Annotated in this window: 65 protein-coding genes and 4 tRNA genes (1 of these 69 cut by a window edge); 58 read left to right on the forward strand and 11 right to left on the reverse strand. The window is 45.1% G+C overall.

The features are described 5' to 3' along the window. The 3 genes from E5355_RS09800 to E5355_RS09810 form a co-directional block, all read right to left on the reverse strand. A partial coding sequence (locus tag E5355_RS09800; RefSeq protein WP_136010225.1) for a site-specific integrase occupies nt 1–631 on the reverse strand: 631 nt, incomplete at its 3' end. 131 nt (nt 632–762) lie between these two features. After that, complete coding sequence (locus tag E5355_RS09805; protein ID WP_136010226.1) at nt 763–1,536, reverse strand: hypothetical protein; 774 nt, start codon at nt 1,534–1,536, stop codon at nt 763–765. A 5-nt stretch (nt 1,537–1,541) separates the two neighbouring features. Then, nucleotides 1,542–3,602 carry an HD family phosphohydrolase gene (locus E5355_RS09810; RefSeq protein ID WP_136010227.1) on the reverse strand — a complete coding sequence of 687 codons (2,061 nt, stop codon included), beginning with the start codon at nt 3,600–3,602 and terminating at the stop codon, nt 1,542–1,544. A 97-nt stretch (nt 3,603–3,699) separates the two neighbouring features. Here E5355_RS09810 and gltX point away from each other — a divergent pair, with 97 nt between their 5' ends. Next, on the forward strand, nt 3,700–5,226 hold the full coding sequence (gene gltX / locus E5355_RS09815) for a glutamate--tRNA ligase (RefSeq protein WP_136010228.1): 1,527 nt from the start codon (nt 3,700–3,702) through the stop codon (nt 5,224–5,226). A gap of 31 nt (nt 5,227–5,257) precedes the next feature. Beyond that, on the forward strand, nt 5,258–6,478 hold the full coding sequence (locus tag E5355_RS09820; protein WP_136010229.1) for a 3-deoxy-D-manno-octulosonic acid transferase: 1,221 nt from the start codon (nt 5,258–5,260) through the stop codon (nt 6,476–6,478). A 92-nt stretch (nt 6,479–6,570) separates the two neighbouring features. On the opposite strand, the gene E5355_RS09825 is transcribed toward E5355_RS09820, so the two are convergent. Together E5355_RS09825 and E5355_RS09830 are read right to left on the reverse strand one after the other, a co-directional pair. Further along, nucleotides 6,571–7,083: a gamma carbonic anhydrase family protein gene (locus E5355_RS09825; RefSeq protein ID WP_136010230.1), complete on the reverse strand. Its 513-nt coding sequence runs from the start codon at nt 7,081–7,083 to the stop codon at nt 6,571–6,573. 4 nt (nt 7,084–7,087) lie between these two features. Further along, nucleotides 7,088–8,884, reverse strand: coding sequence for an aminopeptidase P family protein (locus E5355_RS09830; RefSeq protein WP_136010231.1), 1,797 nt, complete (start codon nt 8,882–8,884; stop codon nt 7,088–7,090). 244 nt (nt 8,885–9,128) lie between these two features. Between E5355_RS09830 and E5355_RS09835 the strand changes: the two genes are divergently transcribed. From E5355_RS09835 to E5355_RS10100, 54 genes are all read left to right on the forward strand, one after another. Further along, nucleotides 9,129–9,344 carry a hypothetical protein gene (locus E5355_RS09835; RefSeq protein ID WP_136010232.1) on the forward strand — a complete coding sequence of 72 codons (216 nt, stop codon included), beginning with the start codon at nt 9,129–9,131 and terminating at the stop codon, nt 9,342–9,344. Nucleotides 9,345–9,589: 245 nt separating this feature from the next. Continuing rightward, nucleotides 9,590–9,781: a 30S ribosomal protein S21 gene (gene rpsU / locus E5355_RS09840; protein WP_005825735.1), complete on the forward strand. Its 192-nt coding sequence runs from the start codon at nt 9,590–9,592 to the stop codon at nt 9,779–9,781. Nucleotides 9,782–9,853: 72 nt separating this feature from the next. Next, on the forward strand, nt 9,854–10,738 hold the full coding sequence (locus E5355_RS09845; RefSeq protein ID WP_136010233.1) for a tyrosine recombinase XerC: 885 nt from the start codon (nt 9,854–9,856) through the stop codon (nt 10,736–10,738). A gap of 18 nt (nt 10,739–10,756) precedes the next feature. After that, nucleotides 10,757–11,056 carry a ribosome hibernation-promoting factor, HPF/YfiA family gene (gene hpf, locus E5355_RS09850; RefSeq protein ID WP_136010234.1) on the forward strand — a complete coding sequence of 100 codons (300 nt, stop codon included), beginning with the start codon at nt 10,757–10,759 and terminating at the stop codon, nt 11,054–11,056. A 97-nt stretch (nt 11,057–11,153) separates the two neighbouring features. Continuing rightward, nucleotides 11,154–11,227: transfer RNA gene (locus tag E5355_RS09855), tRNA-Thr, on the forward strand. Between the two features lie 130 nt (nt 11,228–11,357). After that, nucleotides 11,358–11,440: transfer RNA gene (locus E5355_RS09860), tRNA-Tyr, on the forward strand. Between the two features lie 17 nt (nt 11,441–11,457). Continuing rightward, a tRNA-Thr gene (locus tag E5355_RS09865) sits at nt 11,458–11,529 on the forward strand. 50 nt (nt 11,530–11,579) lie between these two features. Then, nucleotides 11,580–12,764, forward strand: a complete 1,185-nt coding sequence (gene tuf / locus E5355_RS09870) for an elongation factor Tu (protein WP_136010235.1) — start codon at nt 11,580–11,582, stop codon at nt 12,762–12,764. Between the two features lie 56 nt (nt 12,765–12,820). Beyond that, a tRNA-Trp gene (locus E5355_RS09875) sits at nt 12,821–12,893 on the forward strand. A 14-nt stretch (nt 12,894–12,907) separates the two neighbouring features. After that, nucleotides 12,908–13,096, forward strand: coding sequence for a preprotein translocase subunit SecE (secE, locus tag E5355_RS20340; protein WP_136010236.1), 189 nt, complete (start codon nt 12,908–12,910; stop codon nt 13,094–13,096). Between the two features lie 12 nt (nt 13,097–13,108). Beyond that, complete coding sequence (gene nusG / locus E5355_RS09885) at nt 13,109–13,651, forward strand: transcription termination/antitermination protein NusG (RefSeq protein WP_136010237.1); 543 nt, start codon at nt 13,109–13,111, stop codon at nt 13,649–13,651. 59 nt (nt 13,652–13,710) lie between these two features. Then, nucleotides 13,711–14,154: a 50S ribosomal protein L11 gene (rplK, locus tag E5355_RS09890; RefSeq protein ID WP_005825722.1), complete on the forward strand. Its 444-nt coding sequence runs from the start codon at nt 13,711–13,713 to the stop codon at nt 14,152–14,154. A gap of 15 nt (nt 14,155–14,169) precedes the next feature. Beyond that, nucleotides 14,170–14,868, forward strand: coding sequence for a 50S ribosomal protein L1 (rplA, locus tag E5355_RS09895; protein WP_136010238.1), 699 nt, complete (start codon nt 14,170–14,172; stop codon nt 14,866–14,868). Between the two features lie 15 nt (nt 14,869–14,883). Continuing rightward, entirely contained in the window at nt 14,884–15,405 is a 522-nt protein-coding gene (gene rplJ / locus E5355_RS09900; protein ID WP_005825719.1) for a 50S ribosomal protein L10, read from the forward strand. Between the two features lie 61 nt (nt 15,406–15,466). After that, nucleotides 15,467–15,844, forward strand: coding sequence for a 50S ribosomal protein L7/L12 (rplL, locus tag E5355_RS09905; protein WP_004291279.1), 378 nt, complete (start codon nt 15,467–15,469; stop codon nt 15,842–15,844). A gap of 105 nt (nt 15,845–15,949) precedes the next feature. Continuing rightward, entirely contained in the window at nt 15,950–19,762 is a 3,813-nt protein-coding gene (gene rpoB / locus E5355_RS09910; RefSeq protein ID WP_136010239.1) for a DNA-directed RNA polymerase subunit beta, read from the forward strand. Nucleotides 19,763–19,870: 108 nt separating this feature from the next. After that, entirely contained in the window at nt 19,871–24,166 is a 4,296-nt protein-coding gene (gene rpoC, locus E5355_RS09915) for a DNA-directed RNA polymerase subunit beta' (protein WP_136010240.1), read from the forward strand. A 340-nt stretch (nt 24,167–24,506) separates the two neighbouring features. Then, the gene (locus tag E5355_RS09920; RefSeq protein WP_136010241.1) at nt 24,507–24,818 is read left to right on the forward strand and encodes a DUF3467 domain-containing protein; all 312 of its coding nucleotides are present in this window, start codon (nt 24,507–24,509) and stop codon (nt 24,816–24,818) included. Between the two features lie 115 nt (nt 24,819–24,933). Continuing rightward, nucleotides 24,934–25,332: a 30S ribosomal protein S12 gene (gene rpsL / locus E5355_RS09925; protein ID WP_136010242.1), complete on the forward strand. Its 399-nt coding sequence runs from the start codon at nt 24,934–24,936 to the stop codon at nt 25,330–25,332. Nucleotides 25,333–25,487: 155 nt separating this feature from the next. After that, the gene (rpsG, locus tag E5355_RS09930; protein ID WP_005825710.1) at nt 25,488–25,964 is read left to right on the forward strand and encodes a 30S ribosomal protein S7; all 477 of its coding nucleotides are present in this window, start codon (nt 25,488–25,490) and stop codon (nt 25,962–25,964) included. Between the two features lie 51 nt (nt 25,965–26,015). Continuing rightward, nucleotides 26,016–28,133, forward strand: a complete 2,118-nt coding sequence (fusA, locus tag E5355_RS09935; RefSeq protein ID WP_136010243.1) for an elongation factor G — start codon at nt 26,016–26,018, stop codon at nt 28,131–28,133. 88 nt (nt 28,134–28,221) lie between these two features. Next, nucleotides 28,222–28,527: a 30S ribosomal protein S10 gene (rpsJ, locus tag E5355_RS09940; RefSeq protein WP_004291244.1), complete on the forward strand. Its 306-nt coding sequence runs from the start codon at nt 28,222–28,224 to the stop codon at nt 28,525–28,527. A gap of 20 nt (nt 28,528–28,547) precedes the next feature. Next, nucleotides 28,548–29,165 carry a 50S ribosomal protein L3 gene (rplC, locus tag E5355_RS09945; protein ID WP_136010244.1) on the forward strand — a complete coding sequence of 206 codons (618 nt, stop codon included), beginning with the start codon at nt 28,548–28,550 and terminating at the stop codon, nt 29,163–29,165. After that, nucleotides 29,165–29,791: a 50S ribosomal protein L4 gene (gene rplD, locus E5355_RS09950; RefSeq protein ID WP_136010245.1), complete on the forward strand. Its 627-nt coding sequence runs from the start codon at nt 29,165–29,167 to the stop codon at nt 29,789–29,791. Before rplC ends, rplD begins: the two co-directional genes overlap by 1 nt. Nucleotides 29,792–29,807: 16 nt before the next feature. Next, entirely contained in the window at nt 29,808–30,101 is a 294-nt protein-coding gene (gene rplW / locus E5355_RS09955; RefSeq protein ID WP_005825706.1) for a 50S ribosomal protein L23, read from the forward strand. A gap of 5 nt (nt 30,102–30,106) precedes the next feature. Further along, nucleotides 30,107–30,931 carry a 50S ribosomal protein L2 gene (rplB, locus tag E5355_RS09960; protein WP_136010246.1) on the forward strand — a complete coding sequence of 275 codons (825 nt, stop codon included), beginning with the start codon at nt 30,107–30,109 and terminating at the stop codon, nt 30,929–30,931. Nucleotides 30,932–30,951: 20 nt separating this feature from the next. Beyond that, the gene (gene rpsS / locus E5355_RS09965; protein WP_002558070.1) at nt 30,952–31,221 is read left to right on the forward strand and encodes a 30S ribosomal protein S19; all 270 of its coding nucleotides are present in this window, start codon (nt 30,952–30,954) and stop codon (nt 31,219–31,221) included. A gap of 36 nt (nt 31,222–31,257) precedes the next feature. Beyond that, nucleotides 31,258–31,668 (forward strand): 50S ribosomal protein L22, encoded by a 411-nt coding sequence (gene rplV, locus E5355_RS09970; protein WP_004291236.1) that lies wholly within the window; start codon nt 31,258–31,260, stop codon nt 31,666–31,668. Between the two features lie 5 nt (nt 31,669–31,673). Beyond that, the gene (rpsC, locus tag E5355_RS09975) at nt 31,674–32,405 is read left to right on the forward strand and encodes a 30S ribosomal protein S3 (protein ID WP_136010247.1); all 732 of its coding nucleotides are present in this window, start codon (nt 31,674–31,676) and stop codon (nt 32,403–32,405) included. Nucleotides 32,406–32,426: 21 nt separating this feature from the next. Continuing rightward, nucleotides 32,427–32,861, forward strand: a complete 435-nt coding sequence (rplP, locus tag E5355_RS09980) for a 50S ribosomal protein L16 (protein WP_004291234.1) — start codon at nt 32,427–32,429, stop codon at nt 32,859–32,861. A 5-nt stretch (nt 32,862–32,866) separates the two neighbouring features. Then, nucleotides 32,867–33,064, forward strand: a complete 198-nt coding sequence (rpmC, locus tag E5355_RS09985) for a 50S ribosomal protein L29 (protein WP_025835822.1) — start codon at nt 32,867–32,869, stop codon at nt 33,062–33,064. Next, entirely contained in the window at nt 33,061–33,330 is a 270-nt protein-coding gene (gene rpsQ / locus E5355_RS09990) for a 30S ribosomal protein S17 (RefSeq protein ID WP_005825701.1), read from the forward strand. The genes rpmC and rpsQ overlap by 4 nt, the downstream gene beginning before the upstream one ends. A 2-nt stretch (nt 33,331–33,332) precedes the next feature. Next, nucleotides 33,333–33,698: a 50S ribosomal protein L14 gene (rplN, locus tag E5355_RS09995; protein ID WP_005825700.1), complete on the forward strand. Its 366-nt coding sequence runs from the start codon at nt 33,333–33,335 to the stop codon at nt 33,696–33,698. A 20-nt stretch (nt 33,699–33,718) separates the two neighbouring features. Beyond that, nucleotides 33,719–34,039 carry a 50S ribosomal protein L24 gene (gene rplX / locus E5355_RS10000; protein WP_136010248.1) on the forward strand — a complete coding sequence of 107 codons (321 nt, stop codon included), beginning with the start codon at nt 33,719–33,721 and terminating at the stop codon, nt 34,037–34,039. Further along, entirely contained in the window at nt 34,039–34,596 is a 558-nt protein-coding gene (rplE, locus tag E5355_RS10005) for a 50S ribosomal protein L5 (RefSeq protein WP_013546680.1), read from the forward strand. The genes rplX and rplE overlap by 1 nt, the downstream gene beginning before the upstream one ends. A 4-nt stretch (nt 34,597–34,600) precedes the next feature. Then, on the forward strand, nt 34,601–34,900 hold the full coding sequence (rpsN, locus tag E5355_RS10010; RefSeq protein WP_005825697.1) for a 30S ribosomal protein S14: 300 nt from the start codon (nt 34,601–34,603) through the stop codon (nt 34,898–34,900). Nucleotides 34,901–34,955: 55 nt separating this feature from the next. Beyond that, nucleotides 34,956–35,351 (forward strand): 30S ribosomal protein S8, encoded by a 396-nt coding sequence (gene rpsH, locus E5355_RS10015; RefSeq protein ID WP_004291226.1) that lies wholly within the window; start codon nt 34,956–34,958, stop codon nt 35,349–35,351. 15 nt (nt 35,352–35,366) lie between these two features. Next, complete coding sequence (gene rplF, locus E5355_RS10020) at nt 35,367–35,936, forward strand: 50S ribosomal protein L6 (RefSeq protein ID WP_005825696.1); 570 nt, start codon at nt 35,367–35,369, stop codon at nt 35,934–35,936. Nucleotides 35,937–35,956: 20 nt separating this feature from the next. Further along, the gene (gene rplR / locus E5355_RS10025) at nt 35,957–36,301 is read left to right on the forward strand and encodes a 50S ribosomal protein L18 (protein WP_005656518.1); all 345 of its coding nucleotides are present in this window, start codon (nt 35,957–35,959) and stop codon (nt 36,299–36,301) included. Between the two features lie 5 nt (nt 36,302–36,306). Further along, nucleotides 36,307–36,825: a 30S ribosomal protein S5 gene (gene rpsE, locus E5355_RS10030; protein ID WP_005825693.1), complete on the forward strand. Its 519-nt coding sequence runs from the start codon at nt 36,307–36,309 to the stop codon at nt 36,823–36,825. An 11-nt stretch (nt 36,826–36,836) separates the two neighbouring features. Next, complete coding sequence (rpmD, locus tag E5355_RS10035; RefSeq protein ID WP_004291222.1) at nt 36,837–37,013, forward strand: 50S ribosomal protein L30; 177 nt, start codon at nt 36,837–36,839, stop codon at nt 37,011–37,013. 30 nt (nt 37,014–37,043) lie between these two features. Beyond that, nucleotides 37,044–37,490: a 50S ribosomal protein L15 gene (gene rplO, locus E5355_RS10040; protein WP_136010249.1), complete on the forward strand. Its 447-nt coding sequence runs from the start codon at nt 37,044–37,046 to the stop codon at nt 37,488–37,490. 4 nt (nt 37,491–37,494) lie between these two features. Next, nucleotides 37,495–38,838 (forward strand): preprotein translocase subunit SecY, encoded by a 1,344-nt coding sequence (gene secY / locus E5355_RS10045; protein WP_136010250.1) that lies wholly within the window; start codon nt 37,495–37,497, stop codon nt 38,836–38,838. Nucleotides 38,839–38,851: 13 nt separating this feature from the next. Next, complete coding sequence (gene map / locus E5355_RS10050) at nt 38,852–39,652, forward strand: type I methionyl aminopeptidase (protein WP_136010251.1); 801 nt, start codon at nt 38,852–38,854, stop codon at nt 39,650–39,652. A gap of 9 nt (nt 39,653–39,661) precedes the next feature. Continuing rightward, nucleotides 39,662–39,880: a translation initiation factor IF-1 gene (gene infA / locus E5355_RS10055; RefSeq protein ID WP_002558052.1), complete on the forward strand. Its 219-nt coding sequence runs from the start codon at nt 39,662–39,664 to the stop codon at nt 39,878–39,880. Nucleotides 39,881–39,889: 9 nt separating this feature from the next. Then, a complete protein-coding gene (gene ykgO / locus E5355_RS10060) occupies nt 39,890–40,006 on the forward strand; it encodes a type B 50S ribosomal protein L36 (protein ID WP_002558051.1) in 117 nt (38 codons plus the stop codon). A 34-nt stretch (nt 40,007–40,040) separates the two neighbouring features. Beyond that, a complete protein-coding gene (gene rpsM, locus E5355_RS10065; protein ID WP_004291218.1) occupies nt 40,041–40,421 on the forward strand; it encodes a 30S ribosomal protein S13 in 381 nt (126 codons plus the stop codon). An 11-nt stretch (nt 40,422–40,432) separates the two neighbouring features. Then, entirely contained in the window at nt 40,433–40,822 is a 390-nt protein-coding gene (gene rpsK / locus E5355_RS10070; protein ID WP_002558049.1) for a 30S ribosomal protein S11, read from the forward strand. Nucleotides 40,823–40,938: 116 nt separating this feature from the next. Further along, nucleotides 40,939–41,544 (forward strand): 30S ribosomal protein S4, encoded by a 606-nt coding sequence (gene rpsD, locus E5355_RS10075; RefSeq protein WP_136010252.1) that lies wholly within the window; start codon nt 40,939–40,941, stop codon nt 41,542–41,544. 11 nt (nt 41,545–41,555) lie between these two features. After that, nucleotides 41,556–42,548, forward strand: coding sequence for a DNA-directed RNA polymerase subunit alpha (locus E5355_RS10080; protein ID WP_005825683.1), 993 nt, complete (start codon nt 41,556–41,558; stop codon nt 42,546–42,548). 3 nt (nt 42,549–42,551) lie between these two features. Further along, a complete protein-coding gene (rplQ, locus tag E5355_RS10085) occupies nt 42,552–43,055 on the forward strand; it encodes a 50S ribosomal protein L17 (protein ID WP_136010253.1) in 504 nt (167 codons plus the stop codon). Between the two features lie 1,026 nt (nt 43,056–44,081). After that, nucleotides 44,082–44,585 (forward strand): IS66 family transposase, encoded by a 504-nt coding sequence (locus E5355_RS10090; protein WP_136010254.1) that lies wholly within the window; start codon nt 44,082–44,084, stop codon nt 44,583–44,585. Nucleotides 44,586–44,698: 113 nt separating this feature from the next. Further along, on the forward strand, nt 44,699–45,112 hold the full coding sequence (locus E5355_RS10095; RefSeq protein WP_136010255.1) for a hypothetical protein: 414 nt from the start codon (nt 44,699–44,701) through the stop codon (nt 45,110–45,112). A 108-nt stretch (nt 45,113–45,220) separates the two neighbouring features. Continuing rightward, nucleotides 45,221–45,760 carry a hypothetical protein gene (locus E5355_RS10100; RefSeq protein ID WP_136010256.1) on the forward strand — a complete coding sequence of 180 codons (540 nt, stop codon included), beginning with the start codon at nt 45,221–45,223 and terminating at the stop codon, nt 45,758–45,760. Nucleotides 45,761–45,800: 40 nt separating this feature from the next. Here E5355_RS10100 and E5355_RS10105 read toward each other — a convergent pair whose 3' ends face one another. After that, complete coding sequence (locus E5355_RS10105; protein WP_136010257.1) at nt 45,801–47,714, reverse strand: MutS family DNA mismatch repair protein; 1,914 nt, start codon at nt 47,712–47,714, stop codon at nt 45,801–45,803. Nucleotides 47,715–47,849: 135 nt separating this feature from the next. Here E5355_RS10105 and E5355_RS10110 point away from each other — a divergent pair, with 135 nt between their 5' ends. Next, a complete protein-coding gene (locus tag E5355_RS10110) occupies nt 47,850–48,500 on the forward strand; it encodes a DUF6563 family protein (RefSeq protein ID WP_328515063.1) in 651 nt (216 codons plus the stop codon). Nucleotides 48,501–48,511: 11 nt separating this feature from the next. Then, nucleotides 48,512–48,964, forward strand: coding sequence for a DUF6078 family protein (locus tag E5355_RS10115; RefSeq protein ID WP_136010259.1), 453 nt, complete (start codon nt 48,512–48,514; stop codon nt 48,962–48,964). Between the two features lie 515 nt (nt 48,965–49,479). On the opposite strand, the gene E5355_RS10120 is transcribed toward E5355_RS10115, so the two are convergent. The 5 genes in view from E5355_RS10120 to E5355_RS10140 are tightly spaced (at most 37 nt apart) and all read right to left on the reverse strand, a layout consistent with a single transcriptional unit that may run on beyond the window. Then, a complete protein-coding gene (locus E5355_RS10120) occupies nt 49,480–50,511 on the reverse strand; it encodes a BACON domain-containing protein (protein ID WP_136010260.1) in 1,032 nt (343 codons plus the stop codon). A gap of 2 nt (nt 50,512–50,513) precedes the next feature. Further along, entirely contained in the window at nt 50,514–51,809 is a 1,296-nt protein-coding gene (locus E5355_RS10125) for a DUF4302 domain-containing protein (RefSeq protein ID WP_168354318.1), read from the reverse strand. A 14-nt stretch (nt 51,810–51,823) separates the two neighbouring features. Further along, a complete protein-coding gene (locus E5355_RS10130) occupies nt 51,824–52,723 on the reverse strand; it encodes a zinc-binding metallopeptidase (RefSeq protein ID WP_136010262.1) in 900 nt (299 codons plus the stop codon). A gap of 37 nt (nt 52,724–52,760) precedes the next feature. Further along, on the reverse strand, nt 52,761–54,344 hold the full coding sequence (locus E5355_RS10135) for a RagB/SusD family nutrient uptake outer membrane protein (RefSeq protein ID WP_136010263.1): 1,584 nt from the start codon (nt 54,342–54,344) through the stop codon (nt 52,761–52,763). Between the two features lie 15 nt (nt 54,345–54,359). Beyond that, nucleotides 54,360–55,903 carry the 3' end of a SusC/RagA family TonB-linked outer membrane protein gene (locus tag E5355_RS10140; protein WP_136010264.1) on the reverse strand. Its footprint extends 1,789 nt past the window's final position, so the window shows 1,544 of its 3,333 coding nt (coding positions 1,790–3,333); its start codon lies beyond the right edge, outside the window; its stop codon occupies nt 54,360–54,362.

A 55,903-nucleotide genomic window follows, 5' to 3' on the forward strand; every position in this document is an offset into this window, starting at 1 on the left:
GATAGGGGGAGTCGGGGTCTCTGTCCGCCAGCATCCTTACCATCTGCATGGCTTCTGGTGTGAGTGACACGGTCAGCGCCCGTCCCGTCTTCCTTCGCCTATAAGAGAGGGTGTTTCCCTGCAAGTCCCTCTTGTGCAAATAGGCCAGGTCCACAAAGGGTATTCCCCTGAGCATGAACATGAGTACGAAGAAAATCCTTGTTTTCTGCCGTGTGTTTGGGAGTTTTCCTCCTTGCAGGCTCTTTTCCGTTTCCCTTACCAGGCAGCCGATATCCGCTGTTTCCAGTGCTTTCTTCCTGTCCGCCCTTGTGCCGGTGTACACATGCTCAAACAGTCTGGGTACATACCGCACCATCTTTCTGTCCACCGCCCGGTTGAAAACCGAGCGTATCGCCTTGATGTAGGTTGACACGGTGTTCCAGCTGCAGTTCCTCTGCCTGAGGAAGTTTTCGAATCTCTTCAGCACGGTGGGGCTCAGCCTGCGCATGGGCATGGGTTGTCCCTTGTTGAATGCCGAGAATGCATTTACTGCCGATTGGTAGATGTGTGCCGTCCCCCATCTGCCGCCTTCCCGGAGTTCACCGATGACCAAGGAGAACATCTCCTGTAAGGTAATTTCATTTCTGCTCATTTCCAATTTATTTATAAAAGGTTTATCCTGCAATATAAATAAATTGAGAGTAAGTGCAAAGGCATTGTTCTGAAATCTGCGAAACGGGAATGATGTCGTATCCGGCAGCTTATTTGTTGGCTAATGTCTGTTTAGTGGCTGATATGAGTATCCTGGAAGAACCGCTTGTTATCATTCAAGCTGCAGGTGGCGTCTACTCCGGCTTGTTGCAGGTGTCCGGCAATCTCATTCAGCTTCTTCCTCGAAACCCTTCCGATATAGAACAGACGGTAACGGTAATCGTTATCCAACAATTCCATGACGTGCGTGAAATTCTGTTCGCGGGCAAAGTCGAAGTTTACTTTTCTCAGGTTCTGATACGGATAGCGGATGGTCCTGCCTACGCTGTGTATGATGAGGTCATCATTGTCCAGCGTCAGGTAGCAGAAGCGGGTCATCAGCATGCTGATGAAAAAAAGACTTAATGCAAATGAAATGATAGCCGGGATGAACCCCCACCATACGTTGCCACTGATGGAATAATATCCCAATATAAGGAACATAAGGAATAAGACAAAGAACCAGAACATATAGAGTGACGGACGCCGGTATGTTTCTGTGGGAATCTCTGCGACTGCCCGTTCCCTTGGTGAATAGTTGTCGAAGGGGATTTCTTGAGAGACCAGATAGCGGATGACCGAGGAAGGGTGACGGAAAGGAGGCAGATAGATTGCTTTTTCTTTCCCATCCTTTAGATGTAAAGTCAGTATGCCCGGACCGTATTTGTCTTTTGCAACCAGGTTGCTTTTGCGGGGAATCTGGTGGTAACGCTTCATGAAACTGAAACTCTTGATTTGGTGCAGTCCGATGTGCTGGCTTTGCAGCAGTAGTTCGGCTCTTTTCTGTTCTTTACTGGTCACTTCCATAGTTCTTATTTTTTAAGTTCGGGATAACTGATGCGGGTATGGTATATGGTCTTCAGCTTCTCCTTGAATACGTTTTTCACGGTGGCAATATCTTTGAAGGTGATGGGACATTCCTTGAAATAGCCTTCTGCCACTTGCGAATCGATAATCTTGTCTACCAGGTTGCTGATGCTCTCTTCCGTATATTCGGGCAGACTGCGTGAAGCGGCTTCCACCGAGTCGGCCATCATCAGGATAGCCTGCTCTTTGGTGAACGGGTTGGGACCGGGGTAGGTGAATGCCTCCTCGTTAGGGTCTTCACCGGGGTGTTCGTTTTTCCAGGAGATATAGAAATACTTCGTTTTCCCACGGCCATGGTGAGTGGTGATGAAATCCTTGATTACTTTGGGGAGATTGTTCTTCTCGGCCAGTTTCAGTCCGTCCGTCACATGGCTGATGACGACCAGGGCACTTTGCTCATAGCCCAAATTCTTGTGCGGGTTGACTCTGCCTGACTGGTTCTCGGTGAAGAACACCGGGTTCTCCATCTTGCCGATGTCATGATACAGTGCTCCTGTACGTACCAGCTGGCTTTTGGCTCCGATACGGTTGGCTGCTTCCGCCGCAAGGTTGGCAACCTGCATGGAATGCTGGAAGGTACCGGGAACGGTCTCGGACATGCGGCGCAACAGGCTGTTGTTGATGTTGGACAATTCCACCAGGGTGACATTGGAGGTAAAGCCGAACGTTTTTTCCACTAGGAAGAGCAAGGGATAAGTGAACAGCAGCAGTACTCCGTTGATGACGAAATAGGTGTACATGCTTCCGTTGATTTTTGTCAAGTCGTTTTCTGTAATCAGTTCGAAGGCAAAATAAACAGCGGCATAGGTCAGTATGACAAGAATGGCTGTCCGGAAGAGTTGTGAACGTTGCGAGAGTTCTCTCAGACTGAAGATGGCAACCAGCCCCGCCGAGAGTTGTAGAAGAATGAATTCATGCGGATAGCGCAGGCAGATGGAGCATATCAGGATGGTAGTGACTTGTGCGATGAAAGCTGTGCGCGAGTCGAGGAACACCCGGATAATGACCGGCAGCATGGCATACGGAATGATATATACATTATATATATTGTTGGCAACCATTACGGCTGTTACTATACAATAGAACATGATGGAGGCGAAGAGCAGGGCAAGGTTTCCTCTGCGCTTATAATAATCCTTACGGAACAAGTCGAGATAGTGCATGAAACACAGAATGAAGATACTGACATATAAGACTTGTCCTGCCAACATCAGCCGTTTCTGTCCGATGGATTCGCTACGCTTGATGGATTCTTTTCTCAGACTCTCAAGTATGTTGTATGTTTCTTGGTTGATGATTTCGCCGCGGTCGATTATTTTTTGGCCGCTAAGTACGATACCGTTGGCCCATGAGTAATTGTCGAGCATCTCTTTCTTGGCCGTTTCAGTTCGCTCCTCATCGTAGGTCAGGTTGGGAAACAGATACTCGTTCAGTGAACATTGCCGCAGAATGTCCGGACGGTAGTGCGCGGTATCGGCTGTAAGTATATAGTTGTAGGCATCTTTTACGGAATAGATTTTGTCCATATTTTGCTGGCTTGCCATTTTATCATTGATAATCATGATAGCTGAAGTGCTGTCTTTATGCAGTTGCGCCAGCCTCTCGGTAGAAACGATGCCAGTGTGATATACTTCGGACAGTTTCCTTTCCAGGAAGCGGACGTAATCGGTAGATGGAAGCAGGCTGTGCAGATGAGCTTGATAATTACTTCTCAGTTTGCCAATCACACTCTTTTCGATGCTTTTGTCCAGCTGGAAATATGGTTGGAAGGAGGCAAGGATACTGTCTTGCTCATGCTTCACCACTTCGTCGGCCTTGTAGATGGGAAAGTCGAATGTGGCCATGAGCTGGCCGTACTTCCACGGTTTATCCAGGTCGAACTGGTAATTGAACTTGCCGTCGCGCGGCAGGAAATAAACAATGACTCCCACAGTGCCGATGAATATCAGTGCTCTGTATAACAAATCTCTGAGCGAGAACTCTCTTTTGGTATTGGAATAGCCCATATCAACTGAAATTTTTGCGAAAAGTACAAAAAAAAACATTAGTGTGGAAAAAAAGGTTTAATTTTGCCATCTAAAATATTTATAAGTAAGGTAGATTATGACAGAAAGAAAGGTCAGAGTCCGTTTTGCCCCGAGTCCAACGGGGGCGTTGCACATCGGCGGTGTGCGTACAGCTTTATACAATTATCTCTTTGCGCGTCAGCATGGAGGAGATTTGATATTTCGTATTGAAGATACTGATTCCAATCGGTTTGTGCCGGGCGCAGAAGAATATATCCTGGAGTCTTTCAAGTGGTTGGGCATCCCGTTTGACGAGGGCGTGAGTTTCGGTGGAGACCATGGTCCATACCGTCAGTCGGAACGTCGGGAAATATACAAGAAGTATGTTCAGGTTCTGCTGGAGGCCGGAAAAGCCTATATCGCTTTCGATACTCCTGAAGAGCTGGAAGCAAAGCGTGCGGAGATTGCGAACTTCCAGTACGATGCTTCTACCCGCATGCAGATGCGCAATTCGCTGACCCTTCCCAAAGAAGAGGTGGACGCGCTGATTGCTGCCGGCAAGCAGTACGTGGTGCGTTTCAAGATAGAGCCGAACGAGGATGTGCATGTGAACGACCTGATTCGTGGGGAAGTAGTGATAAACTCTTCCATTCTTGATGACAAGGTTCTTTATAAATCGGCAGATGAACTTCCTACTTACCATCTGGCCAATATTGTGGACGACCATTTGATGGAGGTGTCCCATGTGATACGCGGTGAGGAATGGTTGCCTTCGGCACCGCTGCATGTATTGCTCTACCGTGCCTTTGGGTGGGAGGATACCATGCCAGCCTTTGCCCATCTGCCCTTGTTGCTGAAGCCCGAGGGCAACGGCAAATTGAGTAAGCGTGACGGAGATCGCCTGGGCTTCCCGGTTTTCCCGTTGGAGTGGCATGACCCCAAGTCGGGAGATGTCTCCTCAGGCTACCGCGAATCTGGTTATCTGCCCGAAGCAGTCATTAATTTCCTGGCTCTGCTGGGCTGGAATCCGGGTAATGACCAGGAGCTGATGTCTATGGATGAATTGGTGAAATTGTTCGACTTGAGCCATTGCAGCAAGTCGGGTGCCAAATTCGACTATAAGAAAGGTATCTGGTTCAACCATGAGTATATCATGATGAAACCGGATGCGGAGATAGCTTGTCTTTTCAGACCGGTGCTGGAATCCAACGGCATAGACGCCTCCAACTATAGTGACGAGTTCCTAACGAAAGTGGTTTCATTGGTGAAGGGACGCGTCAACTTCGTAAAGGAACTGTGGGACCAGACCCGTTTCTTCTTCGTAGCCCCCACGGAATATGCGACAAAGGATGTGAAGAAACGTTGGTCGGAAGATACTCCGCGCATCATGACTGAATTGATGGATGTGTTGCGCGGCATCGGGGATTTCTCCACCAAGGCTTCCGAAGATATTGTGATTGGTTGGATTACCGAGCGTGGCTATCACATGGGAAATGTGATGAATGCCTTCCGCTTGTCAGTGGTGGGCGAATGTAAAGGCCCGCACATGTTCGACATTACCGAGCTGATTGGCAAGGAAGAAACGTTGGCCCGCATACAGCGTGCTGTTGATGCTTTAAAGTGAATAAATCTTCTTCATTCTTAATCCATATAGTATGCTATATGACTTGGCAATAGCCATCTACGATATTCTGGTGCATCTGGCAGCTCCATTTAGCCGTAAGCCCCGAAAGATGATGAAGGGACACTGGGTGGTCTATGAACTTCTCAGGCAGCAGTTGGAGAAGGACGTGCGCTATATCTGGTTCCATGCCGCTTCTTTGGGGGAGTTCGAGCAGGGACGGCCGTTGATTGAGAAAATCCGTGCCAAATATCCGGATTACGGTATTCTGCTGACTTTCTTCTCACCGTCGGGCTATGAGGTCCGCAAGAATTACAGGGGGGCAGACGTCGTCTGTTATCTGCCTTTCGACAAGCCCCGCAATGTGAAGAAGTTTCTGGATATCGTGAATCCCTGTATGGCATTCTTCATCAAGTACGAGTTCTGGAAGAACTATCTGGACGAACTGCACAAGCGCCGTATTCCGGTGTACAGCATTTCCTCCATTTTCCGCCGCGGACAAGTATTCTTCAAGTGGTATGGCGGTACCTACAGACATGTGCTGCGTGACTTCGACCACTTGTTTGTGCAGAATGAACGCTCCAAACGCTATCTGGCGAAAATAGGCATCGGTCGTGTCACGGTGGTGGGCGATACTCGTTTTGACCGTGTGCTGCAGATTCGTGAGGAAGCTAAACATCTGCCTTTGGTGGAGCTTTTCAAGAACAACACGATGACTTTCGTGGCAGGAAGCTCCTGGCAGCCGGACGAGGATTTGTTTATTGAATACTTCAACCAGCATCCGGAGGTGAAGTTGATTATAGCTCCGCACGTCATCGACGAGAACCATCTGGTAGAGATTATCCGTAAACTGAAACGCCCCTACGTGCGCTATACCCGTGCCGACGAGAAGAATGTCCGTAAGGCCGACTGCCTGATTATCGACTGCTTCGGGCTGCTCTCCTCCATCTACCGCTATGGTGAGATTGCCTATATCGGAGGTGGTTTCGGGGTGGGAATCCACAATACCCTTGAGGCTGCGGTTTATGGCATTCCGGTGATTTTCGGACCGAAGTATCAGAAATTTCAGGAGGCCATCCAGTTGTTGGAGGCAAAAGGCGCTTTCTCGGTGAAGGATTATGAGGAACTGAAAACGTTGCTCGACCGTATGTTGGCAGATGAAGTCTTCTTGCGCGAATCAGGCATGAATGCGAGCAATTATGTGACCAGTAATGCCGGTGCAACGGATAAGATAATGAGTATGATAAACTTTTAGAAAAGTAAAGAGTGATAAAAGTGATAGGGCGATAGAGGTGATGGAATGGCATCCCTCTATCGCCCTGCTTTTGGGAGGCGCCTTGCCTCCCTTTATTTGTACCAGTCGGAATACATCAGATAGTTGTGTGCAATCTTCAGGTTCAGCTCCTTGGCCTGTTCCGGAGCCACTTTCTTGATGAACTTGGCGGGGACTCCTCCCCAAATGCTTCCCGGTTCGATGATCGTATTGCTCAATACTAGGGAACCTGCAGCGACAATGGCTCCTTCGCCCACTACTGCGTGGTCAAGGATGGTGGAGCCCATCCCTATCAAAGCATAGTCCTTGATGGTAGCTCCGTGGATGGTCACATTGTGCCCCACGGACACATGGTCGCCTATCTCTATGGTCGATTTCTCGTACAAGGTGTGGAGCACGCTTCCATCCTGGATGTTTACTCCGTTCCCTATGCGGATTGAGTTTACGTCGCCCCGCAGCACGGTGCTGAACCAGATGCTGCAGTCCCGTCCCGTCTTTACGTCGCCAATGACAACAGCATTGTCCGCCAGGAAACAATTCTCTCCGATTTCGGGAGTGAATCCTCTTACTGATTTTATTAATGCCATTTTTTTAGTGATTAGTGGTTAGCTTGCTGCATGCTTCCTTCAGCCATTCCCGTTCTTCTTCGTTCAGGCTTGGCGAAAGTCTTTCGTATACATGCCGGTGATAGTTGTCCAGCCATGCCGTTTCTTCTGCCGTCAGCATCTCTTTGATGATACCTTTTTTGCAGATGGGGCAGAGGGTGATGGTCTCGAATTTCAGGTAATTGCCGAACATGCCTTCACCATCCTTTACGGTCAGCACCAGGTTTTCCGTGCGTATTCCATGGCTTCCGGCTTTATAGACGCCCGGCTCGTTGGAAGTAACCATTCCGGGCTGTAAGGTTATCGGATTCTCGTTCATGCGGATGCTTTGCGGTCCTTCGTGCACATTGAGGAAATGGCCTACGCCGTGTCCCGTACCATGCAGGAAGTTCATGTGGTGCTGCCATATCGGCATGCGGGCCAGCACATCCAGTTGCGCTCCTCGCGTACCTTCCGGAAAGACGGCCATGGCGAGATTGATATGTCCTTTCAGTATCAGGGTGTAGTCCGTCTTCTCTTCTTCGGTCAGTTCTCCCAGCGCGATGGTGCGGGTGATGTCGGTGGTGCCATCCAGGTATTGCGCACCCGAGTCCAGCAGTAGGAATCCCTTGGGTTTCAACGGTACGTCCGTTTCCGGAGTGGCCTCGTAGTGAACGATGGCTCCGTGCTCCTTGTATCCGGCAATGGTATCGAAGCTTTCTCCCATATAGAGTGGCTGCGCGGCACGGAATTCGTGAAGTTTCCTGTCTGCGCTGATTTCCGTTTCGTTGCCTGCGGGAACAGCCTCCTCCAGCCATTTCAGGAACTTCACCAGTGCCACCCCGTCGCGTTGCATGGCCGCATGGATGCCGTCTATTTCCCGTTCGTTGCGGATTGCTTTCGACAGGGCGACGGGAGAGGCGCCTTCGATAATCCGGCAGTCGGGGCAGATGGCCGAGTAGGTGGCATAATTTGTTTTGGCTGGATTCAGCAAGATGCTTTGCGCCTTTATGTTGTGGAGGAATTGCTTTATCTCCCCATAATTATGTATAGATACTCCGGCTTCTGTCAGATGGTCAGCGAGTTCTTTCGTGACTTTCCGAGGTTCGACGAAGAAGCAGGCGTCATGCTCTCCGACTATCAGGTAGCTCACCACTACCGGATTGCAATGTACGTCGTTGCCACGGATGTTCAGCGTCCAGGCTATTTCGTCCAGCGAGGAAATCAGCAAGGCTTCGGCATTCGTCTCCTTCATTTTCAGCCGGATAGAATTCAGTTTCTCCCGACAAGTCTTTCCGGCATATTTCAGGTCATGAATAAAGGCGGGACTTTCCGGCCTTTCCGGCCTGTCCGGCCATATCGGGCTCATCGGGTCGGAGATATTCTTCACGGATATGCCGTTCTTATGAAGTTGCTTTTCCAGTTGCAGCACTTCTTCCACGGAGAATACCTGGCCGTCTATGCCTACCGTATCTCCCGGTTTCAGTGTGTCGCTCAGAAAAGTGGGGATGCAGGGAGTTTCCGGCAGCATTTCTTTGTAGAGTTCTATGCCGGTTCCCTCCAACTGCCGGGCGGCTTGCAGAAAGTAACGGGAATCGGTCCATAGTCCGGCTTTATTGCAGGTGACGACTACGGTTCCGGCCGAACCAGTGAAGCCCGAAATCCACTCTCTCGCTTTCCAATGGGGGGCGACGTATTCGCTCATGTGGGCATCTGTGCTGGGAATGATGAAGGCGGCTATGCCCTCTTTGCCGAATGTAGCCCGTAAGGCGTTGATTCTTTCTTTGATGATCTTCTTGTCCATATCTTGATTCTTGATTTAGAGTACCCGATAGGTATTTGTTATGTCATATCTTCCCCAAAGTTACAGCTTTTCTTCCAATAAATGGGTGGCCTCGCCCGGTTTTCTTATACTTTACTCTTCTTCTTGCCACACGCTTGTAAAGAAGCGGTTTCAGTCTGGAAGCAGGCCGTATACAGTCCGTCAGACAGCCTGCTTCAGCCTATGGTAAAGATTTATCTTCAGCCTGAAGATATAAATCTTTACCGTGAAGATTTACATCTTCACCTTGAATACATACATCTTCAACCTGAAGATAACCTTTCCTCATAGGCTGAAACAGACTCATTCCCTGTGGCAGGCCGTCTTGCGAGCAGAGAGAGAGCCTCCGATGAAGGGAGTGTGGGGCCTGAGGGCGATATGTTCAAACCGCAGCCTGGAGGACTTGTGGCTTTTCGGCCTGATCGGACGGCTCTTCCATTGAAGGAAGTTGTCAGAATCCAGAAAGAATTATCCCCCTTCGGGCTCAGGAGTCTGAATCCGATAGCTCTGTTAATGCTGAGCGATACTATCGCCACAAACTCCCGATAGCTCCCTAAAATGAAAGAAGCCTGGCCTGAATTGTGGTTTTTTTGGCAGAAAGTTTTGTAAATAAAGAAAGTATGTGTAATTTTGCCGCTCAATTTAATCGTGAGATTTTTTTAACCAATAACATTTAATTAAAACAAAATGATTGTAGTACCTGTAAAAGAAGGCGAAAACATTGAAAAAGCGCTGAAGAAATTCAAAAGAAAGTTTGAAAAAACTGGCACAGTTAAGGAGTTGAGACGCAGACAACAGTTTGATAAACCGTCTGTAACTAAAAGACTTAAAAAAGAACGCGCAGTTTACGTTCAACAACTTCAGCAAGTAGAAGATTAATAATTCGTAAATTCCTTTGAATTATTGAATTCTTTTTCATAAATTCGTTGCATGATTTAGATATGTAGCGATATGTTGTTGACAGATTCTTTTCTTGACTACCTTCTGTACGAACGGAATTATTCCAGAGGTACGGTCGAGTACTATCGGGCAGATATTCTTGAACTGCAGAAGTTTGGAGAAGAAATGTTGGGGAACTTTGCTCCGTCGGATGTAGATGCGGGACTTGTTCGTGAATGGATTGCTTCCTTGATGGACAAGGGACTTGCCTCTAATACGATAAACCGGAAGCTGAGTTCTGTCCGGGCATACTATAAATACCTTCTGAGGAAAGGCGAGATTGCGGTAGACCCGTTGCGGAAAGTGACGGGACCCAAGAAGAAAAAGCCGCTTCCGGTATTCCTGAGAGAAGGCGAGATGGATAGGTTGCTGGACGATATGGACTTTGGTGAAGGTTTTGAAGGGTGTCGCGACCGTATGATTATTGAAATGTTTTATGCCACCGGCATGCGACTTTCAGAATTGATAGGGCTGGATGACAAGGATGTCGATTTTTCGGCTTCTCTCGTTAAAGTGACGGGAAAGCGGAATAAGCAACGTCTTATACCTTTCGATGAGGAGCTGGGGTGCTCGATGCGGGAATATGTCAATGTGCGGAATGAAGCTGTTCCGGTTCGCTCGGATGCTTTTTTTGTCCGGAAGAACGGAAAGAGGCTTTACCGCAGTATCGTAGCATGCCTTGTGAAACGAAACCTTTCGAAGGTAGTGACCGTAAAAAAACGAAGTCCCCACGTGCTGAGGCACACCTTTGCAACGGCTATGCTGAACAATGGTGCTGATTTGGGCTCGATAAAAGAACTCCTCGGGCACGAGAGTCTGGCGACGACGGAAATATATACGCATACTACTTTCGAGGAACTTAAAAAAGTGTATAATCAGGCTCATCCCCGGGCCTAAAGTAAAAAGGAGGTAAGTATGGAAGTAAGAATTCAATCGATTCACTTTGATGCGTCAGAGCAATTGCAATCTTTCATTCAAAAGAAAGCTGCTAAGTTGGAGAAATTTTACGACGATATAAAGAAAGTAGAGGTGTCATTAAAGGTGGTGAAACCGGAAGCAGCCGAAAATAAAGAAGCCGGAGTGAAAGTAATGGTTCCCAATGGCGAGTTTTATGCAAACAAGGTCTGTGATACGTTTGAAGAAGCCGTGGATTTATGTCTGGAAGCTTTGGAAAAACAGCTGGTTAAGTACAAGGAAAAACAACGAAACAAATAATTTTCCGCTAAAATTTTGCGGGTAAAAAATAAATGCCTAAATTTGCAGCCGTTTCGCTCACGTAATGAATGTTACGGTTGCATTTTTTTTTGAGCTTGCCTCTTTAGCTCAGTTGGCCAGAGCACGTGATTTGTAATCTCGGGGTCGTTGGTTCGAATCCGACAAGAGGCTCGCTTAGGAGATAGAGTTGAATGATTTCTTCTCTTCATGGAGTGAAGGCGATATGAAAACGGAAGATTGTCCGGATAAAGTCGCTCTGTGATGATTCAGTTAAGGAAAAAAGAGTTCTTTTATAATCTAGGGGCAAATACCAGAGTGGCCAAATGGGGCAGACTGTAAATCTGCTGGCTTACGCCTTCGGTGGTTCGAATCCATCTTTGCCCACAACTCTTATTCTTCTTGCTGTTATAGCTCAGCGGTAGAGCACTTCCTTGGTAAGGAAGAGGTCCCGGGTTCAAGTCCCGGTAACAGCTCACAATGATGTAAAAGCTGATTATTAATCAAATAAATAACAAGTAAAGCTATGGCTAAAGAGAAATTCGAACGTACCAAACCGCACGTAAACATTGGTACAATTGGTCACGTTGACCACGGTAAAACCACGTTGACAGCTGCTATCACTACAGTGTTGGCAAAAAAAGGTCTTTCTGAGTTGCGCTCTTTCGATTCAATCGATAACGCTCCTGAAGAAAAGGAAAGAGGTATCACTATCAATACTTCTCACGTAGAGTATGAAACAGCTAACCGTCACTACGCTCACGTAGACTGTCCGGGTCACGCTGACTACGTAAAGAACATGGTAACTGGTGCTGCTCAGATGGACGGTGCTATCATCGTAGTTGCTGCTACTGATGGTCCGATGCCTCAGACTCGTGAACACATCTTGCTGGCTCGTCAGGTAAACGTTCCGAGATTGGTTGTATTCATGAACAAGTGCGACATGGTAGACGATGCTGAAATGTTGGAGCTCGTTGAAATGGAAATGCGCGAACTGCTTTCAGCTTACGAATTCGACGGTGACAACACTCCGTTCATCCAAGGTTCTGCTCTTGGTGCATTGAATGGTGTTGAGAAGTGGGAAGAAAAAGTTATGGAGCTGATGGAAGCTTGCGATACTTGGATTCCTCTGCCTCCGCGTGACATTGATAAACCGTTCTTGATGCCGGTTGAAGATGTATTCTCAATCACTGGTCGTGGTACTGTAGCTACTGGTCGTATCGAAGCTGGTGTTATTCATGTAGGTGACGAAGTTGAAATCCTCGGTTTGGGTGAAGACAAGAAGTCTGTTGTAACAGGCGTTGAAATGTTCCGTAAATTGCTGGATCAGGGTGAAGCCGGTGATAACGTAGGTTTGCTGCTCCGCGGTATCGACAAGAACGAAATCAAACGTGGTATGGTTCTTTGTAAGCCGGGTCAGATTAAGCCTCACTCTAAGTTCAAAGCTTCTATCTACGTTTTGAAGAAAGAAGAAGGTGGTCGTCACACTCCGTTCCATAACAAATATCGTCCTCAGTTCTATCTGCGTACTATGGACTGTACAGGTGAAATCTCTCTTCCGGAAGGAACTGAAATGGTAATGCCTGGTGATAACGTAGAAATTACTGTAGAACTGATTTACCCGGTAGCATTGAACGTAGGTCTGCGTTTCGCTATCCGCGAAGGTGGTCGTACGGTAGGATCTGGTCAGATTACTGAAATTCTTGACTAATCACCAATATAATCTTAATCAGTTCCCGGTGTTTATCGGGAACTGATTATGTTCAAACGGGAGTAGCTCAGTTGGTAGAGCACCGGTCTCCAAAACCGGGTGTCGGGAGTTCGAGCCTCTCCTCCCGTGCTAATATTTTTGAAATGAAGAAGATTGTAGCTTATTTAAAAGAAACTTACGACGAACTTGTTCATAAAGTGTCGTGGCCTACGTATTCTGAACTTACTAACAGTGCAGTAGTTGTTTTATATGCTTCCCTACTAATTGCAGTGGTAGTATTCGCGATGGACTTCTGTTTTCAGCATCTGATGGAATTTGTTTATCCACATTAAACGTAAGAAGAAATGTCTGAGATTGAAAAGAAATGGTACGTTCTGCGTGCTATTAGCGGAAAAGAAGCTAAGGTAAAGGAATACCTTGAAGCTGATATCAAAAACAGCGACCTTGGTGATTACGTATCTCAGGTATTGATTCCTACCGAAAAGGTATATCAGGTTCGCAATGGTAAGAAAATTGTGAAAGAGAGAAGTTATCTTCCTGGTTACGTTTTGGTGGAGGCTGCTCTGGTGGGTGAGGTTGCTCACCATCTGAGAAATATTCCTAATGTGATAGGGTTCTTGGGTGGTTCGGACAAACCCGTACCTCTGAGACAGTCGGAAGTGAATCGTATACTTGGTACGGTCGACGAATTGCAGGAATCAGGTGAAGACTTGAATATCCCGTATGTGGTCGGCGAGACTGTAAAAGTGAATTACGGTCCGTTCAGTGGATTCAGTGGAATCATTGAAGAAGTGAACACCGAGAAGAAGAAACTGAAGGTCATGGTCAAGATATTCGGACGGAAGACTCCGCTCGAATTGGGCTTTATGCAAGTTGAAAAAGAATAGTGCAGGTGTTACGCTGTAGTATTCTTCATTAATATTTATACATATAAATCAATTAGAAAATGGCTAAAGAAGTTGCTGGATTAATCAAATTACAGATTAAAGGAGGCGCGGCAAATCCATCACCCCCAGTAGGACCTGCATTGGGTTCCAAGGGTATCAATATCATGGAGTTTTGCAAGCAATTCAACGCCAGAACCCAAGACAAAGCAGGAAAGATTCTTCCTGTGATTATCACTTACTACGCAGACAAGTCTTTCGATTTTGTAATCAAGACTCCTCCCGTGGCTATCCAGTTGTTGGAAGTGACGAAGCAAAAGAGTGGTTCTGCTGAGCCTAACCGTAAGAAGGTTGCCGAGATTACTTGGGAACAAGTTCGTACGATTGCTCAGGACAAAATGGTTGACTTGAACTGTTTCACTGTGGAAGCTGCCATGAAAATGGTTGCCGGTACAGCTAGAAGTATGGGTATCGCTGTAAAAGGGGAGTTCCCGGTTAATAATTAATAAACTTCAATTAGAATGGGTAAACTGACAAAAAATCAAAAGTTGGCTGCAGAAAAAATTGAAGCAGGGAAAGCATACTCTCTCAAGGAAGCTGCTCAGTTGGTAAAAGAAATCACTTATACCAAGTTTGACGCTTCTCTGGATATTGACGTACGTTTGGGCGTTGACCCGCGTAAGGCCAACCAGATGGTGAGAGGTGTTGTATCACTTCCTCACGGTACTGGTAAGGTTGTACGCGTTTTGGTGCTTTGTACACCAGATGCTGAAGTTGCTGCAAAAGAAGCCGGAGCTGACTATGTTGGTCTTGACGAATATATTGAAAAGATCAAAGGTGGATGGACTGATATTGATGTGATTATCACTATGCCGTCTATCATGGGTAAAATTGGTGCACTCGGTCGTGTGCTCGGTCCTCGTGGATTGATGCCTAACCCAAAGAGTGGCACTGTAACTATGGATGTTGCTAAAGCTGTAAGAGAAGTAAAACAAGGCAAAATCGACTTCAAGGTTGACAAGAGTGGTATTGTTCATACTTCTATCGGTAAAGTTTCATTTAGTGCTGAGCAAATTCGTGACAATGCGAAAGAATTCATCTCTACTTTGAATAAATTGAAACCGACTGCAGCCAAGGGTACATATATTAAGAGTATTTATCTTTCTAGCACGATGAGTGCGGGCATCAAGATTGACCCGAAAACAGTAGAAGAAATCTAATAAAACGGAGTAATAATGAGAAAGGAAGATAAAAGTACGATTATTGAGCAGATTGCTGCTACAGTGAAGGAATACGGTCACTTCTATTTGGTGGATACCACTGCCATGAATGCTGCTACAACCAGCATGTTGAGAAGAGAATGTTTCAAGGCTGACATCAAATTGATGGTAGTTAAGAATACATTGCTTCACAAGGCATTGGAGAGCCTGGAAGAAGACTTTTCTCCGCTTTATGGTTCTCTGAAAGGTACAACTGCCGTAATGTTCAGCAACGTTGCTAACGCTCCGGCCAAGTTGATTAAAGATAAGGCTAAGAACGGTATTCCCGGACTGAAGGCTGCGTATGCGGAAGAAAGCTTCTATGTTGGTGCTGACCAGTTGGATGCTCTCGTAAGTATCAAGAGCAAGAATGAAGTTATTGCCGATATTGTTGCATTGCTGCAGTCACCGGCCAAGAATGTTATTTCTGCTCTGCAATCAGGTGGTAACACCCTCCACGGAGTTCTTAAGACTCTTGGTGAACGTCCCGAAGCGTAAATTTCGGAAAAAGAATTATATCAATTTATTTAGTATTTAAACAATTAAAAATCATACAAAAATGGCAGATTTGAAAGCTTTTGCAGAACAATTAGTTAACTTGACAGTAAAAGAAGTTAATGAACTTGCAACAATCCTGAAAGAAGAATATGGTATTGAACCTGCTGCTGCAGCTGTAGCTGTTGCTGCTGGTCCTGCAGCCGGTGGTGCTGCTGCCGCAGAAGAAAAGACTTCTTTCGACGTAGTATTGAAGAGCGCTGGCTCAGCTAAACTTCAGGTAGTTAAAGCCGTTAAGGAAGCTTGCGGTCTTGGCTTGAAGGAAGCTAAGGACATGGTAGACGGTGCTCCTAGCGTAGTAAAAGAAGGTTTGGCTAAGGACGAAGCAGAATCATTGAAGAAAACATTGGAAGAAGCTGGAGCTGAAGTTGAACTTAAATAACATTAGCCTGTAAATCAGGTAATTCGGTTAGGAACCCTTAGTGAAAAGGGTTCTTAACCTTTTTGTGTATATATTTAAAATTAAGTTCTACAAATCCATTAACAGATGTCTTCAAATACTGTAAATCAAAGAGTTAATTTTGCTTCGACTAAGAATCCGCTTGAATATCCGGATTTTCTGGAAGTACAATTGAAGTCATTCAAAGACTTTCTACAACTGGACACTCCACCCGAGAAGCGTAAGAACGAGGGACTGTATAAAGTATTTGCTGAAAACTTCCCCATTGCCGATACAAGAAATAATTTTGTTCTTGAGTTTTTGGACTACTATATTGATCCGCCGCGCTATACCATTGATGAATGTATAGAGCGAGGGCTTACATATAGCGTGCCTTTGAAGGCAAAATTGAAATTATATTGTACCGACCCTGACCATGAGGATTTTGACACGGTCATTCAAGACGTGTTCCTCGGCCCTATTCCTTACATGACGGATAAAGCCACATTCGTCATCAACGGTGCGGAACGTGTGGTTGTATCCCAGCTTCACCGTTCACCGGGCGTATTCTTCGGACAGAGCGTACATGCCAACGGTACCAAGTTGTACTCAGCCCGTATCATCCCGTTCAAGGGTTCGTGGATTGAGTTTGCCACCGACATTAACAATGTCATGTATGCGTACATTGACCGTAAGAAGAAATTGCCGGTTACCACTTTGCTGAGAGCCATCGGTTTTGAGAATGACAAGGACATTCTCGAGATTTTTAATTTGGCGGAAGACGTGAAGGTGAACAAGACGAGTCTCAAGAAGATGGTGGGACGTAAGTTGGCCGCACGTGTGTTGAAAACATGGATTGAGGATTTTGTAGACGAAGATACCGGTGAGGTTGTTTCCATCGAGCGTAACGAAGTCGTTATCGACCGTGAAACAGTAATCGAGCCGGAGCATGTTGACATTATATTAGAGTCGGGAGTTCAGAATATCCTCGTACACAAGGAAGAGCCGAACCAGTCTGACTATTCTATTATATATAATACTCTGCAGAAGGACCCGAGTAACTCGGAAAAAGAAGCTGTACTCTACATCTATCGCCAGTTGCGTAATGCAGACCCTGCTGATGATGCCAGTGCACGCGAGGTTATCAATAACTTGTTCTTCTCAGAAAAGAGATATGACCTGGGTGATGTAGGTCGTTATCGTATCAACAGAAAGTTGAACTTGACGACAGATATGGACGTGCGTGTCCTTACCAAGGAAGATATTATCGAAATCATCAAATATCTCATCGAGTTGATTAACTCGAAAGCAGACGTGGACGATATCGACCACTTGAGCAACCGTCGTGTGCGTACAGTGGGCGAGCAGTTGTCCAATCAGTTTGCTATCGGTCTGGCACGTATGTCGCGTACTATCCGCGAGCGTATGAACGTCCGTGACAATGAAGTCTTTACTCCGATTGACTTGATTAACGCCAAAACAATCTCTTCTGTTATCAATTCATTCTTCGGAACGAATGCTTTGTCACAGTTCATGGACCAGACCAATCCGCTGGCCGAGATTACCCATAAGCGCCGTATGTCTGCCTTAGGACCTGGCGGTCTGTCACGTGAGCGTGCTGGTTTCGAGGTTCGTGACGTACACTATACTCACTACGGACGTCTTTGTCCTATCGAGACCCCTGAAGGCCCGAACATCGGTTTGATTTCTTCACTCTGTGTGTTTGCGAAAATCAACGAGCTCGGCTTCATTGAAACTCCATACCGTAAAGTGACAGAGGGTAAGGTTGATCTTTCTGACGAAGGTCTGGTTTACCTCACTGCTGAAGAAGAGGAAGCCAAGATTATTGCTCAGGGCAATGCTCCTTTGAATGATGATGGTACTTTTGTACGTGATAAGGTAAAATCCCGTCAGGATGCTGACTATCCGGTGGTTTCTCCTGCCGAGGTGGAATTGATGGACGTATCTCCCCAGCAGATTGCTTCTATTGCGGCTTCTTTGATTCCGTTCTTGGAACATGATGATGCCAACCGTGCATTGATGGGATCAAACATGATGCGCCAGGCTGTTCCTTTGTTGAAGAGCGAAGCTCCGATTGTAGGTACCGGTATCGAGCGTCAGCTGGCATGCGACTCTCGTACGCAGATTACTGCTGAAGGTGACGGTGTGGTTGAATTCGTGGATGCAACGACTATTCGTATTCTGTACGACCGTACGGAGGAGGAAGAGTTCGTAAGCTTCGAGCCTGCTTTGAAAGAATATAATATCCCGAAGTGGCGCCGCACTAACCAGAACATGACGATTGACCTCCGCCCAATTTGCGAGAAGGGGCAGCGTGTTACTGCAGGTCAAATCTTGACCGAAGGTTATTCAACAGAAGACGGAGAGCTTGCACTGGGTAAGAACCTGCTGGTTGCATACATGCCGTGGAAAGGTTATAACTATGAGGATGCTATCGTACTGAACGAACGTGTGGTTCGTGAGGACCTTCTGACTTCCGTGCACGTGGAAGAATATTCTTTGGAAGTTCGCGAAACGAAGCGTGGTATGGAAGAGCTGACCTCTGACATCCCCAACGTAAGTGAGGAAGCTACCAAGGATCTTGACGAAAACGGTATTGTTCGTGTGGGTGCCCGTATCGAGCCGGGCGATATTCTTATCGGTAAGATTACTCCGAAAGGTGAGTCGGATCCTTCTCCGGAAGAGAAGTTGCTCCGTGCTATTTTTGGTGATAAGGCCGGTGATGTGAAGGATGCCTCCCTGAAGGCTTCTCCTTCTTTAAAGGGTGTCGTTATCGGTAAGCGCCTGTTCTCTCGTGTTGTCAAGACACGCAGTTCCAAACTGGCTGATAAGGCTTTGTTGCCGAAGATTGATGATGAGTTCGACGCTAAGATTAATGACCTTAAAAAAGTGTTGATAAACAAGCTGTTGAAGCTTACAGAAAACTATACATCGGAAGGTGTGAAAGATTATATGGGTGCCGACATTATTTCCAAAGGCGCCAGATTCTCTGCCTCCGATTTCAGTGATTTGGACTTCACTGCTGTTCAGTTGAGCAGTTGGACGAAGGATGAACATACCAACGAACTGATTCGTGCATTGGTGATGAACTTCATCAAGAAGTACAAGGAACTCGATGCTGAATTGAAACGCAAGAAGTTTGCCATCACTATCGGTGACGAGTTGCCGGCAGGTATCATCCAGATGGCCAAGGTATACATTGCAAAGAAACGTAAGATTGGTGTTGGTGACAAGATGGCCGGTCGTCACGGTAACAAGGGTATCGTTTCCCGTGTGGTACGTCAGGAAGACATGCCGTTCCTTGCTGACGGTACTCCGGTAGACATTGTACTGAATCCGTTGGGTGTGCCTTCACGTATGAACATTGGTCAGATATTCGAGGCTGTTCTCGGTCGTGCAGGAAAGAACTTGGGCGTGAAGTTTGCAACTCCTATCTTTGACGGTGCATCTTTGGACGATTTGAACGAATGGACCGACAAGGCCGGCCTGCCTCGCTACGGCAAGACAACGCTGTATGATGGTGGTACCGGTGAAGCATTCGAGCAGCAGGCTACGGTAGGTGTGACCTACATGCTGAAGCTCGGTCACATGGTTGAAGACAAGATGCACGCACGTTCCATCGGCCCATACTCACTCATTACGCAACAGCCGTTGGGTGGTAAGGCACAGTTCGGTGGTCAGCGTTTTGGAGAAATGGAGGTTTGGGCACTTGAAGCTTTCGGTGCCGCACACATTCTGCAGGAAATCTTGACTATCAAGTCTGATGACGTTGTTGGGCGTTCCAAGGCTTATGAAGCAATTGTGAAGGGTGAGCCGATGCCTGCTCCGGGTATCCCCGAGTCACTGAACGTATTGCTACACGAGTTGAGAGGTTTGGGCTTGAGCATCAACTTAGAATAATGGATAATTGATAATTGAGAATGGGTAATGTAAGTTCCCATTCTCAATTATCGGTTTTCAGTTTTTCATTTTCAATTTTCCATTGTCAATTATCAATTAAATAAATTTATGGCTTTTAGAAAAGATAACAAGATAAAGAGTAATTTCTCGAAAATCTCTATCGGTTTGGCTTCTCCTGAGGAAATCCTAGAGAATTCGAGTGGTGAAGTTTTAAAGCCTGAAACCATCAACTATCGTACGTATAAGCCTGAACGTGACGGATTATTCTGCGAGCGCATCTTTGGTCCTATCAAGGATTACGAGTGCCATTGCGGTAAGTACAAGCGTATCCGTTACAAAGGTATCGTCTGCGACCGTTGCGGTGTGGAAGTGACTGAAAAGAAAGTGCGCCGTGAGCGTATGGGGCACATTCAGCTCGTTGTACCCGTGGCTCACATCTGGTACTTCCGTTCACTTCCCAACAAAATCGGCTACTTGTTGGGGCTGCCTACCAAGAAGCTGGATGCCATTATCTATTACGAGCGTTATGTTGTCATTCAACCGGGTGTACTGTCTGATGAAGTGGCACAGTACGACTTGCTTGAAGAAGGAGAATATCTGGACTTGCTGGAAAAACTGCCGAAAGACAACCAGTTCCTCGAAGATTCAGACCCCAATAAGTTTATTGCCAAGATGGGTGCGGAAGCTATCTACGATTTGCTGTCACGCCTTAATCTCGACTCTTTGTCTTACGAACTGCGTAACCGTGCCGGAAGCGATGCATCACAGCAACGCAAGACCGAAGCCTTAAAGCGTCTTCAGGTCGTTGAGTCGTTCCGTGCATCACGTGGACGTAACAAGCCCGAGTGGATGATTGTACGCATTGTACCGGTTATTCCACCCGAACTTCGTCCGTTGGTTCCGTTGGATGGTGGCCGTTTCGCAACTTCCGACTTGAATGACCTTTATCGTCGTGTCATTATCCGCAACAACCGTCTAAAGAGATTGATTGAAATCAAAGCTCCTGAGGTGATTTTGCGTAATGAAAAGCGTATGTTGCAGGAAGCTGTAGACTCTCTGTTCGACAACTCCCGTAAATCGAGCGCAGTGAAGACCGATGCTAACCGTCCGTTGAAGTCTCTTTCCGATAGTTTGAAGGGTAAGCAGGGACGTTTCCGTCAGAATTTGTTGGGTAAGCGTGTCGACTATTCCGCACGTTCTGTAATCGTTGTAGGTCCGGAGTTGAAGATGGGCGAATGTGGTATCCCGAAACTGATGGCAGCCGAGCTTTACAAACCGTTCATTATCCGTAAGCTTATTGAGCGCGGTATAGTGAAGACTGTAAAGAGCGCCAAGAAGATTGTAGACCGCAAGGAACCTGTTATCTGGGATATTCTGGAACACGTGATGAAGGGTCATCCGGTGTTGTTGAATCGTGCCCCGACACTTCACCGTCTCGGTATCCAGGCATTCCAGCCCAAGATGATTGAAGGTAAGGCAATCCAGCTGCATCCGTTGGCATGTACGGCGTTCAATGCCGACTTCGACGGTGACCAGATGGCTGTGCACTTGCCACTGAGCAATGAAGCGATTCTGGAAGCACAGATGCTGATGCTACAGTCGCACAATATATTGAACCCTGCCAACGGTGCTCCTATCACTGTGCCTGCCCAGGATATGGTACTCGGTTTGTACTACATTACTAAGTTGCGCAAAGGTGCCAAGGGTGAGGGGCTGACATTCTACGGTCCCGAGGAAGCGCTGATTGCCTACAATGAAGGCAAGTGTGACATCCACGCTCCGGTAAGCGTCGTAGTGAAAGACGTTGACGGAAATGGCAACATTGTGGACAAGATGATGCACGATACTTCTGTAGGTCGTGTCATTGTTAACGAAATTGTTCCGGCAGAAGCAGGATACATCAATACGATTATCTCCAAGAAGTCACTCCGCGACATCATCAGTCACGTAATTAAGGTGTGTGGTGTTGCCAAGGCAGCCGACTTCCTTGACGGAATCAAGAACCTCGGTTACTATATGGCCTTCAAGGGTGGTCTGTCGTTCAACTTGGGCGATATCATCATCCCGGAAGAAAAGGAAGCATTGGTACAGAAGGGTTACGATGAAGTAGAGCAGGTAATCAATAACTATAACATGGGTTTCATCACCAACAACGAGCGTTACAATCAGGTAATCGATATCTGGACACACGTGAACTCAGAATTGTCAAACATCCTGATGAAAACCATTTCAAGCGACGACCAGGGCTTCAACTCCGTATACATGATGTTGGATTCCGGTGCCCGTGGTTCTAAGGAACAGATTCGTCAGCTCTCCGGTATGCGTGGTTTGATGGCAAAGCCTCAGAAAGCAGGTGCCGAAGGTGGTCAGATTATCGAAAACCCGATTCTTTCTAACTTTAAGGAGGGTTTGTCGGTGTTGGAGTACTTTATTTCTACTCACGGTGCTCGTAAGGGTCTTGCCGATACTGCTTTGAAGACGGCCGACGCCGGATACTTGACTCGTCGTCTGGTTGATGTATCGCATGATGTGATTATTAATGAAGAAGACTGCGGCACACTCCGCGGATTGGTTTGTACGGCATTGAAGAACAATGATGAAATCATTGCTACTCTGTACGAACGTATCTTGGGGCGTGTGTCCGTACATGATATTGTTCATCCTACAACCGGTGAATTGATTGTGGCCGGCGGTGAGGAAATTACCGAGGACATTGCACAGCGTATTGAAGATTCTCCAATCGAGAGTGTTGAAATCCGTTCAGTATTGACTTGCGAATCCAAGAAGGGGGTTTGTGCTAAGTGCTACGGACGTAATCTGGCTTCCAGTCGTATGGTTCAGAAGGGTGAGGCAGTCGGTGTAATCGCTGCACAGTCTATCGGTGAGCCGGGTACACAGTTGACACTGCGTACATTCCATGCTGGTGGTACGGCAGCCAATATTGCTGCCAACGCAAGTATTGTGGCCAAGAACCCTGCTCGTCTGGAATTCGAAGAACTCCGTACGGTAGACGTTATCGATGAAGCAGGCGAACCGGCAAAGGTTGTGGTAGGACGTCTGGCCGAAGTACGTTTCGTGGATGTCAATACGGGTATCGTACTCTCCACTCACAACGTGCCCTACGGCTCTACGCTCTATGCAGCTGATGGCGAAATGGTAGAGAAAGGAAAGATGATTGCCCGTTGGGACCCGTTCAACGCGGTTATCATTACCGAAGCTACCGGTAAGATTGAATTTGAAGGCGTTATTGAAAACGTGACTTATAAGGTAGAGTCTGATGAATCTACCGGTTTGCGTGAAATCATTATCATTGAGTCTAAGGACAAGACGAAGGTGCCTACTGCACATATCATGACCGAAGACGGTGAACTGATTCGTACATACAACCTCCCGGTTGGTGGCCATGTGGTGGTTGAGGACGGACAGAAGGTGAAGGCCGGTGAAGTTATCGTGAAGATTCCGCGTGCCGTAGGTAAGGCGGGTGATATCACGGGTGGTCTTCCCCGTGTCACTGAGCTGTTCGAGGCACGCAACCCGTCTAATCCTGCCGTGGTTTCAGAAATTGACGGTGAGGTTACTATGGGTAAGGTAAAACGCGGTAATCGTGAAATTATCGTTACTTCCAAAACCGGTGAAGTGAAGAAGTACCTCGTCCCGCTGTCTAAGCAGATTCTGGTTCAGGAAAACGACTATGTACGTGCCGGTACTCCCTTGTCTGACGGTGCCATTACGCCTGCGGACATTCTGGCTATCAAAGGTCCTACGGCCGTGCAGGAATATATCGTGAACGAGGTTCAGGACGTTTATCGTCTGCAGGGTGTGAAGATTAATGACAAGCACTTTGAAATCATCGTTCGTCAGATGATGCGTAAGGTGGAAATCGACGAGCCGGGCGATACCCGTTTCCTGGAACAGCAGGTTGTTGACAAGATGGAATTCATGGAAGAGAACGACCGTATCTGGGGAAAGAAGGTGGTAGTGGATGCCGGAGATTCCCAGAGCCTGCAGGCCGGTCAGATTGTAACAGCCCGCAAACTGCGGGACGAGAACTCCATGTTGAAACGTCGCGACTTGAAACCCGTGGAAGTGCGTGATGCTGTGCCTGCGACTTCTACACAGATTCTTCAAGGTATCACCCGTGCTGCATTGCAGACTTCGAGTTTCATGTCGGCTGCTTCCTTCCAGGAAACGACGAAGGTGCTGAACGAGGCTGCTATCAACGGAAAGGTAGACCGTCTGGAAGGTATGAAGGAGAACGTAATTTGCGGTCACTTGATTCCTGCCGGTACCGGACAACGCGAGTTTGAGAAGATTATTGTTGGCTCCAAGGAAGAATACGACCGTATGCTTGCCAACAAGAAGACGGTACTTGATTATGCTGTAGACGAGAAAGTAGAGGGATAGCCGATACAACGTCAATAGAATTCTTGAATAGAGAGAGGGAATATTCTGTAAGAAGAATATTCCCTCTCTGTTTTTCTAGGTTTCTTCCCTTTTTGTCTTGATGTATACTTTTTATGAGCAGAGTATATGATGCTGCAAACATGGTGCGGTACTTCTCTAAACCTTTATTGCTATCGTTGTAAAATGGCTGGTAATGTCTTTTATAGATGTGCTTATTTACTTGTGTCTTCTTTTTGAGGACGGCTTATTATGTACTTTTTCTATTTAAATGTATATCATTCAAAAAAAAAGAGTATTTTTGGTCTATCTTTTAAGAACATTTTTAAAACAATTGTGCAATATGGAGACTCAAGAAAATAATAATGGACAGCTTCAGATAGAATTGAAAGAAGAAGTGGCGCAAGGTACGTATGCCAATCTAGCTATTATAACCCATTCCAGTTCGGAATTTATTCTCGACTTTATCCGCGTGATGCCGGGTATGCCAAAGGCTGGCGTACAATCGCGCATTGTTTTGGCACCCGAACATGCCAAGCGGTTGTTGCGTGCACTCGAAGAAAATATCGGAAAATATGAACGCTCATTCGGATTGATTCGCATGCCGGACGAACAAACATTCCCGCCACTTCCCAACATCAAGGGTGAAGCGTAGAATAAAAAAAACTTGTAGTGCATTGATTATTCAAAACTTATTAGTATCTTTGCAGCCCAAAAGTGTATAGTTTTGAATTAATATAAACAATAATATATAACTAAAAACAATTAAAATGCCTACAATTCAGCAATTAGTAAGAAAAGGACGCGAAGTGCTGGTGGAGAAATCAAAGTCTCCCGCATTGGATTCTTGTCCTCAAAGACGTGGCGTTTGCGTGAGAGTGTATACAACCACTCCGAAGAAACCGAATTCAGCTATGCGTAAAGTAGCTCGTGTGCGTTTGACCAATGGTAAAGAGGTGAACTCTTATATTCCGGGAGAAGGTCACAACTTGCAGGAACACTCTATTGTGCTGGTACGTGGTGGTCGTGTGAAAGACCTTCCGGGTGTGCGTTATCACATCGTACGTGGTACTTTGGATACTGCAGGTGTTGCAGGACGTACGCAAAGACGTTCCAAATATGGCGCAAAACGTCCGAAGCCGGGTCAAGCTCCTGCTAAGAAGAAATAATCAGGTAGCCTGATGTCCTAAAACAGAAAAATTAAAAGTAATAACTTACGTTTTAGTTTGTTGGAAATGCTGGCGGTTGAGTAAATCCTCCGGAGGGAGAGTTGAAGAAGACAGAAGTAAACAACCAAGAACGAAAAACATTATTCTTTCAGAAAATGAGAAAAGCAAAACCCAAAAAACGCGTTATCCTGCCGGATCCCGTGTTCAATGATGTAAAAGTTTCCAAGTTTGTGAATCATCTGATGTATGATGGAAAGAAGAATACTTCTTATGAAATCTTCTATGCTGCTTTGGAAACAGTGAAGAATAAAATGCAGAATGAAGAGAAGTCCGCTCTTGAAATCTGGAAAAAAGCTCTGGATAATGTGACTCCTCAAGTGGAAGTTAAGTCTCGCCGTGTGGGTGGTGCTACTTTCCAGGTTCCTACAGAAATTCGTGCTGATCGTAAGGAATCAATTTCCATGAAGAACTTGATAATCTTTGCACGTAAGCGTGGTGGTAAATCAATGGCTGATAAACTGGCTGCCGAAATCATGGATGCTTTCAATGAACAGGGCGGTGCTTACAAACGTAAAGAAGATATGCACAGAATGGCTGAAGCCAACCGCGCATTCGCTCATTTCAGATTCTGATACTGCAAGAAATAACTGATTGATGTTTTAACTTAAAGTAAAGAATAAGAAATGGCAAAGCAAGATTTACATTTGACACGCAATATCGGTATCATGGCTCACATTGATGCCGGAAAGACAACAACCTCTGAACGTATTTTGTTTTACACGGGTTTGACCCACAAAATCGGTGAGGTGCATGACGGTGCCGCTACAATGGACTGGATGGAACAAGAGCAGGAACGTGGTATTACTATCACTTCTGCGGCTACCACTACTCGTTGGAAATATGCAGGTGATACTTATAAAATTAACTTGATTGACACTCCGGGACACGTTGACTTTACCGCTGAGGTAGAACGTTCTTTGCGTATTCTTGATGGTGCCGTTGCTGCTTATTGTGCAGTCGGTGGCGTTGAACCGCAATCTGAAACAGTTTGGCGTCAGGCTGACAAATATAACGTACCGCGTATTGCTTACGTTAATAAAATGGACCGTTCGGGTGCTGACTTCTTTGAAGTAGTTCGCCAAATGAAGGACGTTTTGGGTGCTAATCCGTGTCCTATCGTTATTCCTATCGGTGCTGAGGAGTCTTTCAAAGGTCTGGTGGACCTTATCAAAATGAAAGCTATCTATTGGCATGATGAAACAATGGGTGCTGATTATACTGTAGAGGAAATCCCTGCAAACTTGGCAGACGAAGCTAACGAATGGAGAGATAAGATGCTCGAAAAAGTGGCTGAGTTTGACGATGCTTTGATGGAGAAATATTTCGATGATCCTTCTACCATTACGGAAGAAGAGGTTTTGAGAGCTCTCCGTAACGCAACAGTGCAAATGGCTGTAGTCCCGATGCTTTGCGGTTCTTCATTCAAGAATAAAGGTGTACAGACGTTGCTCGACTACGTTTGTGCATTCTTGCCTTCTCCGTTGGATACAGAAAACGTTGTGGGTTCAAATCCTGAAACTGGCGCTGAAGAAGATCGTAAACCGAGCGAAGATGAAAAGACTTCTGCTTTGGCATTTAAAATCGCAACTGACCCGTATGTGGGCCGTTTGACTTTCTTCCGCGTTTATTCCGGTAAGATTGAGGCTGGTTCTTATATCTATAACTCTCGTTCTGGTAAGAAAGAGCGTGTATCTCGTTTGTTCCAGATGCACTCAAACAAGCAGAACCCGGTAGAAGTTATTAGTGCTGGTGATATTGGTGCTGGCGTAGGTTTCAAGGATATACATACTGGTGATACATTGTGTGACGAAACTGCACCGATTGTATTGGAGTCTATGGACTTCCCGGAACCGGTAATTGGTATCGCAGTTGAGCCTAAGACCCAGAAGGATATGGATAAACTGTCAAATGGTCTGGCTAAGCTGGCTGAAGAAGACCCGACGTTCACAGTTAAGACTGACGAACAGACTGGGCAGACAGTTATCTCTGGTATGGGTGAACTTCACTTGGATATTATTATCGATCGTCTTAAGCGTGAGTTCAAGGTTGAATGTAACCAAGGTAAGCCTCAGGTTAACTACAAGGAAGCCATTACTAAGACAGTTAACTTGCGTGAAGTTTACAAGAAGCAGTCTGGTGGTCGTGGTAAGTTCGCAGATATTATCGTGAACATCGGTCCGGTTGATGAAGACTTCAAGGAAGGTGGATTGCAATTCGTTGACGAAGTGAAGGGTGGTAACATTCCTAAGGAATTTATCCCGTCTGTACAGAAGGGCTTCACTACTGCCATGAAGAATGGTGTGTTGGCAGGTTATCCGTTAGATTCACTGAAGGTAACTTTGATTGATGGTTCTTTCCACCCGGTTGACTCTGATCAGTTGTCTTTCGAAATCTGTGCTATCCAAGCATACAAGAATGCTTGTGCTAAGGCAGGTCCGGTATTGATGGAGCCTATTATGAAGCTGGAAGTTGTTACTCCGGAAGAAAACATGGGTGACGTTATCGGTGACTTGAACAAGCGTCGTGGTCAGGTAGAAGGTATGGAATCCAGCCGTTCTGGTGCACGTATTGTAAAGGCAATGGTTCCGTTGTCAGAAATGTTCGGTTACGTAACAGCTTTGCGTACCATTAGTTCTGGCCGTGCAACCTCTTCAATGGTATACTCTCACCATGCCCAAGTTTCCAACTCTATTGCCAAGGCTGTATTGGAGGAAGTGAAAGGTCGTGCTGACTTAATCTAAAAAAACTTGAAGTCCCGTAGGTTAGCGAATGACTCTTAGCCTGCGGAACTTCATCTTATATATAACTATTTAATAACTAAAGACAGTAATGAGTCAAAAAATTAGAATCAAACTGAAATCTTACGACCACAACTTGGTTGACAAGTCAGCTGAGAAGATTGTAAGAACGGTAAAGACAACGGGCGCCATCGTTAGCGGTCCGATTCCTCTCCCTACGCACAAGCGTATCTTTACCGTGAATCGTTCGACTTTCGTTAACAAGAAGTCGCGTGAACAATTCGAACTCTCTTCTTACAAGAGACTGATTGACATCTATAGTTCAACAGCTAAGACAGTAGATGCTCTGATGAAGTTGGAGTTGCCGAGTGGTGTGGAAGTAGAAATCAAAGTGTAAGTATTAAAAAAATAAGTGAAATGCCAGGATTATTAGGAAAAAAAATCGGAATGACATCCGTTTTCAGTGCCGAGGGTAAGAATGTACCATGCACTGTTATCGAAGCAGGTCCTTGTGTTGTTACTCAAGTGAAAACTGTAGAAAAGGACGGTTATGAAGCTGTTCAGTTGGGCTTCCAAGATAAGAAGGAGAAGCACACTACAAAGCCTTTGATGGGGCACTTTAAAAAAGCTGGAGTAACTCCCAAGAAACACTTGGCTGAGTTCAAAGAATTTGAAACAGAATTGAATCTGGGTGACACTGTTACCGTAGAATTGTTCAATGGCGCAACTTTTGTTGATGTTGTAGGTACTTCTAAGGGTAAAGGTTTCCAAGGTGTAGTAAAACGTCATGGTTTCGGTGGTGTAGGTCAGACTACTCACGGTCAGCATAACCGTGCTCGCAAGCCGGGTTCTATCGGTGCTTGTTCTTATCCCGCAAAGGTATTCAAGGGAATGCGCATGGGTGGACAGCTTGGTGGCGACAGAGTGACTGTTCAAAACCTGCAGGTATTAAAGGTAATCGCGGAGCATAATCTTCTTTTGATTAAGGGTTCTGTTCCTGGTTGCAAAGGTTCAATCGTAATAATTGAGAAATAATGGAAGTTAACGTATATAACATTAAAGGTGAAGACACTGGGAGAAAGATTACGTTAAACGAGTCTATCTTCGGAATTGAGCCCAACGACCATGCTATCTACTTGGATGTTAAACAGTTTATGGCTAACCAGCGTCAGGGTACACACAAATCAAAGGAAAGAAGCGAAATCAGTGGTTCTACTCGTAAGATTGGTCGCCAGAAAGGTGGTGGTGGTGCACGTCGTGGTGACATGAATTCACCGGTACTGGTTGGTGGTGGACGCGTATTCGGTCCGAAACCGAGAGATTACTACTTCAAATTAAATAAAAAAGTAAAGGCTCTGGCTCGTAAGTCGGCTTTGTCATACAAGGCTCAGAACAACGCGGTTGTAGTAGTAGAAGACTTCTCTTTTGAAGCTCCGAAGACTAAAGATTTCGTTGCAATGACAAAAAATCTTAAAGTATCTGACAAAAAGCTGCTTATGATTTTACCAGAAGCAAATAAAAACGTATATTTGTCGGCTCGTAATGTGAAGGGCGCTAATGTGCAGACTGTCTCAGGGTTAAATACTTACAGAGTATTGGACGCTGGGGTTGTTGTGTTTGCTGAAAGTGCACTTTCTGCTATCGACAATATCTTAATGTAAAAAGGAGGCTTAAATAATGGGAATTATTATTAAACCGTTAGTGACAGAGAAGATGACTGCAATTACTGATAAGACGAACAATCGTTTCGGCTTTATCGTGCGTCCTGAAGCTAATAAACTGGAAATTAAGAAGGAAGTTGAAGCCCTTTACAACGTTACAGTGGTTGATGTGAATACAATGAAGTATGCTGGCAAGAACAAGAGCCGCTATACTCGTGCCGGTATCATCAACGGACGTACGAATGCGTTCAAGAAGGCTATCGTTACGTTGAAAGAAGGAGATACTATTGATTTTTATAGCAATATTTAATAAAAATGGCAGTACGTAAATTTAAGCCCACAACACCGGGGCAAAGACATAAAATTATTGGTACTTACGAAGAGATTACTGCACGGGTACCAGAAAAGTCTCTTGTATTTGGTAAGAAATCTTCAGGTGGTCGTAATAACGAAGGTAAGATGACCATGCGTTACATTGGTGGCGGTAGTAAGAAGATTATTCGTATCGTAGATTTCAAGAGAAATAAAGACGGTGTGCCTGCAGTGGTTAAAACAATTGAATACGATCCGAACCGTTCGGCTCGTATCGCTCTGTTGTTTTATGCAGATGGAGAAAAAAGATATATTATTGCTCCCAATGGATTGCAAGTTGGTACAACTTTGATGTCAGGTGAAACTGCTACTCCGGAAATCGGAAACGCACTTCCGCTTCAGAATATTCCGGTCGGTACTGTAATTCATAATATCGAATTACGTCCGGGACAAGGCGCTGCCTTGGTTCGCTCGGCTGGTAACTTCGCTCAGTTGACTTCTAGAGAAGGTAAATACTGCGTTATCAAGTTGCCTTCAGGTGAGGTTCGTCAGATTCTCAGCACATGTAAGGCTACTATCGGTAGTGTAGGTAACTCAGATCATGGATTGGAAAGTTCAGGTAAAGCTGGACGTTCTCGTTGGTTAGGACGTCGTCCGCGTAACCGTGGTGTTGTTATGAACCCGGTTGATCACCCGATGGGTGGTGGTGAAGGACGTGCTTCAGGAGGACACCCGAGATCTCGTAAGGGATTGTACGCTAAGGGTCTTAAGACAAGAGCTCCGAAGAAACAATCGTCTAAGTATATTATTGAGAGAAGAAAGAAGTAATCTGATTAATTGAGTAAATTATGAGTCGTTCATTAAAAAAAGGTCCGTATATTAACGTTAAGCTTGAGAAGAAAGTGCTTGCCATGAATGAATCGGGCAAGAAAGTGGTAGTTAAGACCTGGGCCAGAGCTTCAATGATTTCGCCTGATTTCGTAGGCCATACTGTTGCAGTTCACAACGGAAATAAATTTATTCCTGTTTATGTTACCGAAAATATGGTAGGACACAAGTTGGGCGAATTTGCTCCAACTCGTACTTTCAGAGGACACGCTGGTAACAAGAAAAAATAAAACAGGATTTATCTGAAATAATAAAGTAATAATATAATGGGAGCAAGAAAAAAAATATCGGCTGAAAAAAGAAAAGAAGCCCTTAAGACCATGTATTTTGCGAAATTGCAAAATGTTCCTACTTCCCCCCGTAAAATGCGTCTCGTGGCTGACATGATTCGCGGGATGGAGGTGAACAGAGCACTCGGCGTCCTGAAGTTCTCTTCAAAAGAGGCTGCCGCAAGAGTGGAAAAGTTGCTGCGCTCTGCAATTGCTAACTGGGAGCAGAAAAACGAACGTAAAGCTGAAAGTGGCGAGCTGTTCGTAACCAAGATTTTTGTTGATGGTGGTGCTACGCTCAAAAGAATGAGACCGGCTCCGCAGGGTAGAGGTTACAGAATTCGTAAACGTTCAAACCACGTAACGTTGTTCGTTGGTTCTAAAAGTAATAACGAAGATCAAAATTAAGGTAAATGGGACAAAAAGTTAATCCAATAAGCAACCGTTTAGGAATTATCAGAGGATGGGATTCCAATTGGTATGGTGGAAAGAATTACGGCGACTCTCTGCTGGAAGATAGCAAGATTCGTAAATATTTGAACGCTCGTCTGGCAAAGGCTAGTGTGTCAAGAATTGTAATTGAACGTACACTGAAACTCGTGACTATTACCGTTTGTACTGCACGTCCGGGTATCATTATCGGCAAAGGTGGCCAAGAAGTTGACAAGTTGAAGGAGGAGTTGAAGAAGGTTACGGATAAGGATGTGCAGATTAATATCTTCGAAGTTAAAAGACCTGAGTTGGACGCTGTTATCGTGGCTAACAACATCGCCCGTCAGGTTGAAGGTAAAATTGCCTACCGTCGTGCCATCAAGATGGCCATTGCCAATACCATGCGTATGGGTGCGGAAGGTATCAAGATTCAGATTTCAGGACGTTTGAATGGTGCAGAAATGGCCCGTTCTGAAATGTATAAGGAAGGAAGAACTCCGTTGCACACTTTCAGAGCAGATATTGACTACTGTCATGCAGAAGCATTGACAAAGGTTGGTCTTCTCGGTATTAAAGTTTGGATTTGTAGAGGTGAAGTTTATGGTAAGAGGGAGTTGGCTCCGAACTTTACGCAAAGCAAGGAAAGTGGTCGTGGAAGCAATAGCGGAAACAATGGCGGAAAGAACTTCAAAAGAAAGAAAAATAATCGCTAACGAATTTGATTTTTAGGAATTATGTTACAACCGAAAAAAACAAAATTCAGAAGACAACAAAAAGGCCGTCAAAAGGGTAATGCCCAAAGAGGAAACCAGTTGGCTTTCGGATCTTTTGGTATTAAGGCCTTGGAAACGAAATGGATTACAGGCCGTCAGATTGAAGCTGCGCGTATTGCAGTGACAAGATATATGCAACGTCAAGGACAGATTTGGATTCGTATTTTCCCCGATAAACCTATTACCAGAAAGCCTGCTGATGTACGTATGGGTAAAGGTAAGGGTGCACCGGAGGGATTCGTAGCCCCTGTTACACCGGGTAGAATTATTATCGAAGCCGAAGGAGTATCTTATGAAATCGCTAAAGAGGCTTTGCGCTTGGCTGCACAGAAGCTTCCTATCACAACCAAGTTTGTGGTTAGACGTGATTATGATATTCAAAATCAAAATGCGTAAGGAGTATGAAAATAGCAGAAATTAAAGAGATGCCTACCAACGACTTGGTAGAAAGAGTAGAAGCAGAAGTAGCTAATTACAACCAAATGGTTTTAAATCATTCTATTTCTCCTTTGGATAATCCTGCTCAAATCAAACAATTACGCAGGACTATTGCGCGTATGAAAACAGAATTACGCCAAAGAGAACTTAACAATAAATGATGAGCTTGATGGAAGCAAGAAATTTAAGAAAAGAAAGAACTGGGGTTGTGCTGAGCAACAAGATGGATAAGACCATTACGGTAGCAGCTAAGTTTAAGGAGAAACACCCCATATATGGTAAGTTCGTTAGCAAGACGAAGAAGTACCATGCTCATGATGAAAAGAATGAGTGCAATATCGGCGATACTGTACACATCATGGAAACTCGTCCTTTGAGCAAGACTAAGAGATGGAGATTGGTAGAAATAATTGAAAGAGCTAAGTAATTATGATACAAGTAGAATCCAGACTTACAGTATGTGATAATAGTGGGGCAAAAGAGGCTCTCTGTATCCGCGTTTTGGGTGGTACAGGTCGCCGCTATGCTTCAGTAGGGGACGTGATTGTCGTTTCTGTAAAGAGCGTTATCCCTTCAAGTGATATTAAAAAAGGTGCAGTGTCTAAAGCTTTGATTGTACGTACTAAGAAAGAAATCCGTCGTGCTGATGGCTCTTACATACGTTTTGATGATAATGCTTGCGTGTTGTTGAACAATGCAGGTGAAATTAGAGGTAGTCGTATTTTCGGTCCGGTAGCTCGTGAACTTCGTGCTACTAACATGAAAGTTGTGTCACTCGCTCCTGAAGTACTTTAATATTGTAAAAGATTTGAGTAATGAGTAAATTACATATTAAAAAAGGCGATACAGTTTATGTAAACTCCGGTGAAGACAAGGGTAAGACTGGTCGTGTATTGAAGGTTCTTGTTGATAAAAACCGTGCAATTGTTGAAGGTATCAACATGGTGTCTAAGAGTACAAAACCGAATGCTAAAAATCCGCAAGGTGGCATCGTGAAGCAGGAGGCTTCTGTCCACTTGTCAAACTTGAACCCCGTTGATCCAAAGACTGGCAAAGCAACGCGTGTTGGAAGAAAAGTAAGTGCTGATGGCACTTTAGTGCGTTATTCTAAAAAATCAGGAGAGGAGATTAAGTAATGAGTAATACTGCTAGCCTTAAGAAAGAATATGCAGAGCGTATTGCGCCTGCATTGAAATCACAGTTCCAGTATTCTTCTTCAATGCAGATACCCGTACTTAAGAAGATTGTTATCAATCAAGGTCTGGGTATGGCTGTTGCCGACAAGAAGATTATTGAAGTGGCAATTAATGAAATGACTGCTATTACTGGTCAGAAAGCCGTGGCAACCATTTCTCGTAAGGATATTGCGAACTTTAAGTTACGTAAGAAAATGCCGATTGGTGTTATGGTAACTCTGCGTCGTGAGAGAATGTACGAATTCCTTGAAAAGCTGGTTCGTGTAGCTCTGCCTCGTATTCGCGACTTCAAGGGTATTGAAAGTAAGTTTGATGGTAAAGGTAATTATACCCTTGGTATTCAGGAACAAATCATTTTCCCTGAAATTAATATTGATAGTATTACCAGAATTCTCGGAATGAATATTACCTTTGTAACCTCTGCGCAAACAGATGAAGAAGGGTATGCCTTGTTGAAAGAATTCGGTTTACCGTTTAAAAACGCTAAAAAAGATTGATAATATGGCAAAGGAATCAATGAAGGCACGTGAAGTAAAGCGTGCTAAATTAGTAGCCAGATATGCCGAGAAAAGAGCTGCGTTGAAGCAAATCGTTAGAACTGGTGATCCTGCTGAAGCTTTTGAAGCTGCACAGAAATTGCAGGACTTGCCTAAGAATTCTAATCCGATTCGTATGCACAACCGTTGCAAGCTGACTGGTCGTCCTAAAGGATATATCCGTCAGTTTGGTATCTCAAGAATCCAATTCCGTGAGATGGCTTCCAACGGTCTTATTCCCGGTGTAAAGAAAGCAAGCTGGTAATTTGTTTTTTTAAATATTGTCAGGGTAGGCCTGATTAATTTAATTTATTTTTTATATGACTGATCCAATAGCAGATTATTTGACGAGGTTGCGGAACGCTATTCAAGCGAAGCACAGAGTTGTGGAAGTTCCGGCTTCAAATTTGAAAAAAGAAATCACTAAGATTCTTTTTGAAAAGGGCTACATTCTTAATTATAAGTTTGTAGAAGATGGTCCTCAAGGTACAATCAAGGTTGCCTTGAAGTATGATCCGGTAAACAAGGTTAACGCTATCAAGAAGCTGGAGAGAATCTCTTCTCCGGGTTTGCGTCAATATACCGGTTATAAAGACATGCCGCGTGTTATTAATGGTTTGGGTATTGCTATAATATCTACTTCCAAGGGTGTAATGACCAACAAAGAAGCCGCTGAACTGAAAATTGGTGGTGAAGTTTTGTGTTATGTATATTAATAGGAGGAATTAGCAATGTCAAGAATAGGAAAATTACCCATTAGTATTCCCGCTGGAGTAACAGTTACTCTGAAAGATGACGTGGTTACCGTTAAGGGACCCAAAGGCGAAATGAGCCAATATGTAAATCCTGCTATCAATGTTACCATCGAAGACGGTCATGTTGTTTTGGCTGAGAATGAAAATGCAATGCTGGATAATCCCAAGCAAAAGCATGCATTCCATGGATTATACCGTTCATTGGTACACAATATGGTTGTTGGTGTATCAGAAGGATATAAGAAAGAATTGGAACTTGTCGGTGTAGGTTACCGTGCCTCTAACCAGGGAAATATCATTGAACTGGCTTTAGGCTATACTCACAGTATCTTTATACAGTTGCCTCCTGAAGTTAAAGTTGAGACTAAGTCTGAAAGAAACAAGAATCCTTTGATTATATTGGAATCTTGCGACAAGCAGTTACTTGGTCAAGTTTGCTCTAAAATACGTTCTTTCCGTAAGCCTGAACCGTATAAGGGTAAGGGTATTAAGTTTGTTGGCGAAGAAATTCGTAGAAAGTCTGGTAAATCAGCCGGTGCTAAATAATCATTTAAATTGATATTATTATGACAACAAAAATAGAAAGACGTATAAAGATCAAATATAGAGTACGCAACAAAATTTCAGGTACTACTGAATGCCCGCGTATGAGTGTATTTAGAAGTAATAAGCAAATCTATGTTCAGATTATCGACGATTTGTCCGGTAAGACGCTGGCTGCCGCTTCTTCTTTGGGTATGACTGAAAAAATGCCTAAGAAGGAACAAGCTGCTAAAGTGGGTGAACTGATTGCGAAAAAAGCTCAAGAAGCAGGTATTACTACTGTTGTTTTCGACCGTAATGGTTACTTGTATCATGGGAGAGTAAAAGAGGTGGCTGATGCTGCCCGTAACGGTGGACTTAAATTTTAATCATTATGGCAGGACTTAATAATAGAGTTAAGATTACAAACGATATAGAGCTGAAAGACAGATTGGTTGCTATTAATCGTGTAACCAAAGTAACCAAAGGTGGTAGAACTTTTAGTTTCTCTGCTATTGTGGTAGTAGGAAACGAAGAAGGTATCATCGGATGGGGCCTTGGTAAAGCTGGTGAAGTAACTGCTGCTATTGCCAAAGGTGTTGAATCAGCAAAGAAGAACCTGACAAGAGTGCCTGTACTGAAGGGTACAGTTCCTCACGAACAGTCCGCTAAATTTGGTGGTGCTGAGGTATTTATTAAACCGGCTTCTCATGGTACCGGTGTCGTTGCCGGTGGTGCAATGCGCGCTGTATTGGAAAGTGTCGGTGTGACAGACGTTTTGGCTAAGTCAAAAGGTTCTTCCAACCCGCACAACTTGGTAAAGGCTACTATCTTGGCATTGAGCGAAATGCGTGATGCCCGTATGGTTGCCCAGAACAGAGGAGTTAGTATGGAAAAAGTATTTAGAGGATAAGGAGGAAGAATATGTCGACTATAAAGATTAAACAAGTTAAAAGTAGAATTGGTGCTCCTGCTGATCAGAAGAGAACTCTCGATGCACTGGGACTTCATAAGTTGAATCGTGTGGTTGAACACGAATGCACTCCTTCAATTCTTGGAATGGTGGATAAGGTTAAACACTTGGTTACCATTGTTAAGTAATTATTTGTTGAATATAAAACGAATTACAATATGAACTTAAGTAATTTAAAACCTGCAGAGGGATCTACTAAAACAAGAAAGAGAATTGGACGTGGTCCGGGTTCTGGCTTGGGAGGTACTTCTACTAGAGGTCATAAAGGAGCTAAATCAAGATCTGGATACTCTAAGAAAATCGGTTTTGAAGGTGGTCAGATGCCTCTTCAACGTCGTCTTCCTAAGTTTGGCTTTAAAAACATCAATCGTGTAGAGTATAAGGCTATCAACTTGGATACAGTTCAGAAATTGGCTGAAGCAAAGAACTTGCAGACTGTAGGTATCAGTGACTTCATTGCCGCTGGTTTCATTTCTGCAAGCCAGTTGGTAAAAGTATTAGGTAACGGAACTTTGACTGCTAAGTTGGATGTACAAGCACATGCGTTTTCTAAAACTGCTGTTGCTGCCATCGAAGCTGCTGGTGGACAAGTAGTAAAACTCTAATTCGATGAGAAAAGCTATTGAAACATTAAAGAATATATGGAAAATTGAGGATCTGAGACAACGGATCCTCATTACCATATTGTTTGTGGCAATTTACCGTTTCGGTTCGTATGTCGTTTTGCCGGGTATCAATCCGTCAATGCTGGCACAATTGCATCAACAGACAAGCGAAGGTCTTTTAGCCTTGTTAAACATGTTTTCCGGAGGAGCATTTTCCAATGCCTCTATTTTTGCATTGGGTATCATGCCGTACATCTCTGCCTCCATTGTGATTCAGTTGCTGGGTATTGCGGTTCCGTATTTCCAGAAATTGCAGCGCGAAGGTGAGAGCGGTAGAAGAAAGATGAATCAATATACTCGTTATCTGACGATTCTTATTCTTTTGGTTCAGGCTCCTTCTTATTTGCTCAATCTTAAGATGCAGGCTGGTCCTTCTTTAAATGCTTCATTAGATTGGACTCTGTTTATGTTTACTTCTACCATTATTTTAGCGGCTGGAAGTATGTTTATTTTGTGGCTTGGTGAGAGAATTACGGATAAGGGTATCGGTAATGGTATTTCGCTGATTATCATGATTGGTATCATCGCCCGTCTGCCGCAGTCTTTATTCCAGGAATTGATTTCCCGTATGACGGACAAGACTGGTGGTTTGGTAATGTTCCTGATTGAGCTTGTTGTTCTGCTGGTTGTCATTGCATTCGCTATTCTTTTAGTGCAGGGAACTAGAAAGATTCCTGTTCAATATGCGAAGAAGATCGTGGGTAACAAGCAATATGGCGGTGCTAGACAGTATATTCCTTTGAAGGTGAATGCTGCTAACGTGATGCCTATCATTTTTGCTCAGGCTATCATGTTTATTCCTATCACTCTTGTTGGGTTCTCGAATGTAAATGATGCAAGCGGTTTCGTACGTGCATTGACTGATCATACAAGCTTTTGGTATAATTTGATTTTTGCAGTGTTGATTATATTGTTTACGTATTTCTACACTGCAATTACTATTAACCCGACTCAGATGGCTGAAGATATGAAGAGAAACAATGGTTTTATTCCGGGTATCAAGCCAGGAAAGCAAACTGCCGAGTATATTGACGTGATTATGTCACGCATTACTCTGCCTGGTTCTTTCTTCTTGGCCTTGGTTGCCATTATGCCTGCGTTTGCCGGTATATTTGGTGTGAAAGCTGAGTTTGCTCAATTCTTTGGCGGTACATCTTTGTTAATCCTTGTGGGTGTGGTTCTTGATACTCTCCAGCAAGTAGAAAGTCATTTGTTGATGAGACATTATGACGGTTTGCTGAAATCCGGACGTATTAAAGGCCGCAGTGGTAATGTAGCTGCATATTAATCTTTTTTGAAGAATGATATTTCTTAAAACAGAAGATGAAATAGAGTTGCTCCGCAAGAGTAATTTGCTTGTTGGAAAGACGCTGGCTGAGATAGCTAAGGTTATAAAGCCCGGAGTGACAACAAAAGAGCTGGATAGGGTGGCAGAAGAGTTCATCAGAGACAATGGTGCGGTTCCAACCTTTAAAGGTTTTCCGAATCAATATGGCGATTCTTTTCCAGCTTCTATTTGTACATCTGTAAATGATCAGGTGGTGCATGGAATTCCGGGAGACGATGTGGTACTGAAAGAAGGGGATGTTGTATCTGTTGATTGTGGTACTTACATGAATGGCTTTTGCGGTGATTCGGCCTATACGTTTTGTGTGGGTGAAGTTGATGATGAGATTCGCAAATTGCTGAAGGTTACTAAAGAGGCATTGTACATAGGAATACAGAATGCCGTTCAAGGCAAGCGGTTGGGCGATATCGGATATGCGATACAACAGCACTGTGAGTCTAATTCTTATGGTGTAGTGCGTGAGTTTGTCGGTCATGGGATAGGTAAGGAGATGCATGAAGACCCACAAGTCCCTAATTACGGAAAACGTGGTTATGGAACAATGTTGAAGAAAGGTTTGTGCATTGCTATTGAGCCGATGATAACTTTGGGTAGCCGACAAATAGTAATGGAGCGTGACGGCTGGACGGTGAGGACAAAAGATCGCAAATGTGCTGCTCATTTTGAACATACGATAGCAGTCGGAGCTGGTGAAGCTGATATATTGTCGTCATTCGAGTTCATTGAAGAAGTATTAGGAGATAAAGCAATTTAAAAAATTAATATGGCAAAGCAATCTGCAATAGAACAAGATGGAGTTATAGTTGAAGCATTGTCTAATGCAATGTTTCGTGTTGAATTAGAAAACGGACATGAGATTACTGCACATATTTCCGGTAAGATGCGGATGCATTACATCAAAATTCTGCCAGGGGATAAGGTTAGAGTCGAAATGTCTCCTTACGATTTATCGAAAGGAAGAATTGTATTTAGATATAAATAAAATTAAGATATGAAAGTAAGAGCATCCTTAAAGAAACGTACGCCAGAGTGTAAGATTGTTAGACGTAATGGCCGTTTGTATGTTATTAACAAGAAAAATCCTAAGTATAAACAACGTCAAGGATAATATTATTATTTTTGCAAAAAAAATAATTTAGTATATGGCTATAAGAATAGTTGGTGTCGATTTGCCTCAAAACAAGAGAGGTGAAGTTGCGTTGACCTATGTATATGGTATAGGTCGTAGTAGTTCAGCAAAAATTTTGGATAAAGCAGGTGTTGACAGAGACCTGAAAGTAAAAGACTGGACGGATGATCAGGCTGCCAAGATTCGTGAGATCATTGGTGCAGAGTATAAGGTTGAAGGTGATCTTCGTTCTGAAGTTCAATTGAACATTAAGCGTTTAATGGATATCGGTTGTTATCGTGGCGTTCGTCATCGTATTGGTCTTCCTGTAAGAGGTCAGAGCACGAAGAACAATGCCCGTACTCGCAAGGGTAGAAAGAAAACCGTTGCTAATAAGAAAAAAGCTACTAAATAATAATTGTTGATATGGCAAAAAAAACAGTTGCAGCAAAAAAGAGAAATGTGAAGGTTGATGCTAATGGACAGTTGCATGTTCATTCATCTTTTAACAACATTATTGTTTCTCTGGCAAATAGCGAAGGTCAGATTATTTCTTGGTCTTCTGCCGGAAAGATGGGTTTTAGAGGTTCAAAGAAGAACACTCCCTACGCAGCACAGATGGCTGCTCAAGATTGTGCTAAGATAGCATACGATCTTGGCTTGAGAAAGGTAAAAGCATATGTGAAGGGTCCGGGTAACGGACGTGAGTCTGCTATCAGAACTATCCATGGTGCAGGTATTGAAGTTACTGAAATCATTGATGTGACTCCGCTTCCGCATAACGGTTGTCGTCCTCCGAAAAGACGTAGAGTTTAAAATTTACCTTTAATAGAAGTGAGACTTGATTTTGTTATTGGATTGTAAACTTTCTCTCTGCAATCGCGGCTGCAACAAATTGAGTTCATGAATAAACAATTAAATATTTAAAAGAAATGGCTAGATATACTGGACCAAAATCAAGAATAGCCCGTAAATTCGGTGAAGGTATCTTTGGAGCAGATAAAGTATTGTCAAAGAAGAACTATCCTCCCGGACAGCACGGTAATTCCAGAAAGAGAAAGACTTCTGAATACGGTGTTCAACTTCGTGAGAAACAGAAAGCCAAATATACTTATGGCGTTTTGGAAAAACAATTCCGCAATTTGTTCGAAAAAGCAGCTACTGCTAAAGGTATTACCGGTGAGGTGCTTCTTCAATTGTTAGAGGGCCGTTTGGACAACATTGTTTTCCGTTTGGGTATTGCTCCTACTCGTGCAGCTGCTCGTCAGTTGGTGAGCCACAAGCACATTACTGTAGATGGTGAAGTTGTGAATATTCCTTCTTATGCAGTAAAACCGGGTCAGGTGATTGGTGTTCGTGAAAGATCCAAATCATTGGAAGTTATCGCTAACTCATTGGCTGGCTTTAACCATAGCAAATATCCTTGGTTGGAATGGGATGATAACTCTAAGGTTGGCAAATTGCTGCATGTACCTGAGAGAGCAGACATTCCTGAAAACATTAAAGAGCATTTGATCGTAGAATTGTATTCTAAATAATAATTAATTTCATGGCGATATTAGCATTTCAAAAACCTGATAAAGTATTAATGTTGGAAGCGGACTCTAGATTCGGAAAATTCGAATTTCGTCCGTTGGAACCCGGTTTCGGTATTACCGTGGGTAATGCACTGCGCCGCATCCTGCTTTCTTCATTGGAAGGTTTTGCTATCACTACTATCAAGATAGACGGTGTTGAGCATGAATTTTCCAGTGTTCCGGGAGCAAAAGAGGATGTTACTAACATTATCTTGAATCTGAAACAGGTGAGATTCAAGCAAGTAGTTGAAGAATTCGAGAGTGAGAAAGTAAGTATTACAGTCGAGAATTCAAGTGAATTTAAAGCAGGTGACATAGGTAAGTATTTGACTGGATTTGAAGTGTTAAATCCTGAATTAGTTATTTGTCATTTAGATTCAAAGTCGACTATGCAGATAGATATTACGATTAACAAAGGTCGTGGTTATGTTCCTGCTGATGAAAACCGCGAATATTGCACTGATGTGAACGTAATTCCTATCGATTCTATTTATACTCCGATACGTAATGTGAAGTATCAGGTAGAGAACTTCCGTGTAGAGCAGAAGACCGACTACGAGAAACTGGTACTTGAAATTACTACCGACGGTTCCATCCATCCGAAGGAAGCTCTGAAAGAAGCTGCGAAAATTCTGATTTATCACTTCATGCTCTTCTCTGATGAGAAGATTACGCTGGAAACAAATGATGTTGACGGTAACGAAGAATTTGATGAAGAAGTATTGCACATGCGTCAGTTGCTGAAGACCAAGCTTGTTGATATGGATCTCTCTGTACGTGCCCTCAACTGTTTGAAGGCTGCGGATGTAGAGACTCTCGGTGACTTGGTGCAATTCAACAAGACGGATTTGCTGAAGTTCAGAAACTTCGGAAAGAAATCGCTTACCGAGCTTGATGATTTGCTGGAAAGTCTGAATCTGTCGTTTGGAACTGATATTTCTAAATATAAATTAGATAAAGAATAAAAGATGAGACATAATAAGAAATTCAACCATTTGGGTCGTACTGCCTCTCATAGAAACGCTATGTTGGCTAATATGGCGTGTTCTTTGATTAAGCACAAAAGAATCACTACGACCGTTGCAAAGGCTAAGGCTTTGAAGAAGTTTGTTGAGCCTTTGATTACAAAGGCTAAAGATGATACGACTAATTCTCGTCGTGTTGTATTTAGCAATTTGCAAGACAAGTATGCTGTAACTGAACTGTTTAAAGAAATCTCTGTGAAGATTGCTGATCGTCCGGGTGGTTACACTCGTATTATCAAGACTGGTAACCGTTTGGGTGACAATGCTGAAATGTGCTTCATTGAACTCGTTGACTATAACGAAAACATGGCTAAGGAAAAGGTTGCCAAGAAAGCTACCCGTACTCGCCGTTCAAAGAAGTCTGCCGCTGCTGAAGCTGCTCCTGCTGCCGAAACTGCTGCACCGGTTGCCGAGGCTCCTGCTACTGAGGAAGCTAAAGCTGAATAATTCAACTATTCTTTTTAATATATGGAAGCCGTCCCAATTTGTTTGGGGCGGCTTTTTTTAGTGATAGTCAGAAGTTGTTTTCCGGGGGCATAACGCATTTTGGTAAGCATCAACGTACGCATCAACCGAAGTACATATTTTGAAGGTTATAGGTGTGATGCAATTTTGCAGCCTAATATTGCAACAACTATAACCTTTTTATTTATGACAAAATAGTAGTGGTGCGATAAAAATCTAACCATAATTATTAAACAATTAGTATTTAGAGCCTGCTTAAATTTTGCCCGACACTGTTTTGCGATTTGTTTTCGAGGATATTTTTCAGTTTTTGTGAGGAACATAACGGGCTATGTGCCGAATAGACACAGGAAAACAGGACGAAAATAAACTCAAAAGAAGCTGAATAAAGAATTTTCTAAGCAAAATCTGAACAGGCTCTTAATTAAATACAAGGGTATATTGATTTTTTGATTTGAATTTGATTTACTTATGACCAAGCAGGACTCGGCAATCAATTCAAATCAAGATGTCAAGATGCTCTCTTTATTTGATGATTTTAAGGAGTGTGTCAAAACCCTCTTTTTAACAAGATCACCCTTGCTGCAGATATCTGTGACAGGGGTGATTTTCATATTTTTGGTGTTTTTACACATCCCCAGTAATGACAAAACAAGAGTTTTTAGAGATTCAATCCGAAGTATTATCTGGTGGGAAACCGTTAAAGTTTATTTTAGCAGAGTTTGGAGTTCCTTATTCAACTTATAACTACTGGCGCAATAAATTTACATCCAAGGATGAGAATTTGCCCATAGCACCTATGTCTATAAAGGAACCGGAAGTTACTGAAAGTTATTCAACTTTTGAGAATGTAGATGTAACCGGTGTCGTGTTGTTTTTTTCTAATGGATTCCGAGTTCATTTCGGTCGTGGAGGTGACCATGTTTTAATGGAACTGCTAAATAAGAGAGCAAGCATGTCCGTCCGAATGATACAGTGCGTTATCATCTGTGTCCCGGATGCACACATATGCGCAGGAGCTTATTGCTCCCATACCTTTGTTGCCTATTATACAAGGATGTTCCCGGAGCAAGTCTTCCGGCTGAAATTCTCTTGCAGAAATATGAATACCACATGCCGTTCTACTGCCGGATCAAAGAGTTGGCACATTTGGGTATGGCCGGGCTGAAGGAAGCAACCATTACCGGCTGGTTCAATCGTTCGGTGGAACTGTTGCGGCCTCTGTATAATGCCTTGGTAAAGGAAATGCTGAAAAGTGACTACTGTCAGGCTGATGAGACGACCACCAATGTAATCAATCCTGAAAAGCATGCTACAGACCGTGAATATGTCTGGATGATACGTGCCGTTACGGAGAAACTTGCAGCCTTCTTCTATGAGGAGGGCTCCAGATTCGGAAAAATTATAAAGAATCTCACAGACAGGCACAATTGCAACGGATATCTACAGTGTGACGGTTTTGCCGGTAATACTTCTGCCTACAAGCCTCATATCCTTCACCTTAGGTGGTAATAGGTTGTATGCTAGTTGTTTATGGTGAAACTTGATTTGAAGGATGACGGCATTTAAGAGCGTGCTGCATTGAACAAAATCGGAGAAAGAACTGTTTTAATTTGCATATGGATATGACCGGATTTTTAAGACTCATAGGATTCATGGTGTTTGCATTGGCTGTATGGCAAATAGCGGACGATGTATTTGCTGGCGAGGCAGCAAATAGAGGGAATGTTGTAGATGCGAAGGTGATTCTGGTACATGAAGAGACGGATTCTTGTGTTTCGGTGCCTCCATTGCCTTATTTACCGGATGCAGAGCTGGCGGGTATCGGTGGGCAGGTACGTTTGCTGGCATATTCTCGTATAAAGCGTTTTTTTCCTGCAGAATATATCTTTTCCTTAAAAGATAGGATGGGCGGATTGGTTCGAAGAGAGCTTGCTTTGTCCCGATGCCGTGAGAGGCTTTATGAAACTGCTGTCTATTATCGTTGCCAGCCGGTGTGCGAATATTACATTTTCACACTGAGGCGTATTCTCATTTAGTATTTTATCGAATCTCTCTTTTTCCCTTGTGTATGGTCAGACTATGTGTTTTTGCAGGGGGATACTGTATTTTCATTTCTGATAAATTCATTAAAGCATATTATAATTATGGCAACTCAAACTATTGACGCAACTCTTTTTGCGTCTTCACATCCCGATATTGTAAAGCGTACCAGTGTTTCAGGACTTGTCTTTTCAGTAGCTATGCTGCTGGTCGGTATTTTTATCTTTGCATCTATTTTTAAGATGAGTGACAGATCTTCCACCCTCAGTATGGCTTTGATGGTGCTGGCTACGGCATTCGTCTTGCTTGGCGTGTTCCGTCTGTTCTGGAAATCGAAGGAAGTGGTTTATTTGCCGACGGGCAGTGTGACTAAGGAACGCAGTGTTTTCTTTGATTTGAAATATTTGGGCAGACTCACGGATATGATTGAGAATGAACAGCTGAATGGCGAGACTGAAATACGAAGTAGCGGCAGCGGAAATGTGCGCATGAATGTGATGATTTCGCAGGACAATAAATTTGCGGCTGTACAGTTGTATCAATTTGTGCCTTACGCGTATACTCCGGTAACTTCCGTACGCTACTTTACGGGTAGCGATGCGGTTGCGGTGTCTACTTTCCTGGAGAAGTGTAAAACTGCATAATCAGTCAAAGAGTTGGACTTGACTTCAACTGCAGCGGGGATTAGTCGGCAACGGCAATCCCCATTTTTTTCATCAAGAAGCAGGCGTTCATGTTTTGGGCGACGCCCGGGCGCAAGCGGTAGGAGAAGGTCAGTTCATTGTCTGTAATGTCTGCTTCGAAGCGATAGTTGCGGATGTCATCGGGGAAGAGGTCGATGAGCGTTCCCAGCAGCAGGTCGTGGGTGGCAATGATACCATTGGCCTGCAAAGTCATGAACTGCTTGATAAGGGCAAAGGAGCCTTTCTGCTTGTCCATGGAGTTGGTGCCTTTCAGAATTTCGTCGAGGATAATGAAAAGCTCCTCGCCGGCCTGCAGCTTGTCTATGATGAGTTTCAGACGTTTGAGTTCGGCAAAGAAGTAGGACTCGTTGTCGTTCAGCGAATCCGAGGTGCGCAGGCTGGTGACGAGCCGGGCCGGGCATATTTCCATTTGGCGGGCACAGACGGGAGCGCCGATGCAGCCGAGGAGGTAGTTGATGCCTACGGTGCGCAGATAGGTGCTTTTTCCTGCCATGTTGGCGCCGGTGATGATGATGAAGAACGGCCGTTTCGCCATATTGATGTCATTGTGTACACAGCGGTCGCGGTTCATCAGCGGGTGTCCCAGGGCTTCGGCGCGTAGACGGAAGGGGGAGGGAAGAGGGTTGCTTTGGCATGTGGCAGAGTCGGCTTTTGCATTGACTTTTGTGCCGGCCTGGGTCTCTACATCGCCTTCTACTCCTGCATTGGCTTCTGTTTGCAGGATGGAGGGATAAATATAGTCCGGATGATTATAGGCAAATGTCGCCAGCGAGTTGAGCGCATCCATTTGTCCGATGGCATCGAGCCATCCGGGCAGTTCAGCGGCATACTGCTCTTTCCAGGCTTCAATGCGCATGATTTGACGCAGTTCCCAGAAGAAGAGGCCGTTCAGAATGACGTACATGAAGACATTGTTGCGTTGGTCGAGTTCATCCATGAGCTTGTTCAGCCTGCTGATGGAGTGGGAGGCTTTCCGTTTTTCTCCGCCAATCTGTTGTTTTATCTCTTTGAGCAGGGCGGCTTGCGCAGGCTGTTTTTCCATGAGGTGGAGCAGGGCGGCGTAGGTGGAGAGGATTTGCAGTTTTTTGCCATAGAGGGCCTGCATCTTGGTGACTTTGCCGGTGAAGCCGAAGCCGGCGATGACGAAGCAAGTCCAGATGATGCCGCAGATACTTGCGGGCAGCATTCCTGTCATGGCAAGTGCGAGGCAAATGAGGTTGGTTCCCGCCACCAGTACCGGCAGGAGGCGCAGCAGTTTCCGGCTCCGGAAGATGCACGGACTTTCCGCCCAGTGGCACAGTTCCGTTTCATCGGCGGCTTTTCCTTTGTACAGCAGGCCGAGGATGCGGAAGCGCTGGCGGAATTTCAGTTCCGGAGCCAGTTCGCCGACGGCTTCCTGGCGTCGGATGATTTCTTCCTTTCTCTCGAGATGTTTCCCCAACCAGAGGGCGAGGCGGTGTTTCCCGGGCTGCGTGCAGGTGCGGTTGATGTACTGGAAAAGGGAATGCGGGCCGAAAACATCCAAGTCATAGGTGTAGAGATGGGCGGGGTCGACGTATGCTTCGCCGTCATCGAAGGAAGACGTGTCGTAATCCAGCGCGGCGAGTTCCTGCTCGTTGATTTCCATCTTCTTTTCCAGATAGTCCTTGCGATGGAACAGCCGGTTGTGGTATTTCATTAAAGACAGGAACGGCAACAGGGTGACGAGGGCGATGCCTGCCAGTATGCCCCAGCTCTCGCTCCGGAAGTAGATGATTCCTGCTGCCCCTGCCACGAACAGCAGCAGGCGCAGGGTGCCGATGCGGTAAATCTTCTGTTGCACTTTATTCAGTTCTTGTCTGGCCTCTTCGGCCGTGTTGCGGTAGGCGGCGCTGATTTTGTCTATCGTATTCATTTACTCCATACATGTTAAGTTCAAGGCAAAGATATACATTCTAATTGTTTTTCTTCACGATTTTTTGTCTACTTCCGATAAAAAATGTACCTTTCGCTCGCTAAAACAAAGTTTCAGAAAAGAGGAGGTTGGGATATGAAGAAGAGTTGGTTGTCAGGCGTTCTGATGTTGCTGGCGGTTTTGCCGGCGGCGGCGCAACAAGTAATGTATTCCAATCTGAAGGAGTTGGCGGAGAACCGTGGCGATACGGTTACCACACTGAAGATTGAGAAGCGTACAAAGAACCGGATTTACCTCATGGGCGGTGCCGATTATCGTATTACGGCAGACGGCAATCCCGGTCTGTGCCACTACCTGAAGTCCCGTTGTTATGCCGTACGGGTAGATACCTCGCTTTATGTCAACTGCCGTAAGATGCGCTATAAGCACTATCGCTTCGGGCAGTGGTATGCACCTGCCATGTGGCTCGGCGGAAAGGTTTACTTCTGTGCACAGCCCGTGGGACAAGCGGCCGCCAGCACCATGGCTCCCGATGATGCCACCCGATTGGGGGGTGAAGTGGGCGATGCCATCAATGCTTCGGGACTGGTGCATGCCCGCGTCTATTACGAACTGAATCCGGAAACCGGAAAGTCCGAGTTCGTGGGGCGGAGACAGATGATGCGACTGCTTGACGGATACCCGGCACTGCGCGCCGAATTCGAGAAAGAAACAAGCGAGTCGGCAGAGGTCATCGGCAAATACCTGCGTGCACTTCGCCCGTTAATCACTACCATTAATCACTAATCATTAATAAGATGATATTATTGCAAGATGTGCCCGATGGGTACGAATACTGCTTTGCGGGTAACGGAAAGTGCCCCAAAGCCTCTTCCTGCCTGCGGGCGATAGCGGCACAGCTGTTATCCGAGAGTGAAGATCCCCAACCACAGTCCGTTCGTGCGGTGAATCCTTTCTACGTGGGCAGTTTGTCCGGTTCCTCCACTTGTGCCCGTTACCGCTCCAACGAGCAGCTGCACTACGCCCGCGGCATGACGCGTATTTTCGACGAAGTGCCCGCCAAGCTGCTTTCCACCGTGCGCCATCGCGTGATGGGATGCTTCTCTTGCGAACGCTATTACTATCATTGCCGCAAGGGCGAACGCCCTATCTCTCCCGAAGAACAGCAACGGATAGCCCGGGTATTCAAGGCAGTAGGCATAAGCACCAAGCCTAAGTTCGACCGATACGAGTATGCGGTGGCTTGGTGACCGGCTGCAAAGTCACTGCACACCTTTTGCAGCGTCACTGCAAACCCGTTGCAGTCGCGCTGCAAAGCAGTTGCAGTATCACTGCAAATAGGTGTGCAGCGACGCTGCAAAAGGCTTGCAGTAGCACTGCAAAAAGCATGCACTTGCTTTGCAGTGAGAAATCACTGTCTATCATGTGGTTACGGATGAATGCAATGAGCCCTTCTCTCTCCCCTCTGCAGATTGCAGAAGAAAGATGCGGATGCCGATACGCTCATATCAATCCGTTTCCGGCACCAGTGACGAGGGCTGGTCGGGGGGGCTGTCGTCTGTTCTCGCCCATCAGTCGGGGATATTCATAAAATAAACAGGAGAGGCTGAATCTTTGCAGAAACAGCCTCCTGATGTAACAAAGTTAAACACTGTTTGTGTACCTCCGGTTAAAAGTCAAGAGAGAATTGTTCTTATTATGGTACACACATGGACAGTTCCGGACATTTCAATCAATGGCCGGATACTGCCTGTCATTATTTCTGTCATTGTGGAGTTTCACGCCAGATGCTTGGATTATAGAGCTTGAGCAAAGAACCGACCGATGTGGCGCTTGACGGAGCTCCGCTGAAAACGCGGAAAGACATGAAATCAATCGGACGGCTCCACGTTCCTGTATCCTGCATGTCGAAGAACGTAATACCTGATTCTGCGTCATAATCAAGGGGGAACAGCATGTATACCGTTGTCGACCATGTGTAATAGCCGCTTCCTTCTACAATGTTGTATACATCGTTTCCTTCGAATTCACCCATCTTGCTTGCGTTGTACATCACGAATCTTATCTTTTCCGGTTCAAACGTAACCGGTATTGTCCAGCCATAATCCGGAAGTGCCAGTTCGGTTTCGGAAAGGACGGCATTCATAGCCTGGAATTTCCCGTCCTGTGTGCGGAATGTCAGGTAGCATGGGCCTGCAATATCCTTGTCAAAGTCATACTGTGTCACTTTCAGTGAGCCGGAGAAAGTCTCTGATGAATATTTGAGAATTCCTATGCGGGCATGTCCGGTTGTATTTTCTTTAAAGTTTATTTTCAGATGTTCTCCGTTGGAAGTTACGTTGAACCAGTCTTCGTTCGGTTCAAAAGTCAGGGGTACGTTGGCCGACATCTCATAGGTCAGCGAATGTGCCTCGTCAGAGTTGGTTGCGATTTCGCTGCCCGCACTCAACTGAAAGACCAGTCCGTTTTGTTGTACCATCACATGTACGGAATCTGGGCCGCAACGCAATATCAGTTGCGCGGTACGTCCTTCCAGGTTGCCGTTTTCGGTTACGGATACATTCACGGTGTTTCCGTTTATGGTGGCTGTGCACCAATTGCAATCGGTCTCGACGGTGACTGCTTCGGAGGCATTGAATACCACTGTACCGGTTCCGGCGGCAGCCTGGAACAATACGTCCGACTTTATAACCTGTATCAAGCTTTGGCCTTCCATTCCCCAATCTTTATCTTCGGAGCAGGCCGTGAAGCCTGCTACCACGAGGGCTGCCAATAAATAATATATGTGTCTTTTCATAATCAGTTGATTTTAGTCATTGTTGTTACGTGTGGCATGCGGCAGGATTTAGTACCTGCAATGTACCATGAAGAGTTGGTGAATGCTCCTGCGCTGCTGCCTCCGGACAATTGCCACATGATGTACGAATTCACTGTGTATCCGGCCCATGTTCCATAATCTTTCCAAGTGTACACGGGAGATTGTTCATTCTCGTTCCATTCGGTGCGCATGCCTATTGCCGTATTCCATGTCAACTGGCCGGGACCTGCATCCCAGGCGCATAGCCATATTTCATTTTTGCCGTTATTGCCAATCTTTTGCGATTGCCATGTCAAAGTTCCAGATGAACGCTGGTAGTTTAAGGTCACTGTAAATTTGTCATTCAGTCCACTCATTATGTAAGAAGCGCCGTCTTCGGCAGGAGTCAAAGTAACGTTGACTTGTTCTTTGCCGTTGAATGAGAGCGTATAATTCCCGGCATAATCTGCATAGCCACGCCATCCTTTTGGGAAGACAGCGTTGAATACTACGCCGGTTCCGCTATTGTCGGTCAGCGAGTTCGTTTCCGGATCTATGATAAACTCCTCGAAAGTCACTCCCGCCACTTCTGTAGGATGATACAAACGCAACCCTTGATCGGTTATTACGTAAGCCGCCTTTACCGGCTCGCTGCCTGCCGGTGCGAAAGAAATCTGCCGGGAATCGACATCGATGGTACCGGCAACTTGTGTCCCTCCCACAGTTCCACTGAATCCGCTCAGAATCATGCTTTCGATAAGTTGTCTCATTTTGTCGAGGTAGGATTGCGATTTTTCCGTCATTTTGCGCATATACATGACATTGTTGGTCTTCTTTCCTCGCAAAGTCACCAAGTCGGGGGTGATTTTCAAGATTACAAACTCAAATTCCCCTTGAAAAGCCTGATAGGCATTGGAATTGGGAGTGGAAAGATAATGCAGTAACAGATTGTAAGTGTCGAAACTTAGCACCGGCCCGTCATCGTCCGTCATTTTGTAGAGGCTTTCTACTTCCAGACTGCTGTCATCGACCAATTCTGTGCTGGCATACACTTTCTCCTCGTCAAAGCGTACAACGAATGCATATCCGCCATAGCTTTGGCTCGGATGCGGATACATCTCTAGCAGCCAACCGTTTTCGGCACTCGTCAGCACCTTTTTTGCTTCTGAAATATATTGCTGCAAGCGTTCGGACGGATTCTTGTCGAACACTTCTTCGTCATCTTTCAAGCAAGACTGGAATGTCAGTGCGCAAAGCAGCATTCCCCATAGTGCCACATATAATTTATTTGTTTTCATGCTTCTTGCCTCCATTATTTAAGGGTTAAATCGTTCAAATCAATTCTCCCGGCTTCCAAATCTGCTGAGCGCCGTTGTATGCTGCTGCGCAATCTGTCCAAATCTATATTCCAGCTGTCGGCCATGTATTGCTTCACCAGAGTCAGTTTGGAGTTTATCAGAGAAGCGCCTTCCTCTCCTGCCTCGTCCATCCACGCTTGCCACTGCGATGCCGGATAACAAACGTATAAGGAAAGCATCTCCGCAAAGTCTTCGCCATGCTCCATCTGGGCGTAAGAGCTGATGAATCCACGTTTCAGATATCCCGCATTATAAGGAGATTCGCTCCATTTGTCTGCCACGTAGCTATTGCCGGTAATGAACTGGTAGGCTGTAGGCATCTCCTTGGTCTGGTTCATGATATGCGTAAACTCATGGTGAATGGTTTTCAGATAATAATGGTTCAGCGAGGCAATGCTGTTTTTATATTGGTTCAAATAGTTGACTCCGGCCAACAGGACTTTTTTTCCTCCTTCGGCCGTACCAAGGATAAAGGTTCCGTTGTTTTTGTACTCCCACTCACCGATTAAGAAAAACTCCTTCGGGAAGTATGCGCGCGTAAAGTTGATTCCGGCCACTTCGTCGTATGCTTCTACACAGATGTACTTTACGATATGCGCCAGTTGCACGGCTTGCTCATACTCTGCCGGTACGGTGTAGTAGTTGAGGTCGGACTCCATCTCTTCATAGCGGTATTTGAAAGCTATATTGTAAGGATTCACATAGTTTGCCACGAGCCAGCGGTCGAAGTCGTTTTCCACCTTCTCGCCTGTAGTAATGACACTTGCAGGATTTAAGTCGTCTTCCGAGCAAGAAGTGAAAGCCCCTGCAAGCATGCATATCAACAATGCGTATAATGTATAATGTTTTTTCATGGTTTCTGTCTGTTTTGAATATTCATTTACTCAGGTTCTAGTTTCTCGGATTAGGCTCATAACCTGCATCGCGTACCTTTTGTGGAATCTGCATGGCACGACGCGGGTCATCCACAGTCAGTATGTCTGTCTGCTTCTCCGGTTTTCCGGCGGCATTCATCATACGACGGCAAATCTCTATGCCATATCGCTTTACGTCAAACCAGCGCAAACCAAGTTGTAGCGTCTCGATGCGTTTGAATCCCAGCACGCATTGCAACATACACTCTTGTGTGCTTCCTTCGGCATCGATGCTGAAAGCCGGATGCAAGTGCTTTTTCTGTGTGGACTCCAGCGGTTCGGCATACTCAATGCTATTGTAAAATGATGTCACTAATTCGGGAGTCACCTTTACATTCGTATCCATAATGTTGTGCATCCACAAATCTAAGTCTTCCGCAGCTTCGTTATACCGTTTCAGCATCACCTTGGCTTCTGCTCTGTTCAATAAGCATTCATCCGTTGTCAGGGTGGGGAATACACAGCGGGTGTAGCCCACTCCTGCCACGGCATCCGTGTATTCGAAAAGGTAGGGAAGTCTCCAGAAAATCACATACGAGGAGTTGGTGGCATTGTAGGATTTCAGTCCCGAATAATATTTTGCCGAACTTCCCCAGATGTTGGGCGCTCCGGCATCTTCGGTCGATGCCAGATAAGGACTGTGGGCGAAACGTTTCCAAGTGGAATAGTTGCCCATGACGATTCCCATTCTGGAGTAGCCGGTGGTCAGCAGTAGATTGCAATTCAATGTAGCGTCAATGTAATGTTGCGCCACGGCTTGTATTTGCTGAGTCATGGTTCCCATGTAAGCATAGTCGCGCAACATGCTTTTCGGTGAGCTTCCCAACACTTTGTCGGCATATTCTATCGCCTTTTCCCATTTTTCATAGTAGAGGTAGAATCGGCACGCAAAAGCGTAGGCGGCTGTAGGATTGAAATGGTATTTGGGAACAGACATGTAAGAGTCTCCCACATAGGGCAATGCCTCTTCCAAATCTTGTTCCACCATCTTGTATACTTCCGCCACCGAGTTGCGTTCATAATTCACAAGTACCGTCGTCTCCGGTTTGGTCATATAGGTGATTCCGAGGTCTTTGTCGGCGGTAGCGCTGTTGTAGTGGAGCGAGAACGTATTTACCAGCATGAAATGGTTGTAAGCACGGCATATCAACGCTTCCGCTTTGGCTTGTTTAAGTTTCTCAGTAGTGGCACCGCCCATTTCTTCAATAGCTTGTAACGCATGGTTGGCTGCGGATATTGCTTCGTAAGAGGATTGCCAGAAACGTTCGGGCGATTCGTTGTCGCTTTCGGTCACGTCTTGCCAAGAATATACCTGCTCGATGAAACGTGTAGTGTTGGGATTGGCTTCTCCCATGTCATCTACGTTGTCGGACATAAATTCCGAAAGCAAGTAGTATCCGTTTTTCGGATAGGCAGATACGAGCAGGCTCGTAATCTTGTCTTCCGTATCAATCTGGGCCCGATTGTCCGGCATTGTGCTGAGGAAATCATCGCAGGCACCCAAAGTAACCAAGGTGATGCTACAAGCCAAAATTGTGATGTATCTATTGTATTTTTTCATAATTCCTACTTTTTATCAGATTCCTAATTTAAGTGTAAGCGTAAACTGACGTGGTAAGGGAGTTGCCACACCGCCGGTATTGAAGAATTCCGGATCTTGGCCGTTGAGTTTTTTATCGGCATAAATCAAGAAAAGATTGGCGGCTTGAAGTTTCAATGACAAATTGCTAATCCTCAATGCATTGGCTACGCTTTTCGGGAAATCGTATGCTACGGAGATTTCTTTCATGCGGATGAAGTCGCCTTTCGCGATTCGTTCGGTTGAGTAGTTATAGGCATTATAAGCATAACTCAAGTTCGAATCGTTTTTGTTTTGTCGTTTGCTGGCAATGACAGGTACTGTGGTGTACTTTTCGTCACCAGGAATCGTCCAACGGTTTTTGAACTCTTTCGGTGTGGAAGTAAGGTCGGTATAGGTGTTCTTGAATACCGGGTCCAGACGAACTACATTTCCAAACGAATAGGTAATGAATACATTTAGCGAGACTCCTTTCCACTTGAAGAAGTTACCGAAACTGCCCACATCCGTCGGGTCGGCACAACCGGAGTATTCAAGGAAAGAAAGCTTGTCCGGAGTACTTGTCTGAAAGTAAATTCCTGTGGTGGTGACGTTTCCGTCTTGGTCGAGGAATGTGGGCAAGCCTTGCTCGTTCAGTCCGCGGAACGGGATGGAGAAGATACTACGTACCGGATATCCTTCCATGGCAAACCCCGTTCCCGATACCAAGTCAATTACACGCTTGTTGGTTTCCAATTCGGTTACTTCGTTATGTACATGAGAATAAATGATATTGGTGCTCCAAGTGAAATCCTTTGTCTTGATGTTGGTAGTAGATAAAGTCAACTCAATACCGCTTGACTTCATGGAAGCGATATTTCCGAATTTCTGTACCTCTCCACCGATTCCTTGTGTGGTGGCAAGTCCTATCAGGTCAAAGTTGTTACGCTTATACCAGTCTCCTTCCAAGTTGATGCGGTTGTCAAGAAATCCCAAGCTGAGTCCTAAGTTGAACTCATGTTTTTTCTCGTAAGTAAGGTCGTTGTTGGCCAATTGTGAAATATAAAGTTCGCTCTCCTTGACACTGGTGAACGGACGCCAAGGATTGGCACTGGAAATCACTACGTTGGAATTTGTCACGTTGGAAGGACCACGGTCGGCGGTCAATGAGTAAGAGAGCTTCAGCGCGGCATGGCTGAGTGTTGGCATTACCGGCTTGAACCACTCTTCTTCGTGGATATTCCAGGCTCCGGATATATTCCATGTGGGCAACCAGCGTGCCGATCGGCTTTTTCCTAACTTGTTGGTGCCCTCATATCTCACGGTTCCGTTCAGTGTATATTTTCCCAGATAAGAGTAGGTGACGTTGCCGAAGAAGGCTACGCTGCGTTCATGCTTGTTGGTTAGCGTATAATAGTTGGCATTATCTTCTGCTCCTTTCTTGAATGCTTGGTAGGCATAATTGGGAATTTCTCCCATGCTGTATTGCATGCCCCAACCACGGAACCAATTGGAATGACGGTCAATCAGATTGGTTTCCATGCCGGAGTAGAAGTTGAAGA

The sequence above is a fragment of the Bacteroides muris (ex Afrizal et al. 2022) genome, assembly GCF_004793475.1.
GTDB lineage: Bacteria > Bacteroidota > Bacteroidia > Bacteroidales > Bacteroidaceae > Bacteroides > Bacteroides muris.

Bases quoted from the DNA above. Each gene is read 5' to 3' on its own strand.
- E5355_RS10115 (WP_136010259.1), top strand. From the start codon at position 48,512: ATGATATTATTGCAAGATGTGCCCGATGGGTACGAATACTGCTTTGCG.
- rplP (WP_004291234.1), top strand. From the start codon at position 32,427: ATGTTACAACCGAAAAAAACAAAATTCAGAAGACAACAAAAAGGCCGT.
- rplB (WP_136010246.1), top strand. From the start codon at position 30,107: ATGGCAGTACGTAAATTTAAGCCCACAACACCGGGGCAAAGACATAAA.
- rplV (WP_004291236.1), top strand. From the start codon at position 31,258: ATGGGAGCAAGAAAAAAAATATCGGCTGAAAAAAGAAAAGAAGCCCTT.
- rpmC (WP_025835822.1), top strand. From the start codon at position 32,867: ATGAAAATAGCAGAAATTAAAGAGATGCCTACCAACGACTTGGTAGAA.
- secE (WP_136010236.1), top strand. From the start codon at position 12,908: ATGAAGAAGATTGTAGCTTATTTAAAAGAAACTTACGACGAACTTGTT.
- E5355_RS10110 (WP_328515063.1), top strand. From the start codon at position 47,850: ATGAAGAAGAGTTGGTTGTCAGGCGTTCTGATGTTGCTGGCGGTTTTG.
- E5355_RS09805 (WP_136010226.1), bottom strand. From the start codon at position 1,536: ATGGAAGTGACCAGTAAAGAACAGAAAAGAGCCGAACTACTGCTGCAA.
- rpsU (WP_005825735.1), top strand. From the start codon at position 9,590: ATGATTGTAGTACCTGTAAAAGAAGGCGAAAACATTGAAAAAGCGCTG.
- tuf (WP_136010235.1), top strand. From the start codon at position 11,580: ATGGCTAAAGAGAAATTCGAACGTACCAAACCGCACGTAAACATTGGT.
- E5355_RS09845 (WP_136010233.1), top strand. From the start codon at position 9,854: ATGTTGTTGACAGATTCTTTTCTTGACTACCTTCTGTACGAACGGAAT.
- rplL (WP_004291279.1), top strand. From the start codon at position 15,467: ATGGCAGATTTGAAAGCTTTTGCAGAACAATTAGTTAACTTGACAGTA.
- hpf (WP_136010234.1), top strand. From the start codon at position 10,757: ATGGAAGTAAGAATTCAATCGATTCACTTTGATGCGTCAGAGCAATTG.
- rpsH (WP_004291226.1), top strand. From the start codon at position 34,956: ATGACTGATCCAATAGCAGATTATTTGACGAGGTTGCGGAACGCTATT.
- rplW (WP_005825706.1), top strand. From the start codon at position 29,808: ATGGGAATTATTATTAAACCGTTAGTGACAGAGAAGATGACTGCAATT.
- E5355_RS10105 (WP_136010257.1), bottom strand. From the start codon at position 47,714: ATGAATACGATAGACAAAATCAGCGCCGCCTACCGCAACACGGCCGAA.
- secY (WP_136010250.1), top strand. From the start codon at position 37,495: ATGAGAAAAGCTATTGAAACATTAAAGAATATATGGAAAATTGAGGAT.
- rplC (WP_136010244.1), top strand. From the start codon at position 28,548: ATGCCAGGATTATTAGGAAAAAAAATCGGAATGACATCCGTTTTCAGT.
- rplE (WP_013546680.1), top strand. From the start codon at position 34,039: ATGAGTAATACTGCTAGCCTTAAGAAAGAATATGCAGAGCGTATTGCG.
- rplD (WP_136010245.1), top strand. From the start codon at position 29,165: ATGGAAGTTAACGTATATAACATTAAAGGTGAAGACACTGGGAGAAAG.
- rpsL (WP_136010242.1), top strand. From the start codon at position 24,934: ATGCCTACAATTCAGCAATTAGTAAGAAAAGGACGCGAAGTGCTGGTG.
- E5355_RS09810 (WP_136010227.1), bottom strand. From the start codon at position 3,602: ATGGGCTATTCCAATACCAAAAGAGAGTTCTCGCTCAGAGATTTGTTA.
- E5355_RS09825 (WP_136010230.1), bottom strand. From the start codon at position 7,083: ATGGCATTAATAAAATCAGTAAGAGGATTCACTCCCGAAATCGGAGAG.
- rplJ (WP_005825719.1), top strand. From the start codon at position 14,884: ATGAGAAAGGAAGATAAAAGTACGATTATTGAGCAGATTGCTGCTACA.
- rpsD (WP_136010252.1), top strand. From the start codon at position 40,939: ATGGCTAGATATACTGGACCAAAATCAAGAATAGCCCGTAAATTCGGT.
- E5355_RS10095 (WP_136010255.1), top strand. From the start codon at position 44,699: ATGACCGGATTTTTAAGACTCATAGGATTCATGGTGTTTGCATTGGCT.
- rpsS (WP_002558070.1), top strand. From the start codon at position 30,952: ATGAGTCGTTCATTAAAAAAAGGTCCGTATATTAACGTTAAGCTTGAG.
- rplX (WP_136010248.1), top strand. From the start codon at position 33,719: ATGAGTAAATTACATATTAAAAAAGGCGATACAGTTTATGTAAACTCC.
- E5355_RS10090 (WP_136010254.1), top strand. From the start codon at position 44,082: ATGCGCAGGAGCTTATTGCTCCCATACCTTTGTTGCCTATTATACAAG.
- E5355_RS09820 (WP_136010229.1), top strand. From the start codon at position 5,258: ATGCTATATGACTTGGCAATAGCCATCTACGATATTCTGGTGCATCTG.
- rpsQ (WP_005825701.1), top strand. From the start codon at position 33,061: ATGATGAGCTTGATGGAAGCAAGAAATTTAAGAAAAGAAAGAACTGGG.
- rpsE (WP_005825693.1), top strand. From the start codon at position 36,307: ATGGCAGGACTTAATAATAGAGTTAAGATTACAAACGATATAGAGCTG.
- rplF (WP_005825696.1), top strand. From the start codon at position 35,367: ATGTCAAGAATAGGAAAATTACCCATTAGTATTCCCGCTGGAGTAACA.
- E5355_RS10125 (WP_168354318.1), bottom strand. From the start codon at position 51,809: ATGAAAACAAATAAATTATATGTGGCACTATGGGGAATGCTGCTTTGC.
- rpsK (WP_002558049.1), top strand. From the start codon at position 40,433: ATGGCAAAAAAAACAGTTGCAGCAAAAAAGAGAAATGTGAAGGTTGAT.
- rplA (WP_136010238.1), top strand. From the start codon at position 14,170: ATGGGTAAACTGACAAAAAATCAAAAGTTGGCTGCAGAAAAAATTGAA.
- rpsJ (WP_004291244.1), top strand. From the start codon at position 28,222: ATGAGTCAAAAAATTAGAATCAAACTGAAATCTTACGACCACAACTTG.
- E5355_RS10135 (WP_136010263.1), bottom strand. From the start codon at position 54,344: ATGAAAAAATACAATAGATACATCACAATTTTGGCTTGTAGCATCACC.
- rplK (WP_005825722.1), top strand. From the start codon at position 13,711: ATGGCTAAAGAAGTTGCTGGATTAATCAAATTACAGATTAAAGGAGGC.
- rpsN (WP_005825697.1), top strand. From the start codon at position 34,601: ATGGCAAAGGAATCAATGAAGGCACGTGAAGTAAAGCGTGCTAAATTA.
- nusG (WP_136010237.1), top strand. From the start codon at position 13,109: ATGTCTGAGATTGAAAAGAAATGGTACGTTCTGCGTGCTATTAGCGGA.
- rpmD (WP_004291222.1), top strand. From the start codon at position 36,837: ATGTCGACTATAAAGATTAAACAAGTTAAAAGTAGAATTGGTGCTCCT.
- gltX (WP_136010228.1), top strand. From the start codon at position 3,700: ATGACAGAAAGAAAGGTCAGAGTCCGTTTTGCCCCGAGTCCAACGGGG.
- infA (WP_002558052.1), top strand. From the start codon at position 39,662: ATGGCAAAGCAATCTGCAATAGAACAAGATGGAGTTATAGTTGAAGCA.
- E5355_RS10080 (WP_005825683.1), top strand. From the start codon at position 41,556: ATGGCGATATTAGCATTTCAAAAACCTGATAAAGTATTAATGTTGGAA.
- rplO (WP_136010249.1), top strand. From the start codon at position 37,044: ATGAACTTAAGTAATTTAAAACCTGCAGAGGGATCTACTAAAACAAGA.
- rpoC (WP_136010240.1), top strand. From the start codon at position 19,871: ATGGCTTTTAGAAAAGATAACAAGATAAAGAGTAATTTCTCGAAAATC.
- rplQ (WP_136010253.1), top strand. From the start codon at position 42,552: ATGAGACATAATAAGAAATTCAACCATTTGGGTCGTACTGCCTCTCAT.
- E5355_RS10130 (WP_136010262.1), bottom strand. From the start codon at position 52,723: ATGAAAAAACATTATACATTATACGCATTGTTGATATGCATGCTTGCA.
- rpsC (WP_136010247.1), top strand. From the start codon at position 31,674: ATGGGACAAAAAGTTAATCCAATAAGCAACCGTTTAGGAATTATCAGA.
- ykgO (WP_002558051.1), top strand. From the start codon at position 39,890: ATGAAAGTAAGAGCATCCTTAAAGAAACGTACGCCAGAGTGTAAGATT.
- rpsM (WP_004291218.1), top strand. From the start codon at position 40,041: ATGGCTATAAGAATAGTTGGTGTCGATTTGCCTCAAAACAAGAGAGGT.
- map (WP_136010251.1), top strand. From the start codon at position 38,852: ATGATATTTCTTAAAACAGAAGATGAAATAGAGTTGCTCCGCAAGAGT.
- rplR (WP_005656518.1), top strand. From the start codon at position 35,957: ATGACAACAAAAATAGAAAGACGTATAAAGATCAAATATAGAGTACGC.
- rpsG (WP_005825710.1), top strand. From the start codon at position 25,488: ATGAGAAAAGCAAAACCCAAAAAACGCGTTATCCTGCCGGATCCCGTG.
- E5355_RS10120 (WP_136010260.1), bottom strand. From the start codon at position 50,511: ATGAAAAGACACATATATTATTTATTGGCAGCCCTCGTGGTAGCAGGC.
- E5355_RS09920 (WP_136010241.1), top strand. From the start codon at position 24,507: ATGGAGACTCAAGAAAATAATAATGGACAGCTTCAGATAGAATTGAAA.
- E5355_RS10100 (WP_136010256.1), top strand. From the start codon at position 45,221: ATGGCAACTCAAACTATTGACGCAACTCTTTTTGCGTCTTCACATCCC.
- rplN (WP_005825700.1), top strand. From the start codon at position 33,333: ATGATACAAGTAGAATCCAGACTTACAGTATGTGATAATAGTGGGGCA.
- E5355_RS09830 (WP_136010231.1), bottom strand. From the start codon at position 8,884: ATGGACAAGAAGATCATCAAAGAAAGAATCAACGCCTTACGGGCTACA.
- fusA (WP_136010243.1), top strand. From the start codon at position 26,016: ATGGCAAAGCAAGATTTACATTTGACACGCAATATCGGTATCATGGCT.
- rpoB (WP_136010239.1), top strand. From the start codon at position 15,950: ATGTCTTCAAATACTGTAAATCAAAGAGTTAATTTTGCTTCGACTAAG.